Raw genomic sequence first — 57,671 nt, forward strand, 5'->3', positions numbered from 1 at the left:
CACTTCGGTCGAGAGCCAGGGCACGGGCTGCCCACCGACGTGGAAGAGTTTGAACACCGCTTCCTTGGCGGCCAGGCGGCCCGCGATACCGGGCAGGTCCGGACCGTCCGGAGTGGACGAACTCAGCAGTTCGGCGGCGGAGAGCATGCGTCGCAGCGCGGTTTCCGCGTCCTGGGCGACGAGCTCGCGCACCCGGCTGAGCGGGACGACGTCGATGCCGATCCGTCTCGCGGGCATGGTCACCCGGCCCGGCCGGCCGCCGCTCGGACGGCCGCCAGCGCCGCCGGGAGATCGCCGTGGTGGACCTCGGTCAGCACGGCGAGCCAGCGCTCCAGGCCGAACGCCACACAACTGGTGTAGGCGAACTCCTTGCCGTCACCGAGGCGGATGTCGCACCGTTCGCCGAAGAAGTTCCGATGGGTGTTGACCGAGGCGATCGCGAGGGTGCCGTGCTGGAACTCGTATTTGACCGGGCTCAGCTTCTGCAGGAGAGCGCGGGCGCCGTCGTTCTGGAAGAACGGATCGATCGCGGCCTCCTTCTCCAGGCCGAGGCCGAGCTCACCGGAGAACGCCAGGATCCGTTCCGTGAAGCGGGAAACGACTTCCTGCGTGTGCTCGAACGAGCCGAGCGCGACGATCTCACGCATCTGGAAACTCGCCAGCCGCCGCAATCCGCTGTAGTGGTCCTCACTGCGGAAACAGCGGTTGACGAGCGTGACGATCTCCGTCTCGGACACCTTCGTGCCTTCGTAGAAAAGATAGGCCCCGTAACAGGTCGCGTGCGGCAGGCCGTAACGGCCGTCCTGCAGATCGCCGCCGGCGAACCGCCCGTCGACCGGCTTTCCCTCCCGGCTGGTCAGATCCAGCGGGCCTGCCACGAACGCCAGATGCGGGAAGTTCGCGTAGACGTCGAACTTCTCCAGGTCGGTGACCGGGTACAGCGGCGGCGGGCTGATCTCCCGCGCCCCGGCGGTGCCTGCCCAGCCGAGGAAGGTCCGGTCGAGTTCCTGGACGAGTGCGGTCTCGTCGGGGCCGAGGATCGCCAGCGCTTCGGCGCCGTCCACGCCGGTGGTGCGGGTCATCGCAGGATCCCCGTTCGCTCCAGGTACTTCAAGGTCTTGCGGAACACCTGTTTCTCGGTGGCGGGCCGGGTGGGCGCGTCGAGCAGCGCGCGCCGGAATTCCAGCGGGTTCTCGATGCCGGCGTCGCGGTAGACCTGCGGGTTGTACAGCGACTCGAAGCTGTAGGTGAGATACCGCCGGAGATAGGCCGAGACCTCGGCGAGGTCCTCTTCGGTCGCCGTCTTCTTGAGGTCGCCGTAGAGATGCTCCACCAGCTCCCGGCCGAACGCGATATGCCGCGATTCGTCCTGATGGTGGATGCGGTTGATCGCGCGGATCGTCTCGTGCAGGCGTTCGTCCCGCGCCATCAGCGAGTTGTAGTGGTCCACCAGTTCCTCGAAGATCAGGATCCTCGCGAACACCAGCAGGCTCTCCACTTTGGACGAGGACGCGGGCGGGATGGCGGCGCCGGCCGCCGGTGCGCGATAGATCTTTTCGCCGTAGCGGAGGCAGAATTCGGCGAAGAACCACATGTGCTCGTTCTCTTCGCCGATGAAGTGGTGGAAGAACTCCGACGGCGTCTCGAAGCCCGCCGTGTGGATACGCGCGACGACCTCGATGAGCAGCTCGCGGATCCCGTGCACGTTGAGGCTGTAGAAGTTGATGCTTTCGAACCGCGACAGGGCGAAGAGCCGGTCTTCGCTCAGCGTCGTGGCGAACTCGGTGCCGTGAGTGGTGGTGAGCTCGGGGCTCATCCACCACATCCGTTCGGGCAGGCTGTCCGGCCACTCGAACATCTGATAGGGGTTGTAGTAGTCGTCGATCGACTTCGACGAAAGGCGATCGAGCAGGCCGCGAAACCGTTCGTCCGCGTCGATGATGTCGCTGATGTCACTGGTCACGAAGGCTTCCTCCGTTCTTCCGGGCTCGATTCGACGCTACGGCAAGGAATCCGCGCGATTCAACGTCCGCAAGCGGACTGGCCGACACCGGCCAGCACCCTGGTTTCCCGGTGCGGTGGCGGCTTAGAGTGGCCACATGGCGAGGCGATTCGGATTATTGAGGGGTAAGGCAAAAGTGTCGTAGAGGGTCACCCGCTCTACCGGTCTGTGAACGCCTCCTACGCTGATTGCAAGGAAGGGATCTTCGCGGGCTTCCGCCTGTCGAACGTGTCGCGAAAGCCACTTTCGGGACATCAGGCGTCGCGAAAGTGGCTTTCGCGACACGGGCGCCGGCGGCGTGGCGGTCGGCGCGGGTTAGCGGCCGGGGTGAAGGCTCCCTTCACCCCACCAGCGACCCGTCCGCGACCACGCCACCTTTGACTTGACCCTCAAGAGAACACGAGTCACCACTCACGACCCACTCGACACGGGGGGTCCGGCGCGAAGCGCGAAGGGACACGGGAACGGATGACCACGCTCGTCGGAGTGGACGCGCTGCGCGTGGCCGAACTCGACCTGCTCGCGCGGCGCGGCTGGTTCCTGAAGTTCCTGTTCTCCCAGGAGGAACTCGGCGACCTGGCGGCGGCGGGCAGCGTCTGTCTCGCTTGCCGGTTCGCCGCGAAGGAGGCGGTGCTGAAGGTGCTCAGGACCTGCCTGTCCGGTCCGGTTCCGCCCGCCCAGATCGTGATCCGGCGTTCCGGAGCGGGCGCGACGTCGGTGGAGTTGCGCGGTGCGGCGGCCGAACGTGCCCGCGCGCTGGGCATCGAGCGGGTCGACGTCTCCATTTCCTGCGAACGGGGGCTCGTGATCGCGATCGCGCTGGGGACAGCCTGACCTCAGGTCGAGAGCAGGTCCGCCACCCGGAATCGTTCGACCGAACCGCAGTCGGCGAGGATGTCGTGCGCCTCCCGCAGAAGTCCCTGCCCGGCGCCGGGATCCCGTTTCGCGGTGACTTCGCCGAGGACGGCGAGCGCGTGTCCCTCGCCGATCCGGTTGCCGATACCGCGATGCAGGATCAGCGCCCGCTCGGCGCATTCGGCCGCCTGTTTCCGGTCGCCGCGGTCCCGCCTGGTGGTGGCCAGCACCGTGTGCGCCCTGGCCGCGAGGAGCCGGAAGTCCCGCCGTGCGGCCAATTCCGTGGCCGCGGCCGCATGCGTGACGGCGTCGTCGAGCCGCCCGCCACGACGACATACCTCCGCCAGCGCCAGCAGGCTGACGATCTCCGCGCGGGTGTAGCGGATCTCGTGGGCGAGTTCGACCGCCTGTCCGGCCAGGACCTCGGGAGCCACGGACAACTCGGTCCGGCCACCGAGTTCGGCCAGCGCGGCGAGCGCGTTCGCCTCCGCCCGGCGATCACCTGTCTCCCGGGCCAGTTCCAGCATCGTCTCGGCGTGCTCGGCCGCTTCGGCGAAATCCCCGGCCTCGGCGCACAACGCCGCCAGCGTGCAGAGTGCGGTCGTCTCGCCGTAACGAGCGCCGTTCTCCCGGTGCAGGGAAACACCCTTCGACAGCGACTCGCGCGCATCGGTCAGCCTGCCGAGGTCGAGATAGACCTCGCCGAGCGTGGTGTACACGTGCGCGGCGCCGTCACGATTGCCGGTGCGTTCGATGAGCGAAAGGGCCTGGGCCAGCCGCCGCATGGCTTCCCGCGGCTTGCCCAGCTCCCGCAGCAGTGTCCCGATGTTGTGCAGGTTGGCCGAAAGTCCCGCTTCCCAGCCCATCCGGCTGTTCAGTTCGATCGCGCGGTCGAGTTCGGCGACGGCCTCGTCGAGCGCGCCGAGCTCCCAGTGGACTCCGGCGAGATTCCCGCGCGCGGCGGCTTCCGCTTCCGGCCACCGTTCGGCGGCCGCCAGCTCCAGCGCCCCGGTGTAGTGCGTGACGGCGGCCGTGTAGTCGCCCAGCCCGCGATACACCTGCGCGAGGCTTTGCTGGGCGGCGATCCGGCCGCGCGGCTCGCCGTCGACGACCGCCGCGGCCAGCCCGGCCTTCGCGACGGCGACCCAGTCCACGGAATGCCTTCTGAGCCAGAAGAAGCCGCGAAGGGCGTCCGCCAGTAACCAGACGACCCGGTGCGGCCCCTGCGCGGCGGCGTCGTGGACGATGGCCACGAGGTCGGCACGTTCCGCTTCGAGCCACTCCAACGCCTCGGCATCGTCGTCGAAGACGACATCGGTCTCGCCGAATTCGGCTCCTTCACGAAGCCGCAGGATCTGCGGCGTGATCCGTGTGACCGCGGCGGTCGCCGTCGCGAGATACCAGCCGAACAGCCGGATCCTGGCCTCGTCGCGTTCGGCCGGGCCGTCCTCGGCCCGCGCGCGTTCGGTCGCGTACAGCCGGAGCAGGTCGTGGCACTGGTACCGGCCGTCGGCGCCCCGGGCGACGAGATGCGCGCGCTCCAGTTCGGCGAGAGCCTGTGACGTGTTCCCGGGGGACTGCCCGGCGAGCACGGCGATCGACCGCGCGCTGAAATCCGGCACCTGGACCACGCCGAGCAACCGGAACAAGCCCTGGGCGGCCGGGCCGAGCCGCCGGTACGAGAGCGCGAACGCGGCGCGGACCGCGGTCGACGGATCGCCGTCGACCCCGAGCCGGTCCAGCCGGTCGGCCCGCAGCAGCCCGTCGACCACGGCGCCGATCGGCCGGTCCCGGCCGATGCCGATGTCCGCGGCCGCGATCCGCAACGCGAGCGGCAGCCCGGCGCACAACCGGACCAGCGTCGCCGCCGCCCGGCGTTCCTCCTTGACCCGCTGCGCGCCGACGATCCTGGCGAGCAGCTTGAGCCCGTCCTCTTCGCTCAGCAGGTCGAGCCGGACGGCGCCGGCGTCGTGCAGGACGACGAGCCCGGGCAGTTCCTGCCTGCCGGTCACCACGACGAGGCTGCCGGGACGGCCGGGCAGCAGCGGCCGCACCTGATCGGCCGTGCCGGCGTTGTCGAGCACCACGAGCATCCGCTTGCCCGCGAGCTCGGACCGGTAGAGCGCGGCCAGTTCGTCGAGGTCCACCGGTATCCGGTCGGGCGGGACGCCCAGCGAGCGCACGAGCCGGACCAGCGCTTCGGCCGCGGTCACCGTGGCCGACCGCGCGTAGCCGTGCAGATTCAGGTAGAGCTGGCCGTCGGGGAACCGGTCGAGCGCGCCGTGCGCCCATTGCAGTGCCAGCGCGGTCTTGCCCACTCCCGCGGTGCCGCTGACGACCACCACCGGCGCGCCGCCGGCGACCAGGGCGTCGATCCGGCGCAGGTACGCGGTGCGGCCGGTGAACGTCGGCACCGCGGCGGGCAGCTGCCGCGGCCCGGGGGAAACCGGCTGTTCGGCGGCGGGCAGGTCCAGTGCCGGATCGGTGCGCAGGATGGCCTGGGCGAGGTCGGTCAGCTCCGCCCCCGGTTCGAGACCGAGCTCGCCGGTGAGCAGGGCGCGTGCCCGGCGGTAGACCTTGAGCGCCTCGGCCTGGCGCCGCGACCGGTAGAGCGCGAGCATGAGCTGGGCCTGGAAATGTTCCCGCAGCGGATGTTCCGAGACCAGCTCGGTGAGTTCGGCGACGACGTCCGCGTGCCTGCCGAGCGCCAGATCCGCGTCGATGCGCTGCCCCAGCAGGACCAGCCGTCGTTCCTGCAGCCGGTCCGCCTCGACCTGGAGGGCGGCGCTGCTGTCGGCCAGGCCGCTGAACGGAGGCCCCTGCCAGACCGCGAGCGCCTGCCGCGCGAGACTTCCGGCGACGACCGCGTTCCGCCGCTCGTGTGCCGTGCGCGCCTGGTCGGCGAGGTCCTCGAACCGCCGCACGTCCAGTTCGCCGGGATTCACCACCAGCAGGTAGCCGGGTCTGCGGTGCACCACGCGATCCGGATCCGCCAGTGCGCGGCGGAGCTGGAGGACGTAGAGCTGGAGGTTCTTCGCCGCGGTGCGCGGCGGGCGGCCCGCCCACAGACCGTCGACCAGCGCACTCACCGGGACCACCTCGCCCGCGCGATGGAGCAGGAGCGCCAGCAGACGGCGGACTTTCGGCGCGCCAAGATCGATTTCGGTATTCCCGTCGCGGACACCGAGCGGCCCGAGAATCGTGAACTCCATATACCCCCCACTCACCTCGCCGGAATAATCGCGAAGTGCTCGCGACCTTCCCGGATTAGTGGTCTATACCAGATTTATACCGGCTCTCCGCATGCTTCGGAACAAGAATTCAGCTGGCGGGAAACAAAGTGCGATCGTGTAGGACGAACACGCCTGGGGGCAAGGTCAGTGTCTGCGTCATCCGCTCCGAACCCGGCCGATGGAACGAGCTTGTCGACTGTACTCGATCTGGTTTCCACCGCAAGACGGGAAGTGCTGACCACGGCGACGGGCGGTTCGCCGTGGTTCGGCGGGACCGTCACCGCGGCCGCGCGCCGCGGCGCCTTCCCGCCGCACGTCCGGGTGCGGCTGCTGTGCACGGCACCGGCGGAGCACGCGCGCGGTGAGATCGTCGAGGCGGTGCGGCACGGGCTCCGGGTCAAGGTGACCGATCGGGCGATCGAAGAATCCCTTTTGATAGACCGCAGACTGGCGTTGGTCCCTTCGGGTGGCGACGACGCCAGAGGTTTGCTCATGGTGACCACGCCGACGTTGATCACCGCCCTCGCCGACGCCTTCGACCCTCGCTGGGAGGAGGCGACGCCTTGGGAGATGACGTCCGCTCGGCCGGACGAGTTCGAACAGGCGATCCTGCGCTGCCTGGTCGACGGAATGACCGATGAAGCGGTCGCGAACCGGCTGGGCGTATCCGCGAGGACCGTTCGGCGGTACGTGAACGTCCTCATGGCCCGCGTCGGCGCGAGGAGCCGGTTCGAACTCGGATTCCGGGCGGCGGAATGCGGGTGGCTTCCCGCCGACGCGCTCGGCTGAAGCGATCGTCCGGCTCCGGCCGCATTCTTCGTCCACTGTGGATTGATCATTACCGGAGTATCTTTCGCCGGGCGCCGAGTCCGCTTTCGGCCAAATTCTGGTGGTGCCAACCGGGACCGACCTAGATTCCGTTCTGGATCGTCTCGAATTCTCGTCCTGATTGGACCAGCCACGTGACCACTCCGACCCCCTGCCACGACATAGTGCTCACCGGTGCCGTCATGACCCATCCGCGACGGCCGGGACTCACCGGCCGTCTGCTGGCCGCCGCGCCCGCCGGGGCGCTGCGGCCGGTCGCCGATCCGGAGCCGTCCGGACCGCCGACCGCCCTGCGCACCGCGATCCGGGCCTGGTCCGCGATCGCCGAAGGCACGACCCACCACCTGGTCCTCCAGGACGACGCCGTTCCCGCCGACGGCTTCTTCGGCCACGCCCGGGCCGCCGTCGCGGCCGCGCCCGAGGCCGCGATCGCCTTCTACACCAACTGGAACTCCCGCAACGGCGCCGCCGTGCGGCTCGCCGCGCTGGCCGGGGCGAGATGGGTCACCGCGACCCACGAGTACACCCCGACCGTCGCGCTGGCACTGCCCGCGGGGGTCGCGGCCGGTTTCGCGGATTTCGCCGAAGCGCACGGCTCGACCTGGCCCGACGACGTCGTCATGTCCCGGTACCTGCGCGCGGCCGGGGTACCGGTGCTCCTGGTCGCGCCGAATCTCGTCGAGCACGCGGACGAGCCCAGCGTCCTCCGCAACGACTCCCACGGCTCGCGGCGGTCGGCGTGCTTCGCCGTCCCGTCCGACGACGACTGGTCGCTCGGCGCGGGCCCGCTCGATCCCGACGTCATCCCGTTCTTCAAGCACGGGGTCGCGCAGTGCGTCGTCCGCGACGACGGAAGACGGGCGACCATCGACGCGGAGCGGTACTTCGGCCGGGCTGGCCTGGATTTCGACGCCTGCCAGAAGCAACGGCTCGAAGTCACCGGATCGGTGTTCGGCGCTCTCGCCGAGCTGGAACGGCATCTCGACGAAGAAGCCGTCGAAGGTCTCTGGACCACGGCCTATCTCCTCGGCGCACTCGGGACCGGCCGTCGGCTCGACCGGGTCGGCTCCCTCGCGCTGGGCACGATCGGCGCGGGCGGCGTCTGCACGACCGTCGGCGCTTCCACGCTCCGGACGCTGCGGCCCGCTCTGTCCGAATTGGCCCGTCTCGGTCACCAGGCGGGTGCCCGGGCACGACGTTCGCCCGCGCGCAGGCGGGAACGCGTCCTCGTCACCACCACCGACCGCCCGCTCGGCCGGGAGATCGCGCGTCATCTGGCCGATCGCGGATACGAGGTCCTGGACGGAAACGACGGGCCGGACGTCGACGCCGTGGTCCACGTCGCCGAACCCGGTTCCACACTCCCGCCGGTGGCGGCGCGGCACGTGGTCCAGGTCTGCCCTCCCGGCGCACCCGTCCCCGCCGCCACGCCGGGCACCAGCGTCCTGCGGACCGGCTCTCCGTACGGGCCCGGAATCGAGGGCTATTCCGTCCTGGAGACGTTCACCCGGCAAGCCCTGCTGGCCCAGCCGATCCAGGCCGACGTCCCGGCGCGGGCGACCCACCGGCCGGCCTACATCCGGGACATCGCGCTCGCCGTGCACCACCTCCTGCACCAGCCCGTGCCGCGGCGGACCGTCGCGACGCCGTCCCCGCTGACCAGCCAGGAACTGGCCGACGCGGTCGCCAGGACCGTCCGGAGGGTTCCGGTCAGCTGGCCGGCGTCGCCGCACGGCCCATCCGCCCCTCCCCTGGTCGCCGACGAACCGGCGACGGAACTCGATCAAGGCATCCGCGCACTGGCCCAGTGGCTCGCCTACGAAAGGGAAGAAGCATGAAAGTCGATCGTCTCTCCCAGCCGGGTGACGGCCTGGTCAACGAGGATCTGGTGCTGTCGGGCCGGTATCACGCGCTGGTCATCGACGGTGCGACGGCGGAACCCGGCGCGGAGACCGGCTGCGTGCACGACGTCCGCTGGCTGGTGGCGAGGCTCGGCACCGCGCTGGACCGGCTCCTCGTCGAACGTCCCGCCGAAGACCTGCGCGCCGTCCTCCGCGCGGCCATCGAGTCGGTCCGCGACGCCCACTCCGGCACCTGCGACCTCGGCAATCCCTGCGGCCCGACCGCGACCGTGGCGATCCTGCGCGAACGGGACGGTCTCGCCGACTACCTGGTGCTCAGCGATGCGGCGGTGGTGCTCGAACGGCTCGACGGCACCGTCGAGGCCGTCATCGACGACCGGATCGACCAGCTGCTGCACCTGACCTGGCAAGAGGTCCGGCCCTTGCGCAACGCGCCCGGCGGGTTCTGGGTCGCGGGCAGTGATCCGGCCGCCGCCGACCAGGCCCGCACCGGCACCGTGGAACTCTCGCGGCTGCGGCGCGCCGCGCTCCTCACCGACGGCGCGTACCGGCTCGTCGAACGCTACGGGTGGACCTGGCACCAGCTGCTCGACGTCGCCGAGCTCGACGGCCCGGCCGCCGTCGTCCACGAGACCCGCCGCGCCGAACTTCGGACCGCGCCAGGCCACTTCGCCGGGAAACACCACGACGACGCGACAGTCGCCTTCTGCCGATTCGAGACCACCGCCGCTCCCCTGGCCCGCCCGACCCACGAGGTGACGAAATGACCCGGTTCCAGGTCCGTTTCACCGGCAAGACGGCACGCTCCGGCCCATTGGCGTTCGGCCACGCGAACATCGTCCGCGCCATCACCCTCGACGACGATCCGACGCGGCTCAACCTCGCGATGGTGTTCGACGTGCCTGGCGCGCCGCTGGACCAGGTCGCCGCCTGGATCCGGGTGCTGCTCGAACGCCACGAGTCGCTGCGGACGACGTACTCGTTCGGCGACCGGACGCTCCAGCATGTGCTGGCGGAAGGCGAGCTGGAGGCCGAGGTCGTCGAGAGCGGCGGCGACGTCCTCCAGACGGCCGAGGGCACCGCGCGCGCCCTGCGGTCCCGGGTTTTCGATCTGACCGCGGAGCTGCCGCTGCGGCTCGCCGTGGTGACCGAGAACGCCGTCCCGCGCCGGCTCGTCTGGGTGGTGAGCCACGCCGCGATGGACGTCGCCACCTGCGAACTCCTCCTCGGCGAATGGACCGAGCTGGCCGCGGGGCGCGAGCTGCCCGAGGACGACTCGCCGCAGCCTCTCGACGTCGTCGAACTCGAGAAGACGCCTGCGGTGCAGCGGCTGGGACAAGCGGCGACGCGGTACTGGGAAAGCAAGCTGCGCACGGTTCCGCAGGCGATGTTCCCGGTGCCCGCCACCGGAACCGGCTTCCTCCGGCCCGGGCTGCGAGTCCGTTCGCGGGCCGCGATCGGCCATATCGCGGCGATCGCCGAGCGGACCAGCGCGAGCCCCTCCGCCATCGCCCTCGCCGCGCTCAACGCGCTGATCGCGCACCGGACCGCGCACTCCACCTGCGTGACGACGTCCTTGTCCGGCAACCGGGTGCTCAAGCAGTTGCGCCGCTTCTTCGGCTCGATGGCGCAGGACGCGCTGCTCCCGGTCACCATCCCGGAGACGTTCGACGAACTGGTCCACGCCGTCCGCGCCGCGTCCGTGCCCGCGTACCGGCACAGCTGGTTCGAAGCCGACGCCATCTGGGAAGTGATCACCCGCGTCACCGGCGAACGGGGCTTCTCCTTCGCCAGGGATCTCGTGTTCAACGACATGAGCGCGCTGGGCGACACCGCCATCGGCACGCCGCCTCGCTCCGCGTACAGCAGGCTGCCGTCGGTATGGCTGCCGGGTGGACCGGACGTCGAGGACGACCCCGAACTCGGTGGCACGCTGGAGCTGCTGCCGCAGGAGGACATCCCGACCCGTTTCTTCGGCTGCCTGTACCGCCTCGACACGGAACTGGATCTGACGCTGTGGGTCGACCCCGCCTGCCTCGACACCGCCGAGGTGACCGAGTTCGGCCGCGGCCTCCTGGCGTTGTTGCGCGCGGCGGCCGAGGCGGATCTTCCGGTGAAGGAACTGCATTCGCTCACCACGCTCGCCCCCGTCGAACATGGGGAAGGCTGGTACCTCTCGGACTCGTGCTGGGTCGAGCTCGACGCCGTCCGGGAACTGGTCTCCGACGTCCTCGGTGACCGGCCGCATCTGGTGACCGCGGAGCCCGACGACGTCCTGGGTCACCGGCTGGTGTGTCATCTGGCCGGTCCGGCGGCGCCCGCGGACCTGCACGCCCGGGTACTGGCCGCGCTGCCGGGACGGCCGACCGCGCTGGCACCGCACCACTACGTGATCTGCGCCGAGCCTCCCGCCGATCCGCTGGATCCGGGCGCCTGGACGGCCACGGCCATCGACTCCGCGAGCGGGCGGGAGCTGCCGGTATGAGTCACGACACGGAAACCCTGACCGGTGAGGGAAAACCGGCCGCCGGACGGCTCTGGACCGGCAACTTCAAGCTCTACCTCACCGCGCGCAGCGGGTCGATGCTGGGCGACGCGATGCTGCCCGTCGCGCTCTCGATCGCCGTGCTGGCGGCGGGTCACGGGATCGACGGCGTCGGCTACGCCCTCGGCGCGTGGATGGGCGCGCTCGCGCTGTTCATGCTGTTCGGCGGCGTGCTCGCGGACCGGTTCACGCCGCGCCGGATGATGATCATCGCGGATCTCGTCCGGCTGGTCGTCCAGGGCGGGATGGCGGTCGCCTTCGCCGTCGGAACGCCGTCGCTGCCGACGATCGTCGTCCTGCAGTTCCTCAGCGGTGCCGCCACCGCGTTGTTCCAGCCCGGTGTGGCGAGCATGGTCCCGCAGGTCGCGGAGGACGTCCAGGGCGCGAACGGCATCTTGCGGATTTCCGAGGCGATCTCGGGCGTTCTCGGCCCGGCGCTCGCCGGTGTGCTGGTGGCCGTCGCCGGAACCGGGACCGTGTTCGGGATCTACGCCGCGACGTACGGCATCAGCGCCCTCTGCCTGTTCGCCCTGCGGCTCACGCCGGTGAAGTCCACTGAGGACAGTGAACCGTCGTTCTGGCGTCAGCTGGTCGAAGGCTGGCGGGAGTTCGCCGCCCGTGGCTGGCTCTGGGGCGTGATCGCGATCCACCTGGTGTACGGCTGTTTCGTGGCGGGTGTGTCCCTGCCGGTCGGCGCGGACCTGGTCGTCTCGGACTACGGTTCGACCGCGCTGGGCATCGGGATGGCCGCGTTCGGCGCGGGCGGGGTCGCGGGCGGCGCGATCGCCATGCGCGTCCGCCCGAGCCGCCCGCTGCTGTCCGGGGCGATCGGCTGGGCGTTGTTCGCGCTGTACCCGATCACGCCCGCGGTGGGACTTCCGGTCGCCTTGCTCGTCGCCGGCTGGACGCTGGCCGGTTTCGGCCTCGCCTACTGGGGTGTCCTGTGGTCCACCACGGTCCAGACCCAGATTCCCGCGGAACTCCTGAACCGGGTCTACGCCTACGACGTCTCGGGGTCGCTGCTCGCGCTGGTGCTGGGCAGGTCGCTCGCCGGGCCGATGGCGAGCCTTTTCGGCGCACGGCCGCTGATGATCCTCGCGACCGTGCTCGGGCTCGGCTGTACCGGGCTGCTGATCGCGGTCCGCTCGATCAGGGATCTGCGAAGTGCCCCATGACCTGATCGAGGCCGACGAGTTCGCCGTCGAGGTCTACGCACGGATCCTCGACGGCGACGGCCCCGCGGAGATCGCGTCCCGGCTCGGTGTCCCGGCGGCCGAGGTGGGCCGCGCGTTCGGCCTCCTGCGGCGGCTGCGGCTGATCCGGGAGACCCGCGACGGCGAGGTCGTCGCGGTCGATCCCGACAGCGCGCGGACCGAACTGCTGCTGCCGCTGGAACGGGCGATCCACGACCAGCGCAGCCTGCTGCTGGCCCGGCGACGGCAACTGCGCTCGTTCGCCGACGCCTTCGGCCGGGCGGAACGGGCGGACCCGCGCCGCTCGCCGATCCAGGTCTCGCGCGATCCGCGCGAGACCGAGTTGCGGCTCGTCGAAACGGCGAACGGCTGCAAATCCGAGGTGCTGATGATGCAGTCCTGCGTGGCGCACGAGCCGCCCGAAGCGCGGCATCTGCGGCCGCTCGTGCTGGACGCGCTGCGGCGCGGGATCCGCGTCCGGGTGCTGTATCCGCACGCGGCCCGCGCGGACGCGGCGACCCGCTCGTTCCTGTGCAACGTCGCCTCCCTCGGCGGCCGGGTGCGGACCTCGGACGAGATCTTCGACCGGTTCGCCGTCTTCGACCGCGAGGTCGCGTTCCTCCGAGCCGGCCTCGAAGGCGACCAGGCCGTCGCGATGGTGCACGGGCCGGTGATCGCGCAGTTCCTCGCCGGGTCGCACGACCGAGGCTGGGAATCCGGCACCGACTTCGATCCCGGCCGGGCGGGTTACGCCGGCACCCTCGACGTCGTCAAGTCCCGGGTGCTGGACCTGCTCGCCGCCGGCCTCAAGGACGAGGTGATCGCGCGCCGCGTCGGCCTGTCCGAACGGACGTTGCGCAGGCACATCTCGGCGCTGATGCAGGAACTCGCCGCGGAGAGCCGGTTCCAGGCGGGCGTCGCCGCCGCACGGGCGGGCCTGGTGGCCACCACCACTCGTACGCGTCACCGATAGGAAGGATCTTCCATGCGACCGAAGAATCTGGCCCTGCGGCTCGGGCTGTGCCTTGCCGCGGTCCTGGCCCTGCTCCCCGCCTCACCTGCCTCCGGGGCACCGGAGATCGAGGCCGCCCCGCCACCGGACCGGCCGATCCTGGAGGCGTTCTGGGGCGGCACGCCGCCCGCCGATCAGGTCCCCTGGGAAATGTTGAACACCATCAGCTACTGGTTCGCCTCACCGGCGGGCGGCCGGTGCAGCATCCCGGACGCCAAGCAGCGCAAGGACATCGAAAGTCTCGCGGCGGTGAAGCGTGGTCACCCCGGCCTGACCTTGCTGATCTCCATCGGCGGCTGGGCCGCACCGGGTTTCGGCGCCGGCGCCGCGACCGCGGAATCCCGGCGTGCCTTCGTCAAGTCCTGTGTGGACAACTGGCTGAGCGCGTTCCCCGTCGGGCTGGTCGACGGATTCGACGTCGACTGGGAGTTCCCGGTCTCCGGAGGGCTGCCCAGTATCGGCAACTCGCCCGCCGACCGCGCCAACTTCACCTTGCTGCTCAAGGAATTCCGGGCACAACTGCAGCGCTATGCCCGCGAACACGGCAGGCCCGGCCGCGCCATGAAGCTGTCCGCGGACATCCCCGCGGGCCGCGTGCAGGACGACGGCACCGGGACCGGGGGCGCGCCCTACGACGCGTCCAACAGTTTCGACCTGCGCGAAGTCGGCAGGCTCGTCGACATCTTCAACCTGATGACCTACGACTTCTGCACGGGCTACTCGAAGTTCTCCTGCTTCAACGACCCGCTGGTCAAACGGCCCGGTGATCCGAACGACGAGTACAACAACAACGTCGGGGCGCTCAAGTACATGACCGACCACGGTGTCCCGCGGGAGAAGATCGTCCTCGGCGTTCCGTTCTACGGCCGGGCGTTCACCGTCACCTCGACCGCCAACGACGGCCTCTACCAGCCGTACACGGCCATGCAGTTCCTCGACTACAAGGTCCTCATGGGCCCGGAGTGGGCCGGTGACCCCGGCTTCCGCAAGGGCTGGGACCCGATCGTGCGCTCCCCGTACCTCTGGAACCCGGAGAAGAAGATCTGGGTGAGCTACGAGAACCCGCGGTCCATCCAGGACCGCTCGCTGTTCGCGAAACGCCACCGCCTGGCGGGCATGATGATGTGGGAGCTGGGCGCCGACGATCCGCAACACAGCCTTCTCGCCGCGATGACCGGGCCCTGGCTCCGGCACTGATGGAGCGGCCGGCGGTTCCTCGGCTGGGGAACCGCCGGCCCCGCGGGATCATGGCGAAGAAGACGTGGTGGTCACGCGTGCGCGCGGTGTCAGCCACTTCACGGTCGGGCCGGCACCGATGCCGTGCAGCACCACGCTGCCCAGCACCAGGGTGACGGTGATGAGCAGGATGGTGTCGGCGACCGGCCCCTCGGGAAGGCGATTGAAGGCGAGGAGCCCGAAGACGACCGACGTGGTGCCGCGTGGCCCGAGTATCCCGACCTGCAGGCGTTCGCGGTGGGTCAGCGCCGATCCGGCCAGGGAGAGATGGACGGGAATGATGCGGACCACGGTGATCGCGGCGAAGCAGAACAGCGCGACCTGCCACGGAAGCCCGGCGGAGAACGCCAGAACGGCGCTCACGCCCACGACGAACCACAAGGTCATCGTCAACAGCGAGGTGAAGTCTTCCAGCAGGCGGAAGTCCTCGTCCAACGCACCGGCGCGCACCAGGTCGCGCCCTGCCGGGGAACGATGGATCTGCCTGGCCTTGGCCAGGCGGTGAACGTAACGGAACGTGACGCCACAGACGAAAGAGGCCACGAACCCGTTGCCGTCGATGGCGACGGTGGCGGTGTAGGTCAGGAGCGGCACCAGCAGCACGGCCACGCGCCCGGACTGTTCCGTGAGCCAGCGCGCGCGGTGGGCCGCGGTCAGCAGCAAGGCCAGTCCCGCGCCGAACAGCACGCCGACCACCAGGGCTTTGAGCGCGAAGGGCAACACGGTCCCCAGCGCGTCCAGCGGGGTCCGCTGCTGAGTCCGATCGCCGGCCAGGATCAGCGCGAAGAGGAACAAGGGGGAAATGATTCCGTCGTTGTAGCCGCTTTCGACGTTGAGCACACTGCGCACCCGCGAGGGCAGGCCACGGTCGCGCACGACCCGCTCGGCGGGGGCGAAGTCGATCGGCACGACCACCCCGGCGAGCAGCAGGAGCACCGGCCACGGCAGGCCGGGGAACAGCAGCCAGCCGAGCAGCATCGCCGCCACGAGGCTGATCGGCATCGCGATGAGCAGCACCCTGGCCACCAGGCCGGGCGAGCTGCCCCACAACCGCCCTCCGCGTACCTCGGTGGCGTCCACGAACAGCAGCACGGCGAGGACGATCTCCGCCACGTACAGCATGGCTTCGGTGTTGAGGGCGATCGCGATGGAACTCTCGTTGACGAGGCCGATCACGACGCCCGCGGCGACCATGACGACCGGTGCGCCGAGGTTCCACCGGTCCAGCCGCGCCGCCGCGAACGAACGGATCGCGATGGCGACCGCGATCATGAGCAGTAACGAATTCATGGGACCGTGCTTCGGATCGATTTCGATGTCGGCGGAAGCCTACTCGCCGGCACTGACCACTGTGGACTCCCAGTCTCGTCCGGAGCGGCTGTCACGTGCCCGATCGCCCGCCGGTCGGCGGGTACGGCCCCGCCACCCGGCTGGACGGTCCGACCGGTTCACGGGTGCCGCGAGGCCCGCCACGCGGCGGAAGATCGAAGGCCGGCCCGCGGCCTGCCCAGGTCGCGCTCCCTTGGCCACGTGACCGAAGAAAACGGAGTTGTTCCACCGTGCGCACCCCGATCGACCGCTCGACCTGGCGAATGCTCGCGGGGTACGTCAAGCCGCAGCGACGCACCGTCCTCTTCGGCGGAGCCCTCGTCCTGCTCGGCGGCCTCGCCGCCGCGGCTCAGCCTCTCGCCGCGAAGGCCCTGATGGACCGGCTGGGCTCCAGTGGCGGGATCACCGGTCTCCTGGCGCTGCTGGTCGGCCTCGCGTTGGCCGGTGCCGCGATCTCCGTGGCAGGCGACTACCTGCTCGAACGGGCAGGTGAGTCGGTGGTGCTGGTCGCCAGGAAACGGCTGGCCCGGCGGCTGCTCTCGTTGCGGGTGCCCGCTGTGCAGCGCGCCGAGCCCGGCGACCTGCTGTCCCGGTTCACCAGCGACACGACGTTGCTGCGCGAGGTGTGCACTCACGCCTTCGTCGCGCTGGTCACCGGCTCGGCGACGACCGTCGTGATGGTCGTGATGATGGGCGTGATGGACCTCGTCCTCCTGGGCATCACCCTGGCCGTGCTCCTGCTCGTCGGCCTGCTCGCCGCCGCCGGGATGCCGATGATCGAGAAGGCTTCCCACGCCGCGCAGAGCGCCGTCGGTGAGACCGGTGCGCGGCTGGAGCGTGTGCTCGGCGCCTTCCGCACCGTCAAGGCAGCCGGCGCCGAAACCAGGGAGATCGCCGCGATCGAGCGCGGCGCCGAGGACGCGTGGCGTGCCGGTGTCCGTTCGGCACGGTGGGAGTCGCTGGTGCACGGCGCGAACACCCTCGCTGTCCAGGCCTCCTTCCTCGCCGTGCTCGGTATCGGTGGCGCGCGGGTGGCGACCGGCGCCCTGTCACTGTCCTCTTTGGTCGCTTTCCTGCTGTTCCTGTTCTATCTGCACGAGCCGATCGGGCAGCTGCTGCACGCAGGCAGCAGGCTCCAGATCGGGGTGGCCGCGGTTCGCCGCCTCGCCGAGATCGAGACGATGCCCGCCGAGCGGACCGGCTCCGGCGGCGCCCGGCCCGACGCGGTCGATGAACGAGGGACGGGCCTGGTCTTCGACGACGTGCGGTTCCGGTACGGTCCCGACCGGCCGGAAGTCCTGCGTGGAGTGAGCATCGAGATCCCGGCCGTGGGCATGACGGCGTTCGTGGGTCCCTCCGGTGCGGGCAAGTCCACGCTTTTCGGACTGGTGGAAAGGTTCCACGAGCCGGACTCCGGCCGGATAGTGCTGGACGGCCGCGATCTGGCGGACTGGGATCTGGCGAAGCTCCGTGCGGACATCGGGTACGTGGAGCAGGACGCGCCTCTGCTTTCGGGCACGTTGCGGGACAATCTCGTCTACGGCAGGCCGGACGCCGCCGAGGAGGAGATCCGCGACGCGGTGGCACAGACCCGGCTGGACACGCTCGTCGACCGCCTTCCCGACGGGCTGGACACCGCCGTCGGACACCGCGGCAGCTTCCTGTCCGGCGGTGAGCGGCAACGGGTCGCGCTCGCCCGCGCACTGATCCGGCGGCCTCGCGTCCTTCTCCTCGACGAGATCACCTCGCAGCTGGACGCCGCGAACGAGATGGCGATCCGCGACGTGGTCACGACGGCGGCGAAGACGATGACCGTCATCGTGGTGGCGCACCGGCTGTCGACGGTCACGCAGGCCGACCGGATCGTGGTGCTGGACAACGGAGTCGTGCGGGCGACCGGCACGCACGACGAGCTGCTCGCGAACGATCTGCTGTACGCCGACTTCGCCGCGACGCAGCTGCTCACCGGCGAACGCGACGCATGATTCAACCCCGGGGCTGGTGTCCGTGAGGGCCTCCAGAACAGGACATTCGCCGGGAACTCCAGCGCCACCGCCATCCGACTTTCCCAACAGCATCATCACACGTCGCGAAAGCCACTTTCGGGACATCACACGTCTCGAAAGTGGCTTTCGCGCCGCGCCGCAACTTGCCGACCTCGACACACCCGGTCGCCGATCAGGACGAGGACACGGAATAGCTGTTCGCCGAGAAGTTCATGCCACCGCTGGACGATGTGATCTCGAAGCCGAACTGGACCTCGCCGACCGTCACGTCGCCGTACCAGCCGCGATTCTTGATCCAGTTCAGCACGGCGAGCACGTCGACCGAACCCGCGTTCGTGTCGGAGGTGCGCAGGAAGGAGAACACCGCGTTGGCACCGTTGCTCCCCCGGTAGACGTCCCAGGTGTGGCCGCCCACGGACACGGTGGTCTCCTTCGACCCGATCGCGCCCACCGCGCCCTGCTTGTTCATCCACAGCATGATCTCGTAGGCGTTGTTGTTCGCCCAGATGTCGTACGCCGTCGCGTACGCGCCGCCACCCGGCCTGGAAACGGCGAAGCTGCTGGAAAGACTCCGCAGTCCGCTCAACGGGCGGCCCACGTTCTTCGCCGAATGCGGGTACGACTTCACCCCGCCGGTGTTCGGGTGGTCCGCCCAGACACCGAAGTCGCGGTAGGAGTTCGCCCAGATCGATTGCGGGCCGGCGCCGCCGCCCCAGACGTTGTTGCGGACGGTGTAGCCGCCGTTCGACCAGGTCCCCCACTTGTCCGAAGAGCTCCAGGTGGCGGCCTGTGCCGTCCCGCCCGTCACCAGGACGGCGACCAGCGCCATGACGGCACCGCCGATCGAGAATCGTGCTTGCCTGCGCATAGCCGGGTTCCTTCCGTGTCTTTCGCCAGGGCCTCTACCGAAGGGAGAACGTGCTGATCCTCGAGCCGGACGCGAAGACGAGATAGACGTCGTGCCGTCCGCTCAATCCGGACACTGTCGCGCTGGTGGTCGAGTACGTGTACTTGTCACCGGTACTGGCGATCCGCGCGGTTCCGGCGAGTCTGCCGCGCGGGCCGCCGAGCCGGATTTCGACGGTGGACGTTCCCGGTTCCGCGCGAGCCGTCATGGCGGTGAATGTCCTTGCCCCGGCACGGAAGTCCACGTCGCTGAAGCGCAGCCAGTCTCCCGCGCCGACGCCGACCGCGTCACCGCGGACCTTGCTTTCGTCGACCAGTTCGACACCCGAGTAGTCGTCGAAGTCGATCGCCCTGGTGTCCCTGGTCAGGTCACGCGGCGGGATCCGCTCGCCCCGTACGGGGAGCGCGGAGCGCAGCCTGACGTCGGAAGCGGACGCCCCGACCATGACTTCGTGGACGGACGATTCCAGCACCCATTTGCCCCGGGTGACATCCCAGTGCCGGAGGTCGGGCACCGACAGGCGCACCGTCTTGGTCTGTCCGGGTTCGAGGTTCACTCGTTGGAACGCGCGGAGCTGCCGATTCGGCTGCTTGTCACGGGAGACGAGCTGGTGGGTGTAGAGCTGCACCACTTCGTCACCGGCGCGTGCACCGGTGTTGGTCACCTTCACCGTCGCTTCGAACGTCCCTTGTGGACCCGGCTTGCCGAGGCGCAGGTCGCTGTAGCGGAAATCGGTGTAGGACAGGCCGTGCCCGAAGGCGTAGAGCGGATCACCGGTGAAGTACCGGTAAGTGCTGCCGCGTTTCATGATGTCGTAGTCGAGGATGTCCGAGAGGTCGGCGTCCGAGCGGTACCAGGTCTGGGTGAGCCTGCCCGCCGGGTTCACGTCGCCGTACAGCACGTCGGCCAGGGCGTTGCCGGTCTCCTGGCCGGCGTGTGAGGTCCACAGGATCGCCGGGATGTTCTCCTGCTCCCAGTTCAGGGTCGTGGGATAACTGTTCTCGACCACCACGACGGTGTTCGGGTTCGCCGCGCGCACCGCCTTGATCAATTCGCTCTGGCTCTCCGCCAGCGCCATCGTGGTGCGGTCATGGTCTTCCCTGCCGTTGATGAACGGCATGCTGCCCACCACCACGACCGCCGTTTCGGCCGAACGCGCCGCCTTCACCGCGCTTTCGATCCCCGAGGTGACCCGCTCCTTGCGGAACTTGGCCGCCCCGGCCGCGTTCGGCGAGCCCAGGGTGAGCGTGCCGTCGGCGGCGACGGTGAGATAGCTGTTCGGACCGTCCCAGTCGTTCGGGGTTTCGTAACCGGCGTACCTGATCACGACCGTGCCGTCGCCCGCGTCCTCCAGCTTGAACTGCTGGTGGACGAACCAGTCCCGCGGCTGTGGTGCCTGGTTGACGAACCGGCTGGTGGCGTCCGCGAGGTTCTGCCGCTCGACGTACTTGCCGTTGGCCACACCGCGCAACGTCAGCACGCCGTCGCCCCAGCCGAAGACGTCGAACTGTTCCGTGGCGCCGGCGCTGGTGGGACCGGTCTTGAGCACCGCGCCCGTCTCGCCCGCGCCGCCACTGACGTACTTGCCGGTGACGGCGTCGCGCAAGGCGATCCTGTCGACGGCTTCGGTGTCGGTGACCCGCGCCCCCGCGCCGAGCCGCGCGCGGATCCCGTCCACCGGGGTCACCTTGTACGGCAGTCCGCCGGAGTACCAGTCGGTGTACAGGGTCTTCTCCAGCGGCCCGATGACCGCGACGCTCCGCTTCGGATCCAGCGGCAGGGTGCCGCGGTCGTTCTTCAGCAGCACCATGGCCTCGCCCGCCGCCTCGCGGGCGAGTCGCCGGTGCGCCGGGCTGTCGACCACGTCCTTGCCGATCTTGGCGTACGGGCCGCCGTCCGGGTCGAACTCGCCGAGCCGGAAGCGGACGCTCAGGACGTGCGAGGCCGCCTTGTCGATGTCGGCTTCGGCGAGCAACCCCTTGGCCAGCGCGGAGGAGACGATCCTGATGGTGTTCGCGGGGTCCTGGTTGTCGACGGTGAAGCCGTCGAGACCGGCCTTGAGCGCGGCCGCGAACCCTTCCTCGCTGGTGCCGAAGTACTTCTGCGAGCCGTTGAGGTTGTGCGGGCCGGCGGCGTCACTGACGTTGTAGAGCGTCTTGCCGGTCCAGGACCGCACCACCTCGTCGAGATCGGGATTGACCGTCGCCGGCCGTCCGTTGACGAGGTTGTACGAGCTCATCACGCCGGTCGCCGCGTCGGCCGCGATCGCCGCTTTGAACGCCTGCTCGTCGTATTCCCGCAGGACCCGTGGACGCAGGTTGGACGACGTCGTGGTGCGGTCGACCTCGTTGTTGTTGGCCAAATAATGTTTCAGGACCGGAGCGGTCTTGAGGTACTGGGGATGGTCACCGACCATTCCCTTTCCGTACGCCGTCGAAATGGCCCCGGTCAGCAAGGGGTCTTCGGAGTAGCCTTCCTCGTTGCGTCCCCACCGCGGGTCACGCAGCAGGTTCACCACCGGCGCCCACAATTGGAGGCCCCAGAAACCGGGGTCCTGCGAGTGGTAACCCCGCGCCTCGTCACCGACGACCGATCCGACCCGTTCGATCAGGTCCGGATTCCAGGTGGAAGCCAGCCCGATCGACTGCGGGAAGACCGTGGCGTTCGCGGTCACGACGGTGCCGTTCGTCCGCTCCGTCGTCCAGCCGAGGCCGTGGAGCGCTTCGGTCCCCGTTTTGAACTCGGGTATCCCCAGGCGCGGTATCGCCGGCTGGAACTGGTGCAGCAACGAGATCTTCTCGGCGAGAGTCAGCCGCCGCACCAGATCGTCCACCCTCGCCGCCAGCGGGAGGCCGGGATCACGGAACGGGAGGTCGTCCGCGACCGCCGGGGAAGCGAGTCCCACCAGCAGGGCGACCGTCGTGGCGAACATACCCATCCGGCGGAAGCGGAGGGAGAAAGCTGCTCTGCGCATGGGAACTCCGTCACTTATCGAAGCGCTTCGATGAACTTCGTGGAGGTGTCCGAGGCATTCGTGTGCAGTGTTCGACGTAGCGAGGTCAAACGAGAGGACCGAGTATCGAAGCGATTCGATACCACAGTCGAAGCGATGTTAGCGGACGGAGCAAAGGGAGACAATGGCTCCCTCTGGAGGCTTCCGTGCCGTGCCACCATGGGATCCGTCTGGCATTCTCGGGCACAGTGGACAGTTCCCAGCCGGAAGGAATCCCGTTGACCTCTCAGCACGAACCCACCGGCCTCACCCTCGAACAGAAGGCGTCGCTGCTGTCCGGCCGGGACTTCTGGCACACCGAGGCGATCGAAGCCGCCGGGATCCCGTCGATCCTGCTCTCCGACGGTCCGCACGGCCTGCGGCGTCAGGACAGCGAGGCCGACAATCTCGGCGTGCACGACAGCGTGGCCGCCACCTGTTTTCCGCCGTCGGTCGCGGTGGGGAACAGCTGGGACACCGAGGTCGCCGCGCGGATCGGCGCGGCCATCGGCAGGGAAGCTCGCGCGGCGGGAGTCTCGGTGGTGCTCGGCCCGGGTGTGAACATCAAGCGGTCCCCGTTGTGCGGCCGCAATTTCGAGTACTACTCCGAGGATCCGTTGCTGAGCGGGGTGCTCGCCGCCGCCTACGTGCGGGCCATGCAGGCCGAGGGCGTGGGCGCGTCGGTGAAGCATTTCGCGGCCAACAACCAGGAGACCGACCGGATGCGGGTCAGTGTGGAGGTCGACGAACGGACCCTGCGCGAGATCTACTTCCCGGCGTTCGAACGTGTCGTGACCGAAGCGCACCCGGCCACGGTGATGTGCTCGTACAACCGGGTCAACGGCGTCTACGCCGCCCAGAACCGCCGTCTGCTCACCGGCGTCCTGCGCGACGAATGGGGTTTCGACGGTGCCGTCGTCTCGGACTGGGGCGCGGTGAACGACCGGGTGGCCGCGCTCGCGGCCGGGCTGGACCTCGAGATGCCGGGCACTGGCGGCAGCGGCGACGCCGAGATCGTGGCGGCCGTCCGGAGCGGGGAACTGGACGAAGCCGTCGTCGACAGGAGTGTCCGGCGCGTTCTCGCGCTCACCGGCCAGCTGCTGCCCGCGGGCGGTGACGTCGATTCCGACGAGCAGCACCGGATCGCGAAGGAGGTCGCCGCCGGCTGCGCCGTCCTGCTGAAGAACGACCGGGACACGCTGCCCCTGGCCACGCGGTCGACGGTGGCGGTCATCGGCGGATTCGCCGCGAACCCGCGGTTCCAGGGCGGCGGCAGCTCCCACGTCAATCCGACCCGGGTCGACACCGCGCTCGACGCCATCCGGGCGCTCGGGGAATCCGTGACCTACGCGAGCGGCCTGGCCGACAACGCCGTCGAGATCGCCGCTGAGGCCGATGTCGCGGTGGTCTTCGCGGGTCTGGGCGAACGGGACGAATCCGAGGGTTTCGACCGGGACACGATCGAGCTCCCCGCGGCGCAGGTCGGGCTCATCAGGGCGATCGCGGCGGTGAGCAGGCGCACCGTCGTCGTCCTGTCCCACGGCGGCGTGGTGTCGCTGGAGGGCTGGCACGACGACGTCGACGCCATCCTCGACGGCTGGCTCCTGGGGCAGGCCGGCGGCAGCGCGCTCGCCGATCTCCTCTTCGGGATCACCAGCCCGTCGGGGCATCTCGCCGAGAGCATTCCGTTGCGTTTGCAGGACAACCCCAGCTATCTCACCTTCCCCGGCGAGTCGGGCCACGTCCGGTACGGCGAGGGGGTCATGGTCGGCTACCGGTACTACGAAACCGCCGAGGTCGCGGTCCGCTACCCTTTCGGCCACGGCCTGTCCTACACGACCTTCGAGACCACCGGCCTGAAGGTGGCGGCGACGGGAGACGACTCCGCCACCGTCGCGGTGAACGTCACCAACACCGGGACCCGCGCCGGCAAACACGTCGTCCAGGTCTACGTCGCCACCGACGCCGCTCCCGTTCGCAACCCGGCACGGGAGCTCCGCGCGTTCACCAAGATCTCCCTCGAACCGGGCGAGACCCGGCGGGTCGAGCTCACCCTCGATCGCCGCGCTTTCGCCTGGTACGACATCGGGCTGAGCCGGTGGGTGGTCTCGCCCGGCGCGTACACCGTCCAGATCGGCCAGAGCGCGGCGCATATCGTCGCCGAAGCGCCCATCACGCTGGCCGGCGACGTCATCGTCCCGGTCCTGTCGATCGACTCGGCGGTCGAGGAGTGGTTCGGTCACCCGATCGTGGGTCCGGAGCTCGGCAAGTTGCTCGCCGGCCAGGGCGACCGGGCCGAAAGCAGCGCGGACTGGATGCGCATGGTCGCCTCGATGCCGATGCGCCAGTTCACCAAACTCATGGCCTACCGCGGTGTCTCGCTGCCCACGGACGCGTTGCCCAGGTTGATCGAACTGAGCAAGGGCTGAGCCCGTCGAATCGATTCGACTCGCACTATCATCGGCTGATGGTCACCATCGCAGACGTCGCCCGGGCGGCCGGGGTCTCCCCGAGCACCGTGTCCTACGTGCTGTCCGGGCGGCGTTCGATCTCGGAGGACACCCGCCGCCGGGTCCAGCACAGCATCACCGAACTCGGCTACCACCCGAACGCGGGCGCCCGTGCGCTGGCCAGCAGCCGCACCAACGTGCTCGCGCTCGTCGTCCCGCTGCGGACGGACCTGAACGTCCCGGTGGTCATGCAGTTCGTCGCGGCCACCGTCACCGAGGCACGCACCTACGACCACGACGTACTCCTGCTGACCAAGAACGAAGGCCCGGACGGCCTGCGCCGCGTCGCCGCGTCCGCCATCGCGGACGCGCTGATCGTGATGGACGTCGAGACCTCCGAGCCGCGTCTCCCGGTGCTGAGATCCTTGCACCGGCCGGTGGTGCTGATCGGAGTTCCTTCCGACCCCGGCGACCTGACCTGCGTCGATCTCGACTTCACCGCCGCCGGCTCCGCGAGCGTCACGCATCTGGCCGACCTCGGCCATCGCGAGGTCGCGTTGATCGGCCCCTCCCCCGCGGTCTACAAACGCGGCACGAGCTACGCGGGACGCTTTCTCCGCGGTTTCCGTCAGACGGCCACGAAACGCAAGGTGCGCGCCGGCTCGTTCCCGTGCGCGCCGTCCTACGACGCGCTGCGCGCCTGCCTCGACGACCTGTTCGCCGAACATCCCGGCGTCACCGGGCTGGTCGTGCACAACGAGGCCATCCTCGGCCCGTTGCTGTCCGAACTGAACCGTCGCGGCAAGCAGGTGCCCCGGGACATCTCGGTGCTGGCCGTCTGCCCGGAGGACATGGCCGAGGCGCAATCGGTCCAGCTCACTTCGATCGCCATCCCCGCCGCCGAACTCGGCAGCCTCGCCGTCGAGATGGCGATGCGCCGTCTCGACGACGGAGGTCAGGCCGAGGTCCGGCTGCTGTCGCCCCGCCTGACCGAACGGGGCAGCACCGGTCCGGCGCCTTCCTAGGCCTGGGCCTTCGTGCTCACGTCGCGAAAGCCACTTTCGGGACATCAGACGTCGCGAAAGTGGCTTTCGCGACACGCCACTTTTGCCTTGCCCCTCAAAGAGAACCCGAAACACCACTCACGACCCACGTGCGGCGACCAGTGCCGAAAGCTCCTTTCAGCGCATCGGCCTCGGCGAAAGGAGCCTTCAGCCCACCGCACCCCGCCCACGAACCCGGCATATTTGCCTTACCCCTCGACACCTACTCCCGCGCCGGCCGGGTCCCGCCTCGAATCGTCAACGCGCTCCCTGTCGCCACGATCGTCTCGTCACCCGCGGGAAAAGCCACCTGCCAGCCGTCGGGCGCGGAGTCGACCTCGATGTGGACGCTGTCGCCGTCCCGGCGGGTGTGGAACGTCGAGCCGCCGACGGGAGTGGTGATCCTGGCGCCGTCTTCGAGCCGGTACAGCCGCAGCGTGACGCCGTCGGCGTAGTCGTAGTCCGGCCGGTCGTCGACGGCGCCCAGCGGCAGAACGGTGCCGGGACGGACGAGCAGCGGGACGGTGAGCATGTCGCAGACGGTGGTCACCCACCGCGGCCCCTGGATCTCGTCGCCGGTGAAGAAGTCGGTCCAGACCCCGTCCGGGACGTAGTAGGTCACTTCGCCCTCGTCCGTGAACACCGGGGCCACCAGGAGCGAGTCGCCGAGCATGTACTGCCGCTCCAGGTGGGCGCACGCCGGATCGGCGGGGAACTCCAGCGCCATCGCCCGCATCATCGGTATGCCCTCGGCCGCCGCCTGCGCCGCCGCTTGCCACAGGTACGGCATCAGCCGTGCCTTGAGCTTGGAGAACACCCGCAGGACGTCGACGGCCTCCTCGTCGAACAGCCAGGGCACCCGGTAGGACGAACTGCCGTGCAACCGGCTGTGCGAAGACAGCATCCCGAACGCGATCCAGCGTTTGAACAGCGCCGGATCCGGGGTGCCTTCGAAGCCGCCGATGTCGTGGCTCCAGTATCCGAAACCGGACAGACCGAGGGAAAGGCCGCCACGCAGGCTCTCGGCCATCGATTCGTACGTCGATTCGCAGTCGCCGCCCCAATGCACCGGGAACTGCTGAGACCCCGTGGTCGCCGAGCGCGCGAACACCACGGCTTCGCCCTCGCCGCGCCGCTTGCGGAGCACGTCGAAGACGGTCTGGTTGTACAGGTAGGTGTAGTAGTTGTGCATGCGTTCGGGATCGGATCCGTCGAAGTAGACGACGTCCGTCGGCACCCGCTCGCCGAAGTCGGTCTTGAAACAGTCCACGCCTTGTTCGAGCAGAGTGTCCAATTTGGACGCGTACCACGCGCGCGCGGCGGGGTTGGTGAAGTCGACCAGTGCCATTCCCGGCTGCCAGAGATCCCACTGCCACACGTCACCGTTCGGTTTCCGCAGCAGGTATCCACCGGCGACACCCTCGGCGAACAACGGTGACCGTTGCGCCACGTACGGGTTGATCCACACCGAGATGCGCAGGTCCCGCGCTTTCAGCCGCTCCAGCATGCCGACGGGGTCCGGGAACGTCCGCGGATCCCATTCGAAGTCGCACCAGTTGAATTCACGCATCCAGAAGCAGTCGAAATGGAACACGCTCAGCGGCAGATCGCGTTCGATCATGCCGTCGACGAACCCGGAGACGGTCTCCTCGTCGTAGGAGGTGGTGAACGACGTCGACAGCCACAGCCCGAAGGACCACGCGGGCGGGAGCGCCGGTCTGCCGGTCAGCGCCGTGTACTTGCGCAGGATCTCCTTCGGGCTCGGCCCGTAGATGACGAAGTACTCCAGGGACTGGCCCACGACGCTGAACTGCACCCGCGACACCGCTTCGGAGGCGACCTCGAAGGACACGTGCCCCGGATGGTCGACGAACACACCGTAGCCGGCGTTGGTCAGGTAGAACGGGACGTTCTTGTAGGCCTGTTCGCTGCTCGTGCCGGCGTCGGCGTTCCAGATGTCGACGACCTGCCCGTTGCGCACCAGCGGCCCGAATCGCTCGCCGAGCCCGTAGACCTGGGTCCCCACCGAGAGGTCCAGCTGGTCGCGGACATGATGCTCGCCGTCGAGGCTCATGAAGCCCATGCCCTTGGCCCCGCTGGTGGTGAGCACCTTGCCGTCCGCGAGGAAGTCGACCTTCCACCCTTCGCCGCGGTGGAGCCGCGCCGACAACGCGCCCGCGGTGAGCGTGTGCCCGTCCTCGGAGACTTTCGCCTCGTCATCGGCGGCCGACAGCCCGAAGCGGGGTTCCCGCGGCAGCCCGCCCTCGAAATGCGTGACGCTCACCCCGATCACGTCCGGCATCGGCGAGGAGAAAGCGACCGTCGCCACCGGTCCCTTCAACAGGTCGCCACGATGGCGGATGGGGTGGGTCGGCGCGTGCACCACGATCCGGCCGTCCCCCGCGGTGAGGTCGTACACCTCGACCGGATGCGCCGCCTGTACCCCGTCGCGCAGCAGCCAGTAGCCGTTGCTGAACTTCATTTGACCGCCCCTGCCGTGATGCCACGTGTCAACGTCCGCTGGAAGATCAGGAAGAAGGCGATCGCCGGGATGACCCGAGCAACGCCGAGGCACTGGTCATGGTCGCGTCCATCATCCGCTGGCCCTGCAGCACACCCAGCGCGACCGGGACGGTCTGGGTGTCGTTGGAGATGAGCAGGATCAGCGGGAGGAAGAACTCGTTCCACGTCCAGATGAAGAAGAACACGAACAGCACACCGAGGGTCGGCCTGCTGATCGGTACCACGACCCGCACCAGGGTCTGCCATTTGTTCGCACCGTCGAGATAGGCGGCCTCGAGCAGTTCGTGCGGGAATCCGACGTACGTCGAGGACAGCAGGTACGTGCCGAACGCGGCCTGGATGATCGTGAAGATGATGATCACGCCGAGTCGCGTGTCGTAAAGGCCGGTCTCGTTGGCGAGGAAGTACAGCGGGTACGCCAGCGCTTCCTGCGGCAGCGTGTTCGCGATGAGGAAGGCGACCAGGATCCACGTGCGGCCGCGGACCCGGCCGATACCCAGCGCGTACGCGTTCAGCACCGAGATCACCACCGCGAGCACCGCGACCGACCCGCTGATCACGACGCTGTTGAGCAGTTTCTGCCCGAACCCGACCCGGGCCCAGAAGTCGATCAGCCCTTGCAGATACACCCCGTCCGGAAAGGACAACGGACCGTCCGTCGCGTATTCCGACGGCGACTTCAGCGCGTTCAGCGCCACGACCAGGAACGGCGCCAGCATCACGACCGCGAGAACGATCAACGACCAGAGCGTCACATGCCGTTTCACGGGCGCTCACCCCGCTTCTGGACCCGGAGGAACACCGTGGTGAGCACGAGGATCAGCACCGTGAGCACGGTCGCGATCGCCGCGCCGTAGCCGACCTGCGTCTTCTCGAAGAAGTTCTGGAACGAGTAGTACGACGGCACGTTGGTGGACCCTCCCGGGCCTCCCCTGGTCAGCACGTAGATCGGCCCGAACACCTTCAGTGCGGCGATGGTGCAGGTCAGCAGGACCACGAACAGCTCGGGCCGCAGCTGCGGCACCGTCACATGCCAGAACCGGCCCCACCACGACGCACCGTCCAGCTCCGCCGCCTCGTGCAGGGAAGGATCCGCTCGCTGCATCCCGGCCATGAAGATCACCACCGGGTAGCCGACCTGGATCCACACCATCACACCCATCACGCTCCACAGCGCGACATCCGGATCGCCCAGCCAGTTCTGGGCGAGCGAGCCGAGCCCGACGGCGGAGAGAACCTCGTTCACCGCGCCCTCGGGTGCCAGCAGCCAGCTCCACACGATTCCGGCGACCGCGATCGGCAGCACCTGTGGCAGATAGACACAGGCCCGCAGCACGCTGGCCGCCCGCGCCCCGAACCGCTTGGCCACGAAGTCGAACAGCGCGGCCGCGATGACCAGCCCCGCCACCGTCGGCACGATGGCCATCGCCACCACGAGCCCGACGTTGTGGCGGAACGACGCCCAGAAGACGTCGTCCGCGAACAACCGCCGGTAATTGTCCAGTCCTGTCCACTTCGGATCGCCGGCGCCGGACCACTGGGTGAAGCTGATGCCGATGTTCATCGCGAACGGCACCAGGATCACCGCGATCAGCAGCAGCGCGCCGGGGATCAGGAAGAGCAGATAGCTTCCTCGGCTTCTGGTCATTTCCCGACGTTCGCCAGATTCTCCTCGTAGGGCTTGGCGAGCTCGTCGAGCACCTGTGACGGCGAGGCGCTCGAGGTGATGAGTTTCTGGGCCGCCGAGACGTGGACATCGTAGTAGCCGGGAGCGGGCCAGTCGGGGTAGAAGGCCAGCTTGTCCTGTGTGGACAGAGCGGTGAAGTCCTCCACCAGTTCCTTCAGCCGCGGATCGGCGGGCGGCGTGGGGCTGTGCACCACCGGGACCCCGCCTGCCTCGCGCAGCTTGTCCTGAATGGGCTGGGACATCGTGATCGCGATGAAGTCGAGCGCGAGGTCGCGGTTCTTCGAGCCCTTGGGGATGACCCACATGTTGCCCGCGGAACCCGAAGTCATCCCCGGCCACGGGACCGAACCCCACTGGAAGTCCTTGATGCTCTGCACCAGCCTGCCGTACCACCAGCTGCCGCTGATCATGATCGGGTACTTGCCCTGCATGAACGACGTGCCCATGCCCTCGGTGTCCACCCCGGCCGAATCCTTGCTGATGTACCCCTTCTTCACCCAGTCGGCGAAGGTCGTCGCGCCGTAGGTCCACGCGGCGTCGTGGAAGTCCACCTTGCCGGTGTAGCGCTGGTACCGGTCCACCCAGGCGCGGTCGGCCTTGGTCAGCGCGAGCTGGTACAGGATCTGGTGCGCCGGGTACTCCGAGCCGCCGACGGCCAGCGGGGTGATCCCGGCCGTGGTGAACTTGTCCATGGCGGCGGTCAGCTGCTCGATCGTCCTGGGCGGTTCGAGCCCCTGCCGCGCGAACATGTCCTTGTTGTAGAAGATCTTCACGTACTCGGCGTAATTCGGGACGCCGTACCAGTTTCCGGATCCCATCACGCCGTTCTCGTCGTAGCGGGCGGTGGTCTGAAGCGCCGGGGTGAGCTGCTTGTCCCAGCCGCGTTTGGCGACCTCTTCGCCGATGTCGGTCAGCAGGCCCTGTTTGGACAGCAGCCCCGCGGTGGCGTTGCCCTTGTTGTACTCCAAGACATCCGGCGCGTCACCCGAGTTGAGCACCATCGGCGCGGTCTTCTGGATCTGCTCGAACCCCTTCTCCTCGAAGGCGACCTTGACGCCGGGGTGGCTCGCTTCGAACTGCTTGATCGCCTCGGCCCAAGCCACACCCATCGCACTGTCCGGCGCCTCGTAGTGCCACAGCTTCAACGTCTTCGGGTCGCCGCTGCCGGATCCGGACCCGCAGCCCGCGATCGCCAGCACGGCGACCATCGCGGCGGCCAGTACTCGCTTGGACATCAAGGTTTCCTCCAGGAAAGTCTGGTGATCGTCAGCCGGTGAAGGTCCACGTGGCCGATACGGCGTGGACCGCGGTCCGACGACCCGGGGCCACCGGCGCGAACGCGACGGGGCCGAAAGAGCCGCTTTCCGGCGATGTCCTCCGGCCATGGGCGGCCTCCCCGAATCCGCGGTGATCCGACTGTCGAAGCGCTTCGATGACACGATAGAGCCGGGTGCGCGATCAGCACAACGTCTTGACCCGACGGGACTCCCCCTCTACTGTCACGCCCTTTTCGAGCGGCCCCCTACGGCGGGCGTACTTCGAAAACCTCCGCACCACCTTGACGCGCAAGAGGCGCATCGTTCACAGTCCATGGGCACGTTTCACTCGCACCACATCCGGCCGCCCATTCTCGATCACTGCTCGCGCAGTGCCGTCCTCCAGGAATGTTAACGCTAACACTCGCCGAGGAAAGGAAGATGCCATGTCGATCGGGTCCGTGCGCACCTCGAGGTGGCGTCGTCGCTGGAAGCCGGTGCTCGCCACCGCGGTGGTCGTGGCGTCCGGCGGCGGGCTGCTCACCGCGGCCCCCGCCCCGGCGGCGGCCGCCACAGTGGACACCACGGCCTGGTACGTCCTGGTGAACCGCAACAGCGGCAAGGCACTCGACGTCAACGGGGCGTCCGCCGCGGAAGGCGCCGGACTGGTCCAATGGACCCGCACCAACGCCACGAACCAGCAGTTCCAGTTCCTGGACGCCGGCGGCGGGGACTACCGGCTCCGCGCACGCCATTCCGGCAAGGTCGCCGATGTCCGGGAGGCTTCGACGGCCGACGGCGCGAGCGTCGTGCAGTGGACGGACAACGGCGGCACCCATCAGCGGTTCAGGCTCGCCGACTCCGGCGACGGATACGTCCGGCTACTGAACCGCAACAGCGGCAAGGCCGTCGAAGTGCAGGGCGGGTCGACCGCCGACGGCGCGAGCGTGGTGCAGTGGAGCGACTGGAACGGCGGCAACCAGCAGTGGCAGCTCGTCAAGGTCGCCGGAGGCACCGGTGCCTGCACACTGCCGTCGACGTACCGCTGGACGTCGACCGGACCGCTGGCGAGCCCGAAGCCGGGATGGGTCTCGCTGAAGGACTTCACCACGGTCGTCCACAACGGCAAGCACCTCGTCTACGGCACCACGCACGACACCGGCACGAGCTGGGGTTCGATGAGCTTCAGTCCCTTCACGAACTGGTCCGACATGGCCACCGCGACCCAGAACACGTTGTCCATCGGTGCCGTCGCACCCACCTTGTTCTACTTCGCCCCGAAGAACGTCTGGGTACTCGCCTACCAATGGGGCGGACCGACCTTCTCCTACCGCACATCGAGCGATCCCACCAACCCCAACGGCTGGTCCGCGCCGCAGACGCTGTTCACCGGCCGCCTTCCCGTGGGGGCGCCACTCGACCAGACCATCATCGCCGACGACAGGAACATGTACCTGTTCTTCGCCGACGACCTCGGCAACATCTACCGCGCCGTCATGCCCATCGGAAACTTCCCCGGCAGTTTCGGCTCGAACTACACGAAGATCATGAGCGACACGCCGGCCAAGCTGTTCGAGGCGGTGGAGGTCTACAAGGTCCAGGGCCAGAACCAGTACCTCATGATCGTCGAGGCGCAGGGGACGAACGGACGCTACTTCCGGTCGTTCACCGCGACCGGCCTGGACGGTTCGTGGACTCCGCAGGCCGCGACCGAGAACAACCCGTTCGCAGGCAAAGCCAACAGTGGCGCCACCTGGACCAACGACGTCAGCCACGGCGATCTGGTGCGCACCAACCCGGATCAGACCAAATCCGTCGACCCCTGCGATCTGCGGTTGCTTTACCAGGGACGTGATCCCAAATCCGATGGCACGCCCTACGGCCTCCTGCCCTACCGGCCGGGCGTGCTGACCCTGCAGCGTTGAAGCTCGTCGCGGAGGCCGGGTCACTTCGGGCCAGGTCCCCCGTGCACCGCGAGCGGGAGCCACAGCCTGAGCCGGAAGCCGCCGTCGGGCATCGATCCGGCGTGCAGCCTTCCGCCCAGCAGCGCGGCCCGTTCCTGCAAGCCGACGAGTCCGTGGCGAGCGCTGGGCAGGGCGAGTGTCGGCCTGGTGGGCCGGGTGTTGGTGACCGTGACGGTCAGATCCGTGTCGTCCCGGCTGAGGTCGATGGTGACGCCCGCGCCCGGCGCGTGCTTACGCACGTTGGTCAGCGCCTCCTGGATGGTGCGATAGATGGCCCGCTGCACCGGCGGTTCGAGGTCCTCGGGGACGTCCCCACGAGCCGGGCGTCGATCGCGCTGGTGCCGATGAGCCGGTGGAGGTCGGTCAGCATGGGCTGAGGGGTCAGCTCGGTCGCCGGTGTACCGGAGGCGCGCAGCAGATTCACCATGTGGCGCAGCTCGTCGAGCGTGTTCACCGACAGCTGCCGGATGTTCTCCGCCGCCGCCTTCGACGCGGGGTCCGTGGTGCTGACCTTCATCGCGCCCGCCTGCACCGCGATGAGACTCACCTGATGCGAGACGACGTCATGCATCTCGCGGGCCAGCTGGTTGCGTTCCTTGGCCAGGACCGCCTGGGCGTCCAGCCGCCGTTCGTGTTCCCTGGCCTCTTTGACTTCGTTCAGCCGCAGGGCCAGCTCGCGCCTGCTGTGCAGGAACCGGCCGAGAAGGATCGGCGCGCCCGCCGTCATGGTGAAGTAGATGACACCGAGCAGCATCTCCGTGTGCCAGAACTGCGGCGCCACGTCGAGCAGCGGGAAGGCGAGGGTACCGGCGGTGACCAGCCAGCAACCCGTGAGCAGCCACCAGCTCCGGTATCGGACGGCGACGGTGTACAACGCGGCCAACGCCGCGACTAGCGCGCCGGGGAACACGACCGCGGGCAAGGTCGCCACGAACGACACGAGCGGCCACCGCTCGCGCACCAGGACGGCGAGCACGGCGATCAGGCACACGACGAGACTTTCCGACGACTCCTCGCCGATCGCCGTCAGCATCCCCTCGACCACGGCGACCACGATCACCACAGCCTCGATGATCATGGCGCGAAGCCGCTCGGTCATGTCACACTCCTTTGTGGACTCATCCGAGGCGAAGGCCCATCACGCGGCTTCGGAGACGAAGCCGGAATGACCGTTCACCGTCTGTTTCGTCTTGCCGGGCCGCCCGGCCTTGTCTATCCAGGCGAGGGCCACCGCCGAAACGATGAAGGCGAGGTGGATCACCGTCTGCCACAGGATGATCTGGCCGGCGTGCGGTGTGGTCGCGTACAGCGACTGTGCCTGGATGAAGGTCCTCAAGAGGTGGATCGACGAGATGCCGATGATGGCCATGGCCAGTTTCACCTTGAGCACGTTGGCGTTGACATGCGACAGCCATTCCGGCTGGTCCGGGTGATCCTGCAAGCGGATGCGGGACACGAACGTCTCGTATCCGCCGATGATCACCATGATGAGCAGGTTCGCGATCATCACGACGTCGACCAGGCCGAGCACGATGAGCATGATCTCGGATTCGTTCAGGGAACCGATTTTCGTGATCAGATGCCATAGTTCGAGCATGAACTGCCAGACGTAGGCGCCTTGCGCCACGATGAGGCCGATGTAGAGCGGCGCCTGCAACCAGCGGCTCAGGAAGATCAACGCCCCGAGTCTGGGCGCCGTGGTGGGAAGATTCTTTTCCGCGTTCATGGACTTTCGTTCCGTAGTGACTGAATGGGCGCCCGCGTCAGCGTGAGTTCGATGACGGCACGCAGGGTGGGAAACTGCCCGATGTACATGTTCACGTTCACCGCGGCGGCGGCCACGACGAGCGCGGCGGCCGCCAGTGCGAGAGCGCCGCGCCGCAAGCCGCCCCGCCACGCCGACGCGATCCCGAGACCCACCCCGAACAACGCGACGCCGATCCAGGCGAAGACGTGCAGCGGCAACGGATCCGGCGAACGCCGCCACACCCCGTCGACGAGCCACCAGATCACCAGGGTCGACACCACGCACCCGGCCGCGAGGACAGGTACGGTCTTCGACCACCAGCGATGGTCCCGTCTGTGGAGCAGGAGCGCGCAGCCCGCCACCATCCCGGCCGCGGTGACCACAGCGGGAAGGGCTCCTCGCAGCAGATCCCCCTCCGGCAATCCGCTCATCCGATGACACCTCCCGCTTTCGACGGTAAGCGCCGAATCCGCTCTCCACCACGAACAAACGACGGGTCGCGGGCGAACTACGGCCGCCCAGGCCCGGCACGCCGGCCGATCGGCGGGCGAAACCGGTCACCTGGCGGATGGCCGATCGCCGCGTTGTACCTCCGGACCACAATGGACCGTGCGGCCGTTGGAGACCTGTTCGCGGTCAGTGCGCCGAGCCGCCCGCCGGAATCCCGTCTCGCCGGGCCACGTCGGAGCCGTCCGCCCACGTCGGCGCGTCCGCTATGCCCGCCATTCCCGCGAAGAGAGCACCGAACAACACTCCGGCTTCCGCGTCCCACACACCACTGTCCGAAGCGGACCTCCACCAGGGCCGGCTGTACCAGCCCCGCGGCACCGGACGACCCGCCACTTCGCCGCCGGGATGGTAGTGACGCCGGCTGGGGCCGGGCTGCGGAGACGCTTCATGGACCTCGTCGCCGACCTCTACTCGCCGGTGCTCGGAAACGACGCCGGCTCGTGACCGCTCGTCTTCGTCCGGCAGCGCGGACCCCGGATTGAGACTCATCGCCAGCCGTGCCGCCCGAATGTAGTGAAGCCCCTCCATCGCGGTCTCTTTGGCCAGCCCCGCTTGCTCGACTGTCTTCGCCGAGTCCAGCCGGGAGCACGCGTCGGTGAACCGGCCGGAAGCATCGGCCACCGCCTGTTTCGCGGGCGCGTTGGTGCCGAGCAGATGCGCGACCTGGCCGGCGAGGCGTTCCACCCAGCGCCTCGCTTCGGCGAGGGCGTCGTCCAGTTCACGTTTCCGGGCGATGTCCTGGAACCTCAGGTAAAGCAGGCCACCCAGGAAGGCCACACCGGACAGCACGATCAGGACGAGCAAGATATTCACGAGAACACTCCAAGGTAAAGGCCACCCCGGCGACGGGTGGGCGTTCTTGCACTACCTGGGCCCGTTCTTGAACACCGAGTCCGCGAAGGCGAGCAGGTAGGGAAGGGCGGCGCGGGCCGTATGCCAGGTGTGGTTGTAGCCGCGCTGCGTGTGGACCACGGCACCCTGCCCGCGGGCGTGGAGAGCGTCGGCGATGCGGTTCGCGGTGGCGATATCCGCTGGGGCGCCGGTTCCGGCGGTGAGGATGGTGGCGACGGGATTCGGGAACGGCATGGTGGGCAGGTAGGTCCGCGGTGTGTTGGCGGCGACGAGTGCCGGATCTGCGCCGAGCAACGCGCCGTTGGTGGTGGTGTCGTACGGCATGGTGAGCAGCAGCGCGGCGAACTTGTCGGTGTGGTGCAAGCCGATGTTCAACGCGGCGAAGGCACCACCCGACATGCCGCCCAGTGCCCGGTGTGTGCGATCGGGGACGGTCCGGTAATACCGGTCGATCGCGGTGACGACCGTTCGCGCCAGGTAGGTTTCCAGCCGGGGACCGCCAGGGATGTCGAGACCGTCCAGATCCCGTCCCGGCTGCCCCGCGGTCAGGTCGACGGACACGACGATCATCGGAGCGATCGCCCGGTGCTGGTAGGCCATGCGCAGGGTCCCCGGCGCGTCACCGGCGCCGAGCCAGTCTTCCGGAGCGGCGGGAAAGCCGTGCACGAGGTAGGTGACGGGATAGCGCCGGTTGTCGTTGGCGCGATCGTGGTAGCCGGGTGGAAGCAGGACGAACGTCCGCCCCTCCGGTACGGCGTTGGCGGGATCGGCGACCGCGAGACGTTCGAGGATCGGCGCGTGAACGCCTTCGGGGGTGGCGAAACCGGCCGGTCGCGGGCGCGACTCGGCGGATCCGTCGTCGATCATCTCGCCGAGCGCACGCAGCGGCCCACCGCCACGCTGGAGCAGAAGCGCGAGATCTCGTGGCGTCCGGATGTAGCCGACGTAACTGTTGGTGGCGGTGACCGCGCCGAGCAGGACACAACAAAGCATGACCGCGATGGCGCTCCGGCGTGCTCCGGTCCGTCCGCGGAACCGGAACGCGAGCATCGCGGCCACGACGGCCAGCGACACGAAAGTCCCCCAGATCCAAGGGGATTCGAGTGCCCCGGTCGCCTGTGCGTGTTCGACGACCTCACGAGGGACCACTGGGATGGCGACGCCCATGGCGGCTCCTTCGGCCGGTAGCCTTCATAAGGGGCCCGGCGGCGACTCACGGGAGCTCGGGGAATGAGCCGCCGCCGGTTGTACCGACGACTGCCGCTACGCGGGGACGACGACGGCAGCCATCGGTGGTTCTTCGCGGATCACCACTGATCGTCGCCGCCGTGGTCCATCCCGCCGTCCTGGCCGCCGTGGTGCTGCTGCTCGCCCGCGGAGGCCTCGTTTCCGCCGAAGGCTCCGGTGAGCCCGCCGAGCAGCAGACCACCACCGGCGACACCCGCCGCGGCCGCGGCGGCCGTCTTGAGGAACCCTCCCCCGCCCGGGCGGCCCTGCTGGGCTTCCCCGGTGTCGCGGCCACGGCCGAACATGCCCGAGAGGAATCCGCCGCCGGACTGCGCCGGAGGATTCCCATACGGGTCCCGATGCGCCTCATACGGGTCTCGGTGATTCCCATACGGGTCTTGGTAAGGCGTCGAACGCTCCAGCTCGGCGATGCGTGTCTTCGCGTTACGCAGAGCGTCCTCCTGCATCAGGACGGCGCCCACCAAGAGGTACATCGCGTCCGGCTGTCCGGCGATGTGCCTGGTGATCAGGTCGGCGACCTCCGGGTCCTTGTACACCGGCTGGGCCTGGCGAAGTCGTTCGGCGAGGCCGAGAACGAGTTGCCGGTCTTCGTGTTCCATGGGATCTCCCTTCCTCTGCTTCAATCCTGTGCGAAGCCGGAGAGATCCGGCATCGGTGACCCGGCCGGAAACACCCCGCCAGGTGGCTGCCCGTGACCGACCGGTCAGGCGGTGCCGGTCCAATAGAGCGGATTGACGCCCTGGTAAGCGATCTTGACCGTCACCTCGGCCGGGTTGGCCGGTAACGCCACGACGAATCCGAAGGCGCGATCCGCGCCAGGAAGGACATCGGCGGAGAGTTTGGCCCCGACGCCCTTGGCCGCGTCGGTGATGGTCACCGACGCGGCGCCATTCGTGGTCGCAGCGAAGGTGAAGGCCGAAGCCTCCAGCGCCTTTTGGGTCGTATTACGAACAGTGATGGTGAACTTCGCGCCACGTGTCAGTTCTTTCGACCGTTGCGGATCAGCGGGCAATTCGTAGCCCTCGGGTTTGCCGACGGAAATGACGCCGCGCTTTCCGGTCCGCTCCTCGCCGAATTTCATCACCTGCGGAGCCGCGCTCTTAGCCGTGCCGGCCGAGCTCGTGGAGGACGACTTGCTCGCCTGGCCTCCGCATCCCGTCACGACGAGGCAGGTTGCCACGGCCACGGCGACTGCTGTGCGTCGCATGAATTCTCTCCCGGTGTCCGGAACATTGTCTGGTGGCGACGATATGCGGATCCCCGGGCCGATTTCATCGGACCGGCGGCGAATCCCGGCCGCCAGGTGACGGGAAACGCCCATCCGGTCGGCCGGCCACGAGCGACACCTGCCGGATGGTCGGCGCGCCTCGGCATTGGGACGTTTTGACTATGTCGCAGACAAAGTCCTCCCCAGGATCGCCACCGCCCGAACTCGCCGAACCCGCCGTGCCCGTGGAAACCGGACCGTCGACGGCGCGGCTGATCGGGGTGGACCTGGCCCGCGCGCTCGCCGTGTTCGGCATGTACGCCGTGCACCTCGGACCGGCACCGACCGCGGTGAGCGGCTTCGGCGGCTGGCTGCTCGGCTTGGCGGAAGGCCGGGCGTCGGCGCTTTTCGCCACTCTCGCGGGGTTCTCGCTGATGCTGATCGCCGGCCGGCTGGAGCCGAAGACCGGTTTGGCGGCACGGCAGGCCCGGGCCCGGATCGTGATCCGCGCCGTGATCCTGTTCGCGATGGGAACCCTGTTGGCGATGACCGACGCCGGAACCGTCGTCATCCTCGCCTACTACGGGGTGTACTTCCTGCTGGCGCTGCCTCTGCTGCGGCTGCGGGCGAAGACCCTCGCGATCATCGCGGCCGTGCTCGCGGTCTTCACTCCGCTGGCGAAGTTCGGCCTGACGGCTCTGGTGAGCGGGCCGGTCATGGAGACCGTCAACGCCTATGACCCGCTCAAGCGGCTCAGTGAGGTCGGCGTGCTGGACCTTCTCCTCAGCGGGCTCTACCCGACCATCACCTGGATGACGTTCGTGGTCGCCGGGATGGCGCTGGGACGAGTGGACATCGACTCCGGCGAGGTGAGGCGACGGCTGGCCGCGATCGGCGCCGCCCTCGTCGCCTTCGGCTACGGAGTGCCTTGGCTGCTGACCAGGTTCATCGACGGACTCCGGGAAGCCGCGGAGCAGCCATGGGGCCGTGGCGCCGAGAAGGCGGGCTCGGCGGCCGTCGAATCCCTGGGCGAAGGCGCGAAGGTCATGGCCGAAGGCGGCCCGAAGGGTATGGACGGATCGGGCTGGGGGCTGTTGCTGGCCAGGCCGCACAGCTCCTCCACCTTCGACCTGGTCGGCAGTGTGGGCATCGCGATCATCGTGCTGGTGGGCGCGACGGTGCTGGTGACCCGGCTGTCGTGGCTGCGGCGGCTGCTGACCCCGGTCATCGCCGTGGGCACCATGTCGCTGACCCTCTACGTCGGCCACTTCCTGGTGGGTGGGCAGATCGGGGCCCTCGGAAAGGGCCAGGGCGCCGGGAACGACTCCGCCATGGTGCTGTTCTGGTTCATCGTCGGGGCCACCGTCTTCGCCTGGCTCTGGTCGCGCTTCTTCCGCCGCGGACCGCTGGAGTACCTGCTCCACCTCGCCACCAAGGCGGCGAAATTCGTCCGGTGAGTCACCGCGACCTGTTCCCCGCACTACTTTGGAGTGTTCTTCGTGAGTTTCGCGATTGTTCTGGTCGTGCTGGCCGCCCTCGCTTTCGGGATCGGCCTGCTCTTCACGCGTCTCCAGGCCGTGGCCAAGAAACGACGGCTGGACGAAGCGCTGTCCGAGGCACGCCGCTGGGTGGAGCGGCTCGCCGGTCAGGTGATGCATCTGACCGGGACCAACGCCGCGGCGAAGCAGGCCTTGGCCGATGCGTCGGAGCGGTACACCGCCGCGGGTTCGCAGCTGGACCTGGCGCGGACCGTCGGGCAGGCGGGTTTGGCCAAGGAGACCGCGTTGGAAGGCCTGTACTACATCCGCGCGGCACGAGTCGCGATGGCTTTGGATCCGGGTCCCGCGCTCCCGGCCGACGCCGAGCGCGCACGGGCGGGCGCGGTCACGGAGCATCGCAAGGTCGAAGTCGAGGGTGCGACGTACGAAGCATCGCCGACGCCCGGTCACGACACGCCGCACTACTACCCCGGTGGCCAGGTCGCGGGGCGCCCGGTGCCGGAGGGCTGGTACAACCGGCCGTGGTGGAAGCCGGCGCTGATCGGTGGCGCGTGGGGCGCCGGGGCGGCCGTACTGTTCGGTTCGCTGTTCGCGGGAATGGCGGGTGTCGCGGCGGCGCAGACCTGGCAAGCGGGCGGTCAGGACGTGTTCGCTCCGGACGACGTCGGTTTCGACGACGTGGGGGAGTTCTGAACACGATGCGCGGGATCGTGGCGATGGCGCTTATTCTCTTCCCGGTGGTCCGGCGGCGTGGGTAGGAGTGAAGTGTGATCCGGGTAGTGGTGGTCGACGACGAGGCGCTGGTCCGCTCGGGATTCCAGCTGATCCTGCGGGCCGCCGGTGACATCGACGTGGTGGCCACCGCGACCGGTGCGCACGCGGTGCGCGAGATCGGGGTGCACAAGCCGGACGTCGTACTCCTCGACATCCGCATGCCGGACGTCGACGGCCTGACCATCCTGCGGCAGCTGCGCGCCCTGCCCAATCCACCTGTCGTGGCGATGCTGACCACGTTCGACTCGGACGAGTACATCGCGACCGCGCTCCGCTCGGGCGCCTCGGGTTTCCTGCTCAAGGACACCGAGCCGGAGCACCTCGCGCAGCTCGTGCGGACGCTGGCGAGCGGCGGGGTCGTGCTTTCCCCGAAGGTCACCCGGTCCGTTGTGGACGGATTCCTCGATTCGGGCGCCGACGCGAAAGCCGTCGACGGGGTGGCGCGGCTGACCGATCGGGAGCGCGACGTCCTGGTGCTGATCGCCGAGGGACTGTCCAATGCGGACATCGGCGCCAGGGTGCATCTCAGCGTCGGCACGATCAAGGATCACGTCAGCGCGATCCTCACCAAGCTCAAGGTGAACAGCCGGGTCCAGGCGGCGCTGCTCGCGCAGCGTGCGGGGCTGTTGCGGGACCGGGACGGGACTCAGCCTTGAGCCGGCGGAAGGCGGAGCTGCACCCGGTATCCCCCGCCGGGTGTCGGCCCGGCCGCCAGCGTCCCCTCCAGCAGCTCGGCTCGCTCCCGTAGGCCGATCAAACCGTGTTGAGCGCTCGGCAGGGACAGCGTCGGCCGGGTCGACGGGCCGTTGGTGATCGTGACTCCCATGCCGTTCTCGTGGTGCCACAGGTGCACGGCCGCGGTGGCCCCCGGCGCGTGTTTACGCACGTTGGTCAGCGCTTCCTGGACCGTGCGGTAGACGGCGCGCTGCGTTGCGGCGTCCACATCGGACGGAAGCTCGCCTTCGATCGTCGTCTCGATACCGCTGTTGGCGATCAGCGCCGGCAGCACGGCGAGCGTCGGCTGGGGGGCGAGATCCGTCGAGGCGCCGCCGGACGCCCGCAGCAGCGTCACCATATGGCGAAGCTCATCGAGGGTGTCGACGCTGAGCCGTCGAATGGAGGACGCGACGTCCTTCGTGTCCGGACCTGCCGGGGTGACCTGCAGCACCCCGGCCTGCACCGCGATGAGGCTGACCTGATGCGACACGACGTCGTGCATCTCACGGGCCAGCTGGGCCCGCTCCTTGGCCAGGATCGTCTGTTCGATCAGCAGCCGCTCGTGATCGCGCGCCTCCGCGATCTCCTTGAGCCGTGACGTCAGATCCCTTCGCGCCTGCACGAGCTGGCCGAGGACGGCGGGCGCGGCGCCCATCAACAGCGCGTAGAGCGCGTCGATCAGGACGGACCGCCCCGATTCCACGTCGATCTGGCCTTGCCAGGGCACGGCGTAGCCGAGGATCACGACCGCCACGCACAACGTGACCAGGCGCCGGTCGCGGGTCTCGGCCGCGACGCTGTACAGCGCGATCAGAACCGCGACGACCGAAAACGAGAACGCCAGCATCGGCAGTGTCAGCACGAAACCGGCGTACGGATGACGCCGCCGGATCAGCAGTGCGAGGATCGCGACACCGGCGGCCACCTTGGCACTCAGGTCGGCCTGCTCGAGACCGAGCCACGCGTCCAGTAGCGCCAGGCCGATCAAGGCCACGTCCACCGCCCACGAAGGGACGCGCCGCCGGGGCGTCACCTCGGCGCCTGATCGTTCATCCACCGCGCCATTATGGGCATTCGGCGTCACGAGGCGAAACTTCACCCGCCGGGCTCGCGGTCCACCCGGCAGGTGGCTGGTCCTCCCCCGCCGGTCGGCGGGAATCTCCGGCCCGTCATCCGGTTGTGGGTCCGGTTCCCGGCTCTGTCCATGGTGGACCGACCGCGCCGCATTTACCGTGAACGAGGGGCTGCGCCTATCACCGACGAACGATCGAACGGGAGTATTCACTGTGCTGGACTGGGACCTGGTGCGCGGGGCCGTACCGGCCGTCGTCACCGTGGCCGGTCTGGTCGCCGGTGCCGTGCTGCTGTTCCGGCGGGATCGCCGGCGGTGGTCGCGGACGGTACCGATCGTCGCGGCCACGTGCGCGGTGATCCTGTTCCTGCTCTGGCTGGTCGTCGACGTCCTGTGGAAGCCTTTTCCCGACCCGGTGCCACGCGGCGTCGTCGGGTGGATCGGCGTCGCGCTGTTCGGGTTCGGGCTGGCGATCGTGTGGCAATGGCGAAGCCGATGGCCGCGGCGCGGTCTCAGCGTTCTCGCCTGCCTCGCGGTGGTGCTGGCCGCCGGAGCGAACATCAACGCGCACTACGGACAGTTTCCCAGCCTGCGGGCGGCCTTCGAACTGCCGCCCGCCAACGAGATCCCCTTCACGAGCCTGCACTCGGCGCCCGGGCCTCCCCTTCCGCGGTCACCGGAGCGGGCGCTGCTCGACGGCTGGAAGCCGCCGGCCACGATGCCGAAGAACGGCGTGGTCACCCAGGTCTCCATCCCCGCGGCGACGTCACACTTCCCGGTGACCCGGAACGCGTATCTCTATCTGCCGCCCGCCTACCGGGCCTCGCCGCGCCCATTGCTGCCGGTGCTCGTCCTGCTCCACGGCCAGCCCGGCGGACCGCGTGACTGGATCGACGGCGGTCAGGTCGCGACGATGATGGACCGGTTCGCCGCGGCGCACAAGGGACTCGCGCCGGTCGTCGTGATGCCGGACGCCACCGGCAGCGGCTTCGCGAACCCGCTCTGCGTCGATTCGCGTCTCGGCCACAGCGAGACCTACTTGGCCGGTGATGTCCCCCGCTGGATCAAGAAAACCCTCCAAATCGACCCGGACAGCACGAAATGGGCGGTAGCGGGCTATTCCTATGGCGGAACGTGCGCGCTCCAGCTGGCCTTGCGCAAACCGATGGTGTTCCCCACCTTCGTGGATATTTCCGGCCAGGACGAACCGACCCTCGGCTCGCGGGCCAGGACCGTCGACGAGGCCTTCGGCGGCGACGAGCGAGCGTTCCGCCGGTTCAACCCGGTCGATCTGCTCACCACACACAGCTACCCCGGATCCGCGGGCGTCTTCAGTGTCGGCAGGTCCGACTCGGTGTTCCTGCCGCAGCAGAAGCGTGTCTTCGAAGCCGCTCAGCGCAATGGGATCAAGGTGATCTGGCGTGAAACGCCCGGTACGCACAACTGGCAAGCATGGTCCGCCGGGCTGAGCGATTCACTCGCTTGGCTGGCCGGCCGGATGGGACTGGTCAAGCAGTGAAGGCATGGTTCGGCAAGGTCGCCCGGATTCCGCTGGGCGTCCCCTTCACCTCCACGATGGTGGTGCTGCTCTGGCTGATCGGGCCGGCCACCGGGAGCCTGTGGTCCGGGCCGTCCGGCGCCGTGCTGGACAAGGTCGGGTTCGGTTTCGACCAATGGCTGCGAGGTCAGTGGTGGACGCCGTTCACCTCGACGTTCTGGTCCGGCGGGCTCGCCCAGTACTTCGGGAACACCATTCTCGTCGCGGTCTTGTGCGGCTTCGCCGAACGGCACCTGTCGACCGTGCGGACCATGTCGATCTTCCTGCTCACTCAGCTGCTGGGAACGACGGCGACCGCGGTGATCGTCATCGGGTCGGGCGCCGACGAATGGTGGTCCGCCGATCTGCTGTCGGCGGTCGAGGTCGGCCCGTCCGCCGGTGCCGTCGGGGTCGCCGTCGCCGCGACGTCCGCGCTGTCCACCGTCTGGCGGAGGCGCCTGCGCCTGATCCTCCTGCTGGCCGTGATCATGCTCGCCTTGTACGTCGGGTCCATGATCCAGCTGTCGCAGGTCTTCGCGGCCCTGGTCGGGCTCACGCTCGGGATGCCGATCGAGCGCAAGCGCCTGGAGGAGCCGTCACCGCCCTCCAGGGGTGAGGCCCGCCTCCTGGTGGCCTTGGCCGTCGCGGCGTCGGCGGTCGGCCCGCTGGTCGCCGCGGTGTCGCAGACCGCGAGCGGTCCCCTCTCGGTGTTCCAGTACCTCTTGGTCGGATCGCAACCGGATCTCGCCTTCGTGGATTCCATTTGTGCCGATCCCGGCGCGCTGGTGGAGTGCCGCAGGCTGCGCGCCGAAGTCCGGATGAGCGGGCTCGGCTCCGCCCTGATGTCGGTCGTCCCGGTCGTTCTGCTGCTGGTACTGGCCGAAGGGCTGCGCAGGGGCCGGAAGTTCGCCTGGTGGGCCACGATGGCCTTGAACGTCGTACTCGTCGGCCTGGGCGCTGTCCTGTTGACGTCCTACACCGACGAGCCGTCGCCCCGGTCCACCGCGGACTGGGTGCAGACGCTCGCCCCGCTGGTGCAGCCGGTCGCCATCCTCGTACTGCTGGCGGTGACGAGGGCGAAGTTCGACGTGTCGGCGCCACGGGGCACCTACCGCCGGTTCGCCGGTCTCGCCGCCAAGGCGCTGCTGATCTGTGCGGTCGTCTACGTCTGGGGCGCTTATCTGCTTCGCGACCAGTTCGAACCGACGGCGACGATCGGCGGGATCCTCGCGGACCTCCCGACCCGGTTCGCCCCGCCCGGCTATCTCGGCGCCGTCGAAACGGCGGTGCTGCCCACCGGCTGGCTCGCGACGATGCTGCACCAGTGGATCGGCGTGATCTTCTGGCTCGTCGTGCTCACCGGAGGGTTGATCACGTTCAGGAAGGCTATCGTCGAACGACGCGCGGCCGACCGCGCCCGCGCCCGCGAACTGCTCGCGTCCCACGGCGGCACTTCGATGGCCCATATGATCACCTGGCCGGGCAACGACTACTGGTTCACTCCGGACGGCCAGGCCGTCATCGCCTACCGCGTCATCTCCTCCGTCGCACTCACCACGGGAGAGCCGGTCGGCGCGCCCGCCGCGAGAGGCGCCGCCGCACAGGAGTTCTCCCGATTCTGCGTCCGCAACGGGTGGACCCCGTGCTTCTACAGCATCACCGACGACCTCCGGCGAGACCTGCCGTCGTGGGATTCGGTTCAGGTCGCCGAAGAGACCGTCGTCCCGCTGGAAGGCCTGGAGTTCAAGGGAAAGAAGTGGCAGGACATCCGCACCGCGATGAACAAGGCGAAGAAGTTCGGTGTCACCGCCGAATGGTGGTCCTATGCGGACGCTCCGCCGTGGATGTCCGGCCAGATCAAGGCCTTGTCCCGGGAATGGCTGGCCGAGTCCCGGGAATGGCTGGCCGACAAGGGTCTCCCGGAAATGAGGTTCACCCTCGGTGGCCTCGACGAGCTCGCCGACCCCGACGTCCGTTGTCTTGTCGCGGTCGACGGCGAGCGGCGTGTCCACGGCGTCACGAGCTGGCTTCCGGTCCGCGACGAAGGCCGGATCGTGGCCTGGACACTGGACTTCATGCGCCGTGGCCCGGATGCTTTCCCAGGGGTGATGGAATTCCTGATCGCGTCCATGGTCGTCCGCTGCCGCGACGAAGGCTCCGCGTACCTGAGCCTGTCGGGCGCACCGCTCGCGCGGCTCGACCGGGACGAGCAGACCGTGCTCCTGCAACGGCTGCTCGACGTCGTCGGCAAGACACTGGAACCCGTCTACGGATTCCGGTCGCTCCTGGCCTTCAAGGCCAAATTCCAGCCCACGTACCTCCCGCTGTACATGGCCTACCCGCGGGTGGCGGCGTTGCCGAGCGTCGGCAACGCCATCGCCAAGGCGTATCTGCCGAGGATCACGTTCAGGCAAGCGGTCCAGCTGATCGGCAAGGTGATCAGCCGCCGCTGAGGCGGCGTGGCCCGGCCCGCGGGTCCCACCTGGTTTTGATCGCGCGACGTCCTCCGCGGTGGATCCGGAGAACCCTTCACCGGACATTTCACCCGCTTGGCTGAGTCACATCCGGATCGTCCCGTGCGACTCCTCCATCGGGAGGCACGATGAGATCGACGAAGGCACTGTCGGTGTTGGTGGCGGTCGCCTCGACCGTGGTGGCCGGGTGCGGAAGCCACGACGACTCCGGCCGCGGTGAGCCGACGCTCGATCCGACGTCGTACACCACACCGCCGACCGAATCCACCGGCCGGACCACCGGTGCGACCACCGGCGGCTCTTCCGGCGGGAAGATCATCCGTATCGGCGGCCCCAACGCCGAAAACCGCAATCCCAGCACGCCGTGGCCGGACATCTACGTGAACACCAATCGTTACGGATGCACCGAACGGCACAACAACGGTGCCGACGTCCCGGTCACGATCACCGGCGTGCAGATCGTCGGCCGGGGCATCCGGCTGGTCACGGCGTGGGACCAGTGCACGAAGATGGGATACACGAACCCGGTGGATCACGGTTGCCAGGGCCGCACCCTGCAACCGGACCCGGCCAAATCCGGCCGGGGATGTCTGCTCGCGCTGTACGCGGACAAGGTCTCCGGGGCCCGGCAGCAGGTCATTCTGCGCCTGACCTTCCAAGCCACCTGCCGCTCGGCGAAGGAAAGGCCGTGTGGCCAGGTGCCGGCATCGAAGCTGCCGGCCACGGTCCAGTGGACCGCGGACGAGACCGTGACCGCCCGGGGCGATGGTGGCGGTGGAGTCACGACGTCGAGCCCACCCGGCTCCACGTCGAACACTCCCAGCACGACGACGTCCACCTCGTGAACGACCAGGCGGAGCCGCCGAGCCCCTGGCTGCACCGGCTTTCCCAGTTCGCGTCCATCGCGGCGCCGACGAGCGTCGCGGCGGCCCTGCTGTTCTATTTCGGCTACGTCGCGACTTACGCGCGGTACCTGTACTTCGGCGTCGACCTCACCGCGCTCGACCTGTCGACGACGGAGGTGGTGCTGCACGGCGCCGAAGCGCTGTACGCGCCGCTCGCCGGGCTCGTGGTGCTCGCCCTGGCCGTCCACCTCACGGTACGCGGGGTCCGGCGGGCGCTCGCCCGGAAAGCGTGGTCACGCACGCTGCGGGTCGTCGCGATCGTGCTCGTACCGTCGGGCGCGATCCTCTTCGGCCGCGGGGTCGTCGGAGTTCTGTGGCCGGAGGTGTCACAGACGGAATTCCCCGGTGTCACGCCGATCAGCCTCGGCTTCGGCCTGCCGCTGGCGGCGATCGGGGTGTGGCTCTCGCGGGCGGTTCGCGGGCGCGAACGCCGTCCGGGCGGGACGGTGGTGCTCGCCTGCCTGACACTCATCGCGCTGCTCGGCGTCTTCTGGGCGACGAACAGCTTCGCGGCCGCGTACGGCCGGGGAATCGCCGAGACCGTGGGCACGCGGATCGCCAAGGAACGCCCGGCGGTCGTGCTCGACACGGAAGAGCCACTCCATCTGAACCTTCCGGGCCTGCAGGAGCGACTACTGCCCAGCGCCGAAGGACACAAGTTCCGCTACCGCTACCGCGGACTGCACGTGCTCACCGAAGCGGGCGGGAAACTGCTTCTCGTCACCGCGGAACGGAACGGCCGCTCGGGCACGATCGTCGTGCCTTACGACGGTTCGGCCCGCATCCTGTTCGTGCCGAGCTAGCCGGCGGCACCCGGCCGTACTCGGCGTTCAAGCGCGGAGGGCGCGAAGGATCAACATCCCTTTCGCGTGGCGCTTCGTCGATGTACGGGAAGCTCGCCACGAGGATGCGGCCGCTTCGGACACTCCGGCGACGTCACCGAGACCGACGCCTCGATACCTCGCGTGACTGGCGCGGCGGGCAGGAGCGCGGCACATACGGCGACCACGGCACAGGTCAGGTACTTCGCTGCCGAAATCGGCATGATGGAGCGATCCGGCCCGAGCTCGCCGATGCTCACGGATCGCCCACCGGAAGTTCGGACGCGGACCAGGACCTCATCGCGCGCGGTCAGCGGGCGCAGCGGCCGCAGACACCGAAGATCTCCACGGTGTAGGCGATGTCGGAGAAGCCGTGTTCGCCCGCGATCCGGCGGACCCAAGCCGCCACGGCGGGGCCGGCGACCTCGACCGCGTGCCCGCAGGAGCGGCACACCAGGTGATGATGACGACGGCTCGAGCGTCGCCGGTAGACGGCCTCACCGTGGTCCAGGCGCAGCATGTCGGCCTGCCCGGCGGTCACGAGGGTCTGCAAGGTCCGGTAGACGGTGGTGAGCCCGACGTCCTCGCCGCGCTCTCCCAGCAGTTCGTGCAGGTGCCGGGCGGATCGGAAACCCTCGATCTCATCGAGCAGGCGCACCAGCGCCGTACGTTGCCGGGTGATGCGCCTGTCCGCCCGGTTCATGTCCCGTCGCCGGCGGTCACCCGCCCGCGTGCCGCGCCGGCCACTTTCCCGGCGGCGGCCAGATAGGTGACACGGAGGACGCCCGTGGTGGATTCGCGGTCGATCACCACGTCGACGCCGTAGACCGACTCGATCAAGGGGGCGGTCAGCACGGTCTCGGGTGCGCCCGCCGTGACGACCTGCCCGTGCTCGAGGACGACGACGTGGTCACAGTACCGCGCGGCGAGGTTGAGGTCGTGCAGCGCGACGACGCAGGTGACCCCCAACGTGGTCAGCAGGTCGAGCAGTTCGAGCTGATGCCGGATGTCGAGGTGGTTGGTCGGCTCGTCCAGGAGGATTTCCAGCGGCTCCTGCGCGAGAGCGCGGGCGAGCTGGGTGCGCTGTTTCTCGCCCCCGGAGAGGGTGTGCCAGCTCTGGTGCTCCTTGTCGGCGATGTCGACCCGTTCCAGCGCCGCGTCGACGATGTGCCGATCGCGTTCGGTCAGCGCGTCGAAGCGGCCCCGGAAGGGGGTGCGGCCGAGTTCCACGACCTGGCGGACGCTGACGTGGCTGTGGGCGGTCACGTCCTGTTCGACCACGGCGAGGCGCCGGGCGAGCACGCGGCGGCCGAGGTCGCGCAGGCTGGAATCGTCGTAGCGGACGGTCCCCGTGTCGGGGCGGCGCAAACCGGCGAGCAAGCGAAGCAGAGTGGACTTGCCCGAGCCGTTGGGCCCGAGCAGCCCGACGATCTTCCCGTCGTGCGCCGCCATGTCGATGTTGTCGAGCAGCCGGTGCCCCTTGACCGACCAGGACAGTTCGGTGGCGGTGATACGCCCCATCAGGACTCCAGACGCTTCAGGACCAGCGCGAACGCGGGCGCGCCGAGCAGCGCGGTGATGACGCCGGCGGGTAGTTCGTGAGGAGAGAAAACGGTGCGTGCGAAGGTGTCCACCCAGATGAGGAAGAGGGCACCGACGATCGCCGACAGCGGAAGCAGGAGGCGGTGCATCGGGCTCGCCAGGATGCGGACGGCGTGCGGGATCAGCAGCCCGATGAACCCGATCGCACCGGAGGACGCCACCGCGGCCGCGGTGATGACCGAGGTCAGCACCATCAGCCAGATCCGGGCGGCGGTGACGTTGATGCCCAGCGCGGCGGCGGAGTCCCAGCCGAAGGTGAAGGCGTCCAGTGCCGGCGCGAAGAACAGGATGGCGAACACGCCGGCCAGGATGATCACGACGGTGACGGTCACCCCCTCCCACCGGGCACCGGCGAGGGTGCCGAGCAGCCAGTAGGTGAAGCCACGGGTGGAGTTCGCGTCCCCGCTGACCATGAGGATCACCGACGTGACCGCGGCGAAGAACTGGGACACGAGCACGCCGGTGAGCACCACCCGGGAAGGACTGGCCACCCGCCCTCCACCGAGCAGTGCCAGCAGCAGGCCGAAGGAGACCAGGCCGCCGACGAACGCCCCCGTCGAGAGGGAGATGCCTCCGCCGACGCCGAGCAGGAGAACGGCCACCGCGCCGGTGGACGAACCGGACGAGACACCCAGCAGATACGGGTCCGCCAACGGATTCCGGGTGATCGCTTGCAGGACCGCGCCGGCGACGGCCAACGCCGTGCCGACGGCGGCGGCGAGCAACACCCGCGGGAAGCGTGACTCCCAGATCAGGGCGTCCAGCAGTCTCGGCAGCGGTGGCGTAGGGGCCATCCCGTCGAGACCGATATGCCGCAGGATCACGGAAACCACGTCGAGGGGACCGATCTCGGCGCTCCCGAACAGGGACGCCGCGACGATCGACACGAGCAGCCCCGCGGCGGCCACGAAGAAGAACAACACCGTCGGGACACGCCGCGGGCGCGCCGGAATCGCCCCGCGGTCCGTGCCCGGGGCCTTGGCTGAACTCGTCGTCATAACGGCAGGCTGCTCACGGGATTTCGTTCAGGGCGTCGACAAGCGCGGGAACCATCTGCACGCTGCCGTAGCTCGGATCCATCTGCGCGCCGGGGAGGGTGATGAACCGGTTGCCCGCCACCGCGCCGAGCTTGCTGGTGAGCGGATCCTTCTTCAGGAGGTCGAGCTTCTCCTGCACAGTGTCGTTGGGCTCCCCGCGGGTCAAGTCGGCCAGGATGATGACGTCGGGATTCCGGGCGGCGACCTCGTCCCAGCTCACCTCGGCCCATTTGGTCGAAGCGTCGTCGAAGATGTTCTTCACCCCCACGAGTTCGGAGACGCGCTGCGGCAGCCCACCGGGGCCGGCTGCCCACGGGGTTCCCGCGTAGGTGGAGTAGAACCACATCACCCTCAGTGGCTTGTCCCGCTTCTTGACCTTGCCGAGCGCCTTGTCCACCACGGCCTGTTGTTCGGACGCCAGCTTCTCCCCCGCGGCGGGCACACCGAAGATCTTGGCCAGCCGCCGGTATTCCTCGTACAGCATCGGGAAGTCGGCGTTGGCGACGCTGACGTGCTTGGCGCAGTCGAACTCGGTCACGTAGGTCGGCACGCCCAGCTTGTGCAGCTGCTCCCGTTCACCGCCCTGCGCCGCGGTGAGGAAACTCGCGAAGGAGCTGTAGACGAAGTCCGGCTGCGCCTCCAGCAGCTTCTCGTGTTTGATCGTGTCCTTGGGCGCCGACAGGATCGGGATCTTCTTGTACTGCTCGGCGATATCGTCCGGCACCTTGAAGTTCTCGTAGCCCGATCCGACGATGCGGTCCCCCACCCCCAGATGGATGAGGATCTCGGCGGCCGTCTGGTTCATCGTGACCGCTCTCTTCGGCGCCGCCTCGAAGGTCACGTCGATGCCGCAGTTCTTGATGCTGAACGGATAGGCCGTCGCACCCGGCGCCGCTTCCCGCCCGCCCGCTTCGGTGGCCCCGCCGCCCGCACAGCCCGCGAGGCCGGCCAGCATCGCCGCGATCATGACACTGATACCCGATTTCATTTTCATTAAGCGCACGATAGCAGGCCGCGCGCGGACAACGAAGAGCCTCGGCGGCGTTCGAGATGAGGTCACAGGTGGCGAGCAGTGGACAGCACAGTGTCCTCGGCCACAGGGCGACGCTCGCCCCATCGCACGCTGTTTTCCTTGCCTGCCAGGAACATCCGTCAGGCCACCGGCGACCGGACGGCCTATTGCACATGATAACCATTTGCAGTAAAACAGGGAGGTGCCCATGCCTCGACAAGGACAAGGGTCCCTGCTGACCGCTGTCCCACCCTTCCCGCTCACCGCTCTCCGACATCCCGCCGTCTCGTCGCTCCTCGACGATCACCGGGCCCTGCTGACCGAACTTCTGGACGGTCTGGGGTCACCTCTGCACGTCGTGCTGCCGGAGGTCTTCGAGGAGAACATCACCGGTCTCCGGCAAGCGTTCGCCGAGACGGGTGCCGACGTCGACATCCTCTTCGCCAAGAAGGCGAACAAGGCGGACTGCTTCGTCTCCTCGGCCGCCGCCCTCGATGCCGGAATCGACGCCGCCAGCGCCCCCGAACTGGTCAAAGCACTGGCCGGTGGAGTGCCCGGCCACCGGATCGGCGTCTCCGGCCCGGAAAAGGACGACGCCCTGCACTCTCTCGCCGTCCAGCACAACTGCCTGGTCGCGATCGATTCGCTCAGCGAGCTCCGCAGGCTGGCCGCGACGGCCCGGCTCGCCCGACGGCGGGTCCGGGTGCTGCTGCGATCCCGTACGACCGGTCAACCGGGCAGCCGCTTCGGTATGGCCGAGGCCGAACGCGACGCGGCCGTCGGCCTTTGCCTCGACCTCTCGGACCACGTGCGTTTCCAAGGCTTTTCGTTCCATTTGAACGGATATTCCCCGGAGGAACGCGCGACGGCGGCGAACGAGATGATCGAGCACTGCCTCGACGCCAGGCGGCGTGGCGCGCTTTCCGCCGAAGTGGTCGACATCGGCGGCGGGCTGCCGATGCGCTATGTCGAACCGCGACTCTGGGACGAGTTCCTCCTGCAGAACGAGCCCGCCCACTACCACGGAACCAAGGCCGCCAAAGGCTTCTACTTCTATCCGTACGGCGGGCAGCCGACCGCTCAGGCGGCGCGCACACTCATGAACCATCCCGTCGACGGTAACGAGAGCCTGTCGGCGAAGGCGGCCCGCAACGGCATCCGCTTCCTCGTCGAACCCGGCCGGTCCCTGTTGGACCAGGCCGGTTTCACCGTGTACCGCGCACAGCAGGTCGACGACCGGCGGGACACCGACGGGTACGCGATCGTCACCGTCGCGGGCAACAGCCTCAGCCTCAGCGAACCGTGGTTCAACACCGACTATCTCCCGGATCCCGTGCTGCTCTCCGCCGAGCCCGGCGCCGACGAGGTGTTCCCGGCCTGTGTCGCGGGTTCGACCTGCCTGGAGAACGACATGGTGACCTGGCGGAAGATCGGGTTCCCCCGGCCCGTGCGGCCCGGTGATCACCTGGTCTATCTCAATACGGCCGGTTACCACATGGATTTCCTCGAATCACGGTTCCACGACACCCCGCTGCCGTCGAAGGCCGTCATCCGGCTCGGCGACGGCGACGCGCCACCACGCTGGCGACTCGACGGAATCTGAGCGGCCTCGAAACAAAGGAGAAATCCCGAATGTCACAGAACTACGCCGAGCCCGGCCAGTTGTGGTTGCTGCCGCAGTCGCAGCAAGACGGGCTGGACTTCGACTACCGGCAGGTGCTCAAGGTCGTCGAACAGGCCTACTGCGCGGTCCGTGAACGTGGGTCGGACAGCCCGGTCAAGACGATCATCGAAGACCCGGACGACCACTCGCTGAGCTACTCGATGGTGGCCAGGGACGCTGCCAGCGACACCGTGTGTTTCAAGGCCGTCTACGAATTCGACCCGAGCCGCCGCCGGGACGAATACCGGTTCCACTCCTTCATCTTCATCGCCGACGACACCACCGGGGCGCCGATCGCGCTGATGGACGTGGTGAAGCTCGGGCCGTTGCGGTCGTCGGCCACGAGCGCCCTGTTCGCCCGCGCGGCCTGCCCTGACGCCCGCACCGCCCTGGTCGTCGGTACCGGCGTGCAGGGGCAGATCGCCCTGCCGATGCTGCTCGCGGCGTTGCCGGATCTGGAGCGCCTGCAGGTGTTCGGCACCTATCCCGAGGGGTTGCGCGCCGTACAGGACAGTGTCGAGGGCCGCGACGTCGAGATCGTCGACGACCTGGAGAAGGCCGCGGGCCAAGCCGACATCCTGATCGGCACCTCCGGCCTGTCCGTGACGCAAACGGTCCAGCGCGACTGGGTGAAACCGGGATCGATCTCCGTGTTGCTCGGATACGGCGTACACGACGTGTTCCACGGCGCGGACTACCGGATCGCCACCAACACCACCCAGATGCACGTCACCTGCGGCAAACTGCGTGCCCCGGACGGCAGCCTGCCACCGGTGGACGCCGAACTGCCGGACATCCTGCTCGGCCACACGCCCGCCCGGCGCGATCCCGGTGACGTGGTTTTCGCCTACAACAGCGGGATGGCGGTCACCGACGCCGCGCTGGGCCGGTACATCGCCGATCTCGCGCTGGCGGCCGGGCGCGGGGAAAGGGTCAACTTCTGGTGAGCACCGGCACGATCGAGACCGGCGCCTTCCCGAGGCCCCGGCATCGGGGGGCGATCGTCCCATGAACCACGTCCTCGAACCGGCGACCTCGATCTCCTTGGTACGCCAAGAGGTTCTGGGCCTGCCCGCCTACGATCCAGGCGCCGACCCGGACGAGGTGGCCCGGGTCAGCGGCACCGGCCGCGTGATCAAATTGTCCAACAACGAGAGCCCGTTCGGTGTCTCCCCAGCGGTCGCCGAAGCCATGCGGCTGCGCCTGGCCGACGGATTCTCCCGCTATCCCGACCCCACCGGCAAACGGCTGGCCGAGACGATCGGGCGGACGCTGGCCGTACCGGCCGGTCACGTCGTGCTCGGCAACGGTTCGGAGAACATCCTGGAACTGCTGTGCCAGGCCGTACTCGATCCGGGTGACCTGGTCACCACCCAGGCGCCGGGGTTCAGCCTGCACGAGATCTTCCCGCGCATGATGGGCGCCCGGGTCGAGAAGGTCCCGGTCACCGCCGGGTTCGGCTTCGACGCGGGCGCCTGGCGCGACGCCCTCGCCGCGGGTCCGAAACTCGTGTTCCTCGCCAATCCCTGCAACCCGACCGGCGCGATACTCACCGCCGGCGAGCTGGAACGCGTCGTGGCCGGCACACCCGAGTCGGCGTTGCTGGTGCTCGACGAGGCCTACTGCGAGTTCGCCCGTCCCGATCCGGAGTACCCCGACGGGCTGGCGGTCCTGCGCGGGCAGGACCGGCCGTGGATCGTGCTGCGCACCTTCTCCAAGGCCTACGGATTGGCGGGCATCCGGGTCGGGTTCGGCGTCGCCTCGGACGCCGGCCTGGTCCACGCACTGAACCGGGTTCGTACCCCCTACAACGTCAACCAGCCGGCCCAGGACGCCGCGATCGCCGCACTGGGCGATCACACGCATCTGGCGGACACGGTCCGCCGGACCCGCCTCGAGCTCGCCAGGATCACGGATCGCTTGCGCGGCGCGGGGTTCCGCGTGGCGCCGTCCTCGGCCAACTTCGTGTTCGTCGACACGGACCACGGCTCCGACTGGGTGGCGAAGGAGCTGCATCGCGCCGGAATCATCGTCAAGGCATGGCGCGAGCCGGGATACGAGACCTTCATTCGAGCCTCACTGTCGACCCCGAAGAGAACGACGTCTTCGTCAGGTGCCTGACGGAGATCTGCGCGAAGGGCAAGCGATGATCAAGGACAGGGTGTCCGATCTGGTCGGGCGAACGCCGCTGATCAGACTGGCGGTGGCGGACGGGGCGGGAACGGTCCTGCTGAAGATGGAGCAGTACAACCCCACCGGCACCGCCAAGATCCGGATGGCCAGGAACATGGTGGACGAGGCCGAGGAGCAGGGACTGCTCGCCCCCGGCGGCTGGCTGGTCGAGGCCACCTCCGGCAACACCGGGATCGGTTTGGCGCTCATCGCCGCCGAACGTGGCTACAAGTTCACCGCCGTGGTCGACAACCACGCCAGTATCGACAAATTGCGCGGCATGCTCGCCTACGGCGCCGAACTGCTCAATGTCTCCGGGGACGAGGACGGCCTGGCCACCGCCGAACGCTACGCCACTGCTCGACGGCTCGCCGCGGAGCAGGGCGCCTTCTGCACCGCGCAGGACAGCAATCCGGGAAATCCCAACGGATATCGGCCACTCGCCCGCGAGTTGCGTGACGACCTTGGCGAGGACATCGATTACCTGTTCGGAGCGGTCGGCACCGGCGGTTCGCTGTCCGGCACCGGCCGCGCCCTGCGGGAACACATCCCGGATCTGAGGATCATCGGTGTCGAGCCGGTGGGTTCCATCGCTTTCGGCGGCGAAGAAGCGCCCTACCACCAAACCGGCACCGGCACACCGGAAGTCTCGGAAATCTGCGACGTCCTCGACTACGACCTGATCGACGAAGGGATCAAGGTCAGCGACTCGGAGGCCTTCGAGACCTGCCGCTATCTGGCAAGGAATTTCGGAATTCTGATCGGGGGCTCGGCGGGCGGCGTGGTGTACAAGGCCTTGGAACGCGCGCGGACCGCCGGACCCGAGACCACCATCGTCGTCCTGGTGTGCGACGGCGGTGAACGGTACTTGGACACCGTGTACAACGACGAGTGGATGGCGGCCAAGGGCCTGTTCGACGAGCAGGTCGCCGACCGGCTCGCCGCCATGCTGCGGCCCGCCCCGGCCGACGCCATCAGGAAGGCGCCCGCGGAAATCCACTGAATCACCGCGTATCGACGAGCTCGCCCGTTCACCGCCGTGAACGGGCGAGCTCGCTTTACGGGCCGGGTGCTGCCGCAGTGGCGAGTGGGGAGGTTTTCGGACGTTCAGCGTCCGAAATCCTCCCCACTCGGCTGTGAATCGGTCCGTACAAGCTGGATCAGGGTGCCCCCGATCCTCCGTTGAGCAAAGGTGAAGTGTCGGCGGCGGTCGAAGCCGGCACCCGGTCTCGGAGCTTGGCGTGCTCGTCAGCTGGGCCGAAGGGGCCCATCGCCGTGTCTGATGCGGCGATGGGCCCCTTCGCGTCGTGCAGGTGCCGCGAGCTTCGCGTGATCCGAGGGAGGACACGCGTGATCGGACGGCGATCACGCGTGTCCAGAAGGCGATCTCGCGTGATTGAACGCGGAACTCACCATCGGTCAGGAAGCGTCCTCGGTCTCGATGAATCCTTCGAGTTGCGAGGCGAGCAGTTCGACATAGGCACCGTTGCGCGCGACGAGTTCTTCGTGCGTGCCGGTTTCGGCGACGCGTCCATCGGAGATGACGACGATCCGGTCCGCGGTGCGGATGGTGGAGAGCCGGTGGGCGATCACCAGGGTGGTGCGGCCGTGCCGGGCTTCGTCCATCGCCTCCGTCACCGCCTGCTCGCTGGCGGCGTCGAGGTTGGACACGGCTTCGTCCATGACCAGGATGGGAGCGTCCTTCAGCAGCGCTCGCGCGATCGCGATCCGTTGCCGTTGGCCACCGGACATGAGGGCGCCGAGTTCGCCCGCGACGGTGTCGTAGCCGTTCGGCAGTGTCGTGATGAACTCGTGGGCCTGCGCGGCCCGTGCCGCGGCCTCGACCTCGTCGTCGGAGGCGTCGGCGCGGCCGAGGCGGATGTTGTCGCGCAGACTGGT

Annotated in this window: 48 protein-coding genes (2 of these 48 only partly in view); 23 read left to right on the top strand and 25 right to left on the bottom strand. The window is 68.6% G+C overall.

From position 1 onward, the window contains the following. The 3 genes in view from MJQ72_RS00260 to MJQ72_RS00270 are tightly spaced (at most 2 nt apart) and all read right to left on the bottom strand, a layout consistent with a single transcriptional unit that may run on beyond the window. Positions 1-237 carry the 5' portion of a holo-ACP synthase gene (locus MJQ72_RS00260; protein ID WP_240596965.1) on the bottom strand. The gene continues 147 nt to the left of window position 1, outside the view, so the window shows 237 of its 384 coding nt (coding positions 1-237); the start codon lies at positions 235-237; the stop codon falls past the left edge of the window. 2 nt (positions 238-239) lie between these two features. Beyond that, on the bottom strand, positions 240-1,082 hold the full coding sequence (locus MJQ72_RS00265; protein WP_240596966.1) for a hypothetical protein: 843 nt from the start codon (positions 1,080-1,082) through the stop codon (positions 240-242). Continuing rightward, positions 1,079-1,963 (bottom strand): diiron oxygenase, encoded by an 885-nt coding sequence (locus tag MJQ72_RS00270; RefSeq protein ID WP_240596967.1) that lies wholly within the window; start codon positions 1,961-1,963, stop codon positions 1,079-1,081. The genes MJQ72_RS00265 and MJQ72_RS00270 overlap by 4 nt, the downstream gene beginning before the upstream one ends. Before the next feature lie 507 nt (positions 1,964-2,470). Between MJQ72_RS00270 and MJQ72_RS00275 the strand changes: the two genes are divergently transcribed. Further along, on the top strand, positions 2,471-2,836 hold the full coding sequence (locus MJQ72_RS00275; RefSeq protein WP_240596968.1) for a 4'-phosphopantetheinyl transferase superfamily protein: 366 nt from the start codon (positions 2,471-2,473) through the stop codon (positions 2,834-2,836). Positions 2,837-2,838: 2 nt separating this feature from the next. Here the strand turns inward: MJQ72_RS00275 and MJQ72_RS00280 are convergent, their stop codons facing one another. Continuing rightward, positions 2,839-6,069 (bottom strand): BTAD domain-containing putative transcriptional regulator, encoded by a 3,231-nt coding sequence (locus tag MJQ72_RS00280; protein ID WP_240596969.1) that lies wholly within the window; start codon positions 6,067-6,069, stop codon positions 2,839-2,841. A 210-nt stretch (positions 6,070-6,279) separates the two neighbouring features. Between MJQ72_RS00280 and MJQ72_RS00285 the strand changes: the two genes are divergently transcribed. The 7 genes from MJQ72_RS00285 (at position 6,280) to MJQ72_RS00315 (ending at position 14,727) form a co-directional block, all read left to right on the top strand. Continuing rightward, positions 6,280-6,879, top strand: a complete 600-nt coding sequence (locus MJQ72_RS00285) for a LuxR C-terminal-related transcriptional regulator (protein WP_240596970.1) — start codon at positions 6,280-6,282, stop codon at positions 6,877-6,879. Between the two features lie 173 nt (positions 6,880-7,052). Then, positions 7,053-8,756 (top strand): hypothetical protein, encoded by a 1,704-nt coding sequence (locus MJQ72_RS00290; protein ID WP_240596971.1) that lies wholly within the window; start codon positions 7,053-7,055, stop codon positions 8,754-8,756. Beyond that, a complete protein-coding gene (locus MJQ72_RS00295) occupies positions 8,753-9,547 on the top strand; it encodes a protein phosphatase 2C domain-containing protein (protein WP_240596972.1) in 795 nt (264 codons plus the stop codon). Before MJQ72_RS00290 ends, MJQ72_RS00295 begins: the two co-directional genes overlap by 4 nt. Next, positions 9,544-11,265: a condensation domain-containing protein gene (locus MJQ72_RS00300; RefSeq protein WP_240596973.1), complete on the top strand. Its 1,722-nt coding sequence runs from the start codon at positions 9,544-9,546 to the stop codon at positions 11,263-11,265. Before MJQ72_RS00295 ends, MJQ72_RS00300 begins: the two co-directional genes overlap by 4 nt. Beyond that, positions 11,262-12,500, top strand: coding sequence for an MFS transporter (locus MJQ72_RS00305; protein WP_240596974.1), 1,239 nt, complete (start codon positions 11,262-11,264; stop codon positions 12,498-12,500). Before MJQ72_RS00300 ends, MJQ72_RS00305 begins: the two co-directional genes overlap by 4 nt. Continuing rightward, entirely contained in the window at positions 12,490-13,491 is a 1,002-nt protein-coding gene (locus tag MJQ72_RS00310) for a LuxR C-terminal-related transcriptional regulator (protein ID WP_240596975.1), read from the top strand. Before MJQ72_RS00305 ends, MJQ72_RS00310 begins: the two co-directional genes overlap by 11 nt. A 12-nt stretch (positions 13,492-13,503) precedes the next feature. Continuing rightward, positions 13,504-14,727 (top strand): glycoside hydrolase family 18 protein, encoded by a 1,224-nt coding sequence (locus tag MJQ72_RS00315; RefSeq protein WP_240596976.1) that lies wholly within the window; start codon positions 13,504-13,506, stop codon positions 14,725-14,727. A gap of 48 nt (positions 14,728-14,775) precedes the next feature. Here the strand turns inward: MJQ72_RS00315 and MJQ72_RS00320 are convergent, their stop codons facing one another. After that, the gene (locus MJQ72_RS00320) at positions 14,776-16,056 is read right to left on the bottom strand and encodes a sodium:proton antiporter (protein ID WP_240596977.1); all 1,281 of its coding nucleotides are present in this window, start codon (positions 16,054-16,056) and stop codon (positions 14,776-14,778) included. 269 nt (positions 16,057-16,325) lie between these two features. Between MJQ72_RS00320 and MJQ72_RS00325 the strand changes: the two genes are divergently transcribed. Next, on the top strand, positions 16,326-18,080 hold the full coding sequence (locus MJQ72_RS00325) for an ABC transporter ATP-binding protein (protein ID WP_240596978.1): 1,755 nt from the start codon (positions 16,326-16,328) through the stop codon (positions 18,078-18,080). Between the two features lie 193 nt (positions 18,081-18,273). Here MJQ72_RS00325 and MJQ72_RS00330 read toward each other — a convergent pair whose 3' ends face one another. Both MJQ72_RS00330 and MJQ72_RS00335 read right to left on the bottom strand, forming a co-directional pair. After that, the gene (locus tag MJQ72_RS00330) at positions 18,274-18,969 is read right to left on the bottom strand and encodes a GH12 family glycosyl hydrolase domain-containing protein (protein WP_240596979.1); all 696 of its coding nucleotides are present in this window, start codon (positions 18,967-18,969) and stop codon (positions 18,274-18,276) included. 34 nt (positions 18,970-19,003) lie between these two features. Next, entirely contained in the window at positions 19,004-21,982 is a 2,979-nt protein-coding gene (locus MJQ72_RS00335; protein WP_240596980.1) for a glycoside hydrolase family 3 protein, read from the bottom strand. A 257-nt stretch (positions 21,983-22,239) separates the two neighbouring features. Here MJQ72_RS00335 and MJQ72_RS00340 point away from each other — a divergent pair, with 257 nt between their 5' ends. Together MJQ72_RS00340 and MJQ72_RS00345 are read left to right on the top strand one after the other, a co-directional pair. Then, the gene (locus MJQ72_RS00340; protein ID WP_240596981.1) at positions 22,240-24,429 is read left to right on the top strand and encodes a glycoside hydrolase family 3 C-terminal domain-containing protein; all 2,190 of its coding nucleotides are present in this window, start codon (positions 22,240-22,242) and stop codon (positions 24,427-24,429) included. Between the two features lie 38 nt (positions 24,430-24,467). Continuing rightward, entirely contained in the window at positions 24,468-25,475 is a 1,008-nt protein-coding gene (locus MJQ72_RS00345; protein ID WP_240596982.1) for a LacI family DNA-binding transcriptional regulator, read from the top strand. A gap of 241 nt (positions 25,476-25,716) precedes the next feature. On the opposite strand, the gene yicI is transcribed toward MJQ72_RS00345, so the two are convergent. From yicI to MJQ72_RS00365, 4 genes are read right to left on the bottom strand one after another with little or no spacing between them, the layout of a single operon-like run. Further along, positions 25,717-27,975 carry an alpha-xylosidase gene (gene yicI, locus MJQ72_RS00350; protein ID WP_240596983.1) on the bottom strand — a complete coding sequence of 753 codons (2,259 nt, stop codon included), beginning with the start codon at positions 27,973-27,975 and terminating at the stop codon, positions 25,717-25,719. 46 nt (positions 27,976-28,021) lie between these two features. After that, positions 28,022-28,783, bottom strand: a complete 762-nt coding sequence (locus MJQ72_RS00355; RefSeq protein ID WP_240596984.1) for a carbohydrate ABC transporter permease — start codon at positions 28,781-28,783, stop codon at positions 28,022-28,024. After that, a complete protein-coding gene (locus MJQ72_RS00360) occupies positions 28,780-29,664 on the bottom strand; it encodes a carbohydrate ABC transporter permease (RefSeq protein WP_240596985.1) in 885 nt (294 codons plus the stop codon). Before MJQ72_RS00360 ends, MJQ72_RS00355 begins: the two co-directional genes overlap by 4 nt. Then, on the bottom strand, positions 29,661-30,938 hold the full coding sequence (locus MJQ72_RS00365) for an ABC transporter substrate-binding protein (protein ID WP_240596986.1): 1,278 nt from the start codon (positions 30,936-30,938) through the stop codon (positions 29,661-29,663). The genes MJQ72_RS00360 and MJQ72_RS00365 overlap by 4 nt, the downstream gene beginning before the upstream one ends. Before the next feature lie 467 nt (positions 30,939-31,405). Here MJQ72_RS00365 and MJQ72_RS00370 point away from each other — a divergent pair, with 467 nt between their 5' ends. Next, the gene (locus MJQ72_RS00370; protein WP_240596987.1) at positions 31,406-32,884 is read left to right on the top strand and encodes a non-reducing end alpha-L-arabinofuranosidase family hydrolase; all 1,479 of its coding nucleotides are present in this window, start codon (positions 31,406-31,408) and stop codon (positions 32,882-32,884) included. 20 nt (positions 32,885-32,904) lie between these two features. On the opposite strand, the gene MJQ72_RS00375 is transcribed toward MJQ72_RS00370, so the two are convergent. The 8 genes from MJQ72_RS00375 to MJQ72_RS00410 form a co-directional block, all read right to left on the bottom strand. After that, positions 32,905-33,207 carry a sensor histidine kinase gene (locus MJQ72_RS00375; protein ID WP_240596988.1) on the bottom strand — a complete coding sequence of 101 codons (303 nt, stop codon included), beginning with the start codon at positions 33,205-33,207 and terminating at the stop codon, positions 32,905-32,907. Beyond that, positions 33,168-34,022, bottom strand: coding sequence for a sensor histidine kinase (locus MJQ72_RS00380; protein ID WP_240596989.1), 855 nt, complete (start codon positions 34,020-34,022; stop codon positions 33,168-33,170). Before MJQ72_RS00380 ends, MJQ72_RS00375 begins: the two co-directional genes overlap by 40 nt. 39 nt (positions 34,023-34,061) lie before the next feature. Then, on the bottom strand, positions 34,062-34,649 hold the full coding sequence (locus MJQ72_RS00385) for a TIGR00645 family protein (protein ID WP_240596990.1): 588 nt from the start codon (positions 34,647-34,649) through the stop codon (positions 34,062-34,064). Continuing rightward, positions 34,646-35,101 carry a hypothetical protein gene (locus MJQ72_RS00390; RefSeq protein WP_240596991.1) on the bottom strand — a complete coding sequence of 152 codons (456 nt, stop codon included), beginning with the start codon at positions 35,099-35,101 and terminating at the stop codon, positions 34,646-34,648. The genes MJQ72_RS00385 and MJQ72_RS00390 overlap by 4 nt, the downstream gene beginning before the upstream one ends. Before the next feature lie 205 nt (positions 35,102-35,306). Next, the gene (locus MJQ72_RS00395) at positions 35,307-35,993 is read right to left on the bottom strand and encodes a hypothetical protein (protein WP_240596992.1); all 687 of its coding nucleotides are present in this window, start codon (positions 35,991-35,993) and stop codon (positions 35,307-35,309) included. A gap of 51 nt (positions 35,994-36,044) precedes the next feature. Continuing rightward, the gene (locus MJQ72_RS00400; RefSeq protein WP_240596993.1) at positions 36,045-37,199 is read right to left on the bottom strand and encodes an esterase family protein; all 1,155 of its coding nucleotides are present in this window, start codon (positions 37,197-37,199) and stop codon (positions 36,045-36,047) included. A 140-nt stretch (positions 37,200-37,339) separates the two neighbouring features. Next, entirely contained in the window at positions 37,340-37,879 is a 540-nt protein-coding gene (locus MJQ72_RS00405; RefSeq protein ID WP_240596994.1) for a DUF2076 family protein, read from the bottom strand. A gap of 104 nt (positions 37,880-37,983) precedes the next feature. After that, on the bottom strand, positions 37,984-38,487 hold the full coding sequence (locus tag MJQ72_RS00410; RefSeq protein WP_240596995.1) for a hypothetical protein: 504 nt from the start codon (positions 38,485-38,487) through the stop codon (positions 37,984-37,986). A gap of 182 nt (positions 38,488-38,669) precedes the next feature. Here MJQ72_RS00410 and MJQ72_RS00415 point away from each other — a divergent pair, with 182 nt between their 5' ends. The 3 genes from MJQ72_RS00415 (at position 38,670) to MJQ72_RS00425 (ending at position 41,416) form a co-directional block, all read left to right on the top strand. Continuing rightward, the gene (locus MJQ72_RS00415) at positions 38,670-39,944 is read left to right on the top strand and encodes a DUF418 domain-containing protein (RefSeq protein WP_240596996.1); all 1,275 of its coding nucleotides are present in this window, start codon (positions 38,670-38,672) and stop codon (positions 39,942-39,944) included. A 42-nt stretch (positions 39,945-39,986) separates the two neighbouring features. Then, a complete protein-coding gene (locus tag MJQ72_RS00420; RefSeq protein WP_240596997.1) occupies positions 39,987-40,679 on the top strand; it encodes an RNA binding protein fox-1 homolog in 693 nt (230 codons plus the stop codon). Between the two features lie 74 nt (positions 40,680-40,753). Then, positions 40,754-41,416, top strand: a complete 663-nt coding sequence (locus MJQ72_RS00425; protein WP_240596998.1) for a response regulator transcription factor — start codon at positions 40,754-40,756, stop codon at positions 41,414-41,416. Here the strand turns inward: MJQ72_RS00425 and MJQ72_RS00430 are convergent. Further along, positions 41,407-42,534, bottom strand: a complete 1,128-nt coding sequence (locus MJQ72_RS00430; protein ID WP_240596999.1) for a sensor histidine kinase — start codon at positions 42,532-42,534, stop codon at positions 41,407-41,409. The genes MJQ72_RS00425 and MJQ72_RS00430 overlap by 10 nt on opposite strands. Positions 42,535-42,763: 229 nt before the next feature. Here MJQ72_RS00430 and MJQ72_RS00435 point away from each other — a divergent pair, with 229 nt between their 5' ends. The 4 genes from MJQ72_RS00435 (at position 42,764) to MJQ72_RS00450 (ending at position 48,268) form a co-directional block, all read left to right on the top strand. Then, a complete protein-coding gene (locus MJQ72_RS00435) occupies positions 42,764-44,068 on the top strand; it encodes an alpha/beta hydrolase family protein (RefSeq protein WP_240597000.1) in 1,305 nt (434 codons plus the stop codon). Then, a complete protein-coding gene (locus MJQ72_RS00440) occupies positions 44,065-46,539 on the top strand; it encodes a DUF2156 domain-containing protein (protein ID WP_240597001.1) in 2,475 nt (824 codons plus the stop codon). Before MJQ72_RS00435 ends, MJQ72_RS00440 begins: the two co-directional genes overlap by 4 nt. 149 nt (positions 46,540-46,688) lie before the next feature. After that, the gene (locus MJQ72_RS00445; protein WP_240597002.1) at positions 46,689-47,405 is read left to right on the top strand and encodes a hypothetical protein; all 717 of its coding nucleotides are present in this window, start codon (positions 46,689-46,691) and stop codon (positions 47,403-47,405) included. Continuing rightward, the gene (locus MJQ72_RS00450) at positions 47,402-48,268 is read left to right on the top strand and encodes a hypothetical protein (RefSeq protein WP_240597003.1); all 867 of its coding nucleotides are present in this window, start codon (positions 47,402-47,404) and stop codon (positions 48,266-48,268) included. Before MJQ72_RS00445 ends, MJQ72_RS00450 begins: the two co-directional genes overlap by 4 nt. A 328-nt stretch (positions 48,269-48,596) precedes the next feature. Here the strand turns inward: MJQ72_RS00450 and MJQ72_RS00455 are convergent, their stop codons facing one another. Genes MJQ72_RS00455 through MJQ72_RS00470 form a run of 4 tightly spaced genes read right to left on the bottom strand, consistent with a single transcriptional unit; the run spans position 48,597 to position 51,919 of the window. After that, positions 48,597-48,989, bottom strand: coding sequence for a Fur family transcriptional regulator (locus tag MJQ72_RS00455; RefSeq protein WP_240597004.1), 393 nt, complete (start codon positions 48,987-48,989; stop codon positions 48,597-48,599). After that, positions 48,986-49,807 (bottom strand): ABC transporter ATP-binding protein, encoded by an 822-nt coding sequence (locus tag MJQ72_RS00460; protein WP_240597005.1) that lies wholly within the window; start codon positions 49,805-49,807, stop codon positions 48,986-48,988. Before MJQ72_RS00460 ends, MJQ72_RS00455 begins: the two co-directional genes overlap by 4 nt. After that, positions 49,807-50,886, bottom strand: coding sequence for an iron ABC transporter permease (locus MJQ72_RS00465; RefSeq protein WP_240597006.1), 1,080 nt, complete (start codon positions 50,884-50,886; stop codon positions 49,807-49,809). Before MJQ72_RS00465 ends, MJQ72_RS00460 begins: the two co-directional genes overlap by 1 nt. Positions 50,887-50,899: 13 nt before the next feature. Further along, a complete protein-coding gene (locus MJQ72_RS00470; protein ID WP_240597007.1) occupies positions 50,900-51,919 on the bottom strand; it encodes an ABC transporter substrate-binding protein in 1,020 nt (339 codons plus the stop codon). Between the two features lie 226 nt (positions 51,920-52,145). Here MJQ72_RS00470 and MJQ72_RS00475 point away from each other — a divergent pair, with 226 nt between their 5' ends. The 4 genes from MJQ72_RS00475 (at position 52,146) to MJQ72_RS00490 (ending at position 56,775) form a co-directional block, all read left to right on the top strand. Beyond that, positions 52,146-53,540 carry an alanine racemase gene (locus MJQ72_RS00475; RefSeq protein WP_240597008.1) on the top strand — a complete coding sequence of 465 codons (1,395 nt, stop codon included), beginning with the start codon at positions 52,146-52,148 and terminating at the stop codon, positions 53,538-53,540. A gap of 29 nt (positions 53,541-53,569) precedes the next feature. Further along, a complete protein-coding gene (locus MJQ72_RS00480) occupies positions 53,570-54,547 on the top strand; it encodes an ornithine cyclodeaminase (RefSeq protein WP_240597009.1) in 978 nt (325 codons plus the stop codon). A 61-nt stretch (positions 54,548-54,608) separates the two neighbouring features. Further along, the gene (locus MJQ72_RS00485; RefSeq protein WP_240597010.1) at positions 54,609-55,721 is read left to right on the top strand and encodes an aminotransferase class I/II-fold pyridoxal phosphate-dependent enzyme; all 1,113 of its coding nucleotides are present in this window, start codon (positions 54,609-54,611) and stop codon (positions 55,719-55,721) included. Next, a complete protein-coding gene (locus tag MJQ72_RS00490) occupies positions 55,714-56,775 on the top strand; it encodes a PLP-dependent cysteine synthase family protein (protein ID WP_240597011.1) in 1,062 nt (353 codons plus the stop codon). The genes MJQ72_RS00485 and MJQ72_RS00490 overlap by 8 nt, the downstream gene beginning before the upstream one ends. A 416-nt stretch (positions 56,776-57,191) precedes the next feature. On the opposite strand, the gene MJQ72_RS00495 is transcribed toward MJQ72_RS00490, so the two are convergent. Next, a protein-coding gene (locus MJQ72_RS00495; protein WP_240597012.1) for an ABC transporter ATP-binding protein crosses the window boundary here: on the bottom strand, positions 57,192-57,671 show its final stretch. It continues 1,353 nt past the right edge of the window; the window shows 480 of its 1,833 coding nt (coding positions 1,354-1,833); its start codon lies beyond the right edge, outside the window; the stop codon is at positions 57,192-57,194.

The organism is Amycolatopsis sp. EV170708-02-1 (genome assembly GCF_022479115.1).
Taxonomy (GTDB): Bacteria; Actinomycetota; Actinomycetes; order Mycobacteriales; family Pseudonocardiaceae; genus Amycolatopsis.

Excerpts from the sequence above, each read along its gene's own strand:
- MJQ72_RS00265 (WP_240596966.1), bottom strand. The coding sequence starts at position 1,082 with ATGACCCGCACCACCGGCGTGGACGGCGCCGAAGCGCTGGCGATCCTC.
- MJQ72_RS00275 (WP_240596968.1), top strand. The coding sequence starts at position 2,471 with ATGACCACGCTCGTCGGAGTGGACGCGCTGCGCGTGGCCGAACTCGAC.
- MJQ72_RS00280 (WP_240596969.1), bottom strand. The coding sequence starts at position 6,069 with ATGGAGTTCACGATTCTCGGGCCGCTCGGTGTCCGCGACGGGAATACC.
- MJQ72_RS00295 (WP_240596972.1), top strand. The coding sequence starts at position 8,753 with ATGAAAGTCGATCGTCTCTCCCAGCCGGGTGACGGCCTGGTCAACGAG.
- MJQ72_RS00300 (WP_240596973.1), top strand. The coding sequence starts at position 9,544 with ATGACCCGGTTCCAGGTCCGTTTCACCGGCAAGACGGCACGCTCCGGC.
- MJQ72_RS00305 (WP_240596974.1), top strand. The coding sequence starts at position 11,262 with ATGAGTCACGACACGGAAACCCTGACCGGTGAGGGAAAACCGGCCGCC.
- MJQ72_RS00315 (WP_240596976.1), top strand. The coding sequence starts at position 13,504 with ATGCGACCGAAGAATCTGGCCCTGCGGCTCGGGCTGTGCCTTGCCGCG.
- MJQ72_RS00320 (WP_240596977.1), bottom strand. The coding sequence starts at position 16,056 with ATGAATTCGTTACTGCTCATGATCGCGGTCGCCATCGCGATCCGTTCG.
- MJQ72_RS00330 (WP_240596979.1), bottom strand. The coding sequence starts at position 18,969 with ATGCGCAGGCAAGCACGATTCTCGATCGGCGGTGCCGTCATGGCGCTG.
- MJQ72_RS00335 (WP_240596980.1), bottom strand. The coding sequence starts at position 21,982 with ATGCGCAGAGCAGCTTTCTCCCTCCGCTTCCGCCGGATGGGTATGTTC.
- MJQ72_RS00345 (WP_240596982.1), top strand. The coding sequence starts at position 24,468 with ATGGTCACCATCGCAGACGTCGCCCGGGCGGCCGGGGTCTCCCCGAGC.
- yicI (WP_240596983.1), bottom strand. The coding sequence starts at position 27,975 with ATGAAGTTCAGCAACGGCTACTGGCTGCTGCGCGACGGGGTACAGGCG.
- MJQ72_RS00360 (WP_240596985.1), bottom strand. The coding sequence starts at position 29,664 with ATGACCAGAAGCCGAGGAAGCTATCTGCTCTTCCTGATCCCCGGCGCG.
- MJQ72_RS00365 (WP_240596986.1), bottom strand. The coding sequence starts at position 30,938 with ATGTCCAAGCGAGTACTGGCCGCCGCGATGGTCGCCGTGCTGGCGATC.
- MJQ72_RS00370 (WP_240596987.1), top strand. The coding sequence starts at position 31,406 with ATGTCGATCGGGTCCGTGCGCACCTCGAGGTGGCGTCGTCGCTGGAAG.
- MJQ72_RS00380 (WP_240596989.1), bottom strand. The coding sequence starts at position 34,022 with ATGACCGAGCGGCTTCGCGCCATGATCATCGAGGCTGTGGTGATCGTG.
- MJQ72_RS00385 (WP_240596990.1), bottom strand. The coding sequence starts at position 34,649 with ATGAACGCGGAAAAGAATCTTCCCACCACGGCGCCCAGACTCGGGGCG.
- MJQ72_RS00390 (WP_240596991.1), bottom strand. The coding sequence starts at position 35,101 with ATGAGCGGATTGCCGGAGGGGGATCTGCTGCGAGGAGCCCTTCCCGCT.
- MJQ72_RS00400 (WP_240596993.1), bottom strand. The coding sequence starts at position 37,199 with ATGGGCGTCGCCATCCCAGTGGTCCCTCGTGAGGTCGTCGAACACGCA.
- MJQ72_RS00405 (WP_240596994.1), bottom strand. The coding sequence starts at position 37,879 with ATGGAACACGAAGACCGGCAACTCGTTCTCGGCCTCGCCGAACGACTT.
- MJQ72_RS00410 (WP_240596995.1), bottom strand. The coding sequence starts at position 38,487 with ATGCGACGCACAGCAGTCGCCGTGGCCGTGGCAACCTGCCTCGTCGTG.
- MJQ72_RS00415 (WP_240596996.1), top strand. The coding sequence starts at position 38,670 with ATGTCGCAGACAAAGTCCTCCCCAGGATCGCCACCGCCCGAACTCGCC.
- MJQ72_RS00445 (WP_240597002.1), top strand. The coding sequence starts at position 46,689 with ATGAGATCGACGAAGGCACTGTCGGTGTTGGTGGCGGTCGCCTCGACC.
- MJQ72_RS00455 (WP_240597004.1), bottom strand. The coding sequence starts at position 48,989 with ATGAACCGGGCGGACAGGCGCATCACCCGGCAACGTACGGCGCTGGTG.
- MJQ72_RS00460 (WP_240597005.1), bottom strand. The coding sequence starts at position 49,807 with ATGGGGCGTATCACCGCCACCGAACTGTCCTGGTCGGTCAAGGGGCAC.
- MJQ72_RS00465 (WP_240597006.1), bottom strand. The coding sequence starts at position 50,886 with ATGACGACGAGTTCAGCCAAGGCCCCGGGCACGGACCGCGGGGCGATT.
- MJQ72_RS00470 (WP_240597007.1), bottom strand. The coding sequence starts at position 51,919 with ATGAAAATGAAATCGGGTATCAGTGTCATGATCGCGGCGATGCTGGCC.
- MJQ72_RS00475 (WP_240597008.1), top strand. The coding sequence starts at position 52,146 with ATGCCTCGACAAGGACAAGGGTCCCTGCTGACCGCTGTCCCACCCTTC.
- MJQ72_RS00480 (WP_240597009.1), top strand. The coding sequence starts at position 53,570 with ATGTCACAGAACTACGCCGAGCCCGGCCAGTTGTGGTTGCTGCCGCAG.
- MJQ72_RS00485 (WP_240597010.1), top strand. The coding sequence starts at position 54,609 with ATGAACCACGTCCTCGAACCGGCGACCTCGATCTCCTTGGTACGCCAA.